Source organism: Streptomyces sp. WG7 (assembly GCF_049975785.1).
Classification (GTDB): Bacteria; Actinomycetota; Actinomycetes; order Streptomycetales; family Streptomycetaceae; genus Streptomyces.
The window spans coordinates 1-56,668 of record NZ_JBNGGE010000007.1; the positions used below are offsets into that span (position 1 = coordinate 1).

Annotated in this window: 49 protein-coding genes (1 of these 49 cut by a window edge); 20 read left to right on the plus strand and 29 right to left on the minus strand. The window is 71.0% G+C overall.

Annotated elements, in window-relative coordinates; all coding sequences use genetic code 11:
• Positions 1-105: 105 nt before the first annotated feature.
• Positions 106-1,074: a heme o synthase gene (locus ACP4J0_RS09880; RefSeq protein WP_426598249.1), complete on the minus strand. Its 969-nt coding sequence runs from the start codon at positions 1,072-1,074 to the stop codon at positions 106-108.
• 360 nt (positions 1,075-1,434) lie between these two features.
• Between ACP4J0_RS09880 and tkt the strand changes: the two genes are divergently transcribed.
• Genes tkt through pgl form a run of 5 tightly spaced genes read left to right on the plus strand, consistent with a single transcriptional unit; the run spans position 1,435 to position 8,039 of the window.
• Complete coding sequence (gene tkt / locus ACP4J0_RS09885; RefSeq protein ID WP_426598250.1) at positions 1,435-3,522, plus strand: transketolase; 2,088 nt, start codon at positions 1,435-1,437, stop codon at positions 3,520-3,522.
• Positions 3,523-3,556: 34 nt separating this feature from the next.
• On the plus strand, positions 3,557-4,675 hold the full coding sequence (tal, locus tag ACP4J0_RS09890; RefSeq protein ID WP_426598251.1) for a transaldolase: 1,119 nt from the start codon (positions 3,557-3,559) through the stop codon (positions 4,673-4,675).
• Between the two features lie 3 nt (positions 4,676-4,678).
• Positions 4,679-6,202, plus strand: a complete 1,524-nt coding sequence (gene zwf, locus ACP4J0_RS09895) for a glucose-6-phosphate dehydrogenase (protein WP_426598252.1) — start codon at positions 4,679-4,681, stop codon at positions 6,200-6,202.
• Positions 6,199-7,260: a glucose-6-phosphate dehydrogenase assembly protein OpcA gene (opcA, locus tag ACP4J0_RS09900; RefSeq protein ID WP_426598253.1), complete on the plus strand. Its 1,062-nt coding sequence runs from the start codon at positions 6,199-6,201 to the stop codon at positions 7,258-7,260. Before zwf ends, opcA begins: the two co-directional genes overlap by 4 nt.
• Positions 7,257-8,039 (plus strand): 6-phosphogluconolactonase, encoded by a 783-nt coding sequence (gene pgl / locus ACP4J0_RS09905; protein ID WP_426598254.1) that lies wholly within the window; start codon positions 7,257-7,259, stop codon positions 8,037-8,039. The genes opcA and pgl overlap by 4 nt, the downstream gene beginning before the upstream one ends.
• A 102-nt stretch (positions 8,040-8,141) precedes the next feature.
• On the opposite strand, the gene pgi is transcribed toward pgl, so the two are convergent.
• From pgi to uvrC, 11 genes are all read right to left on the minus strand, one after another.
• Positions 8,142-9,809: a glucose-6-phosphate isomerase gene (gene pgi, locus ACP4J0_RS09910; RefSeq protein ID WP_426598255.1), complete on the minus strand. Its 1,668-nt coding sequence runs from the start codon at positions 9,807-9,809 to the stop codon at positions 8,142-8,144.
• 139 nt (positions 9,810-9,948) lie between these two features.
• The gene (locus tag ACP4J0_RS09915; protein ID WP_003976875.1) at positions 9,949-10,284 is read right to left on the minus strand and encodes an RNA polymerase-binding protein RbpA; all 336 of its coding nucleotides are present in this window, start codon (positions 10,282-10,284) and stop codon (positions 9,949-9,951) included.
• A 238-nt stretch (positions 10,285-10,522) separates the two neighbouring features.
• Positions 10,523-10,759 carry a preprotein translocase subunit SecG gene (gene secG, locus ACP4J0_RS09920; protein ID WP_079160504.1) on the minus strand — a complete coding sequence of 79 codons (237 nt, stop codon included), beginning with the start codon at positions 10,757-10,759 and terminating at the stop codon, positions 10,523-10,525.
• Between the two features lie 144 nt (positions 10,760-10,903).
• A complete protein-coding gene (gene tpiA, locus ACP4J0_RS09925) occupies positions 10,904-11,680 on the minus strand; it encodes a triose-phosphate isomerase (protein ID WP_426598256.1) in 777 nt (258 codons plus the stop codon).
• 5 nt (positions 11,681-11,685) lie between these two features.
• On the minus strand, positions 11,686-12,897 hold the full coding sequence (locus ACP4J0_RS09930; RefSeq protein WP_426598257.1) for a phosphoglycerate kinase: 1,212 nt from the start codon (positions 12,895-12,897) through the stop codon (positions 11,686-11,688).
• A 142-nt stretch (positions 12,898-13,039) separates the two neighbouring features.
• Positions 13,040-14,047: a type I glyceraldehyde-3-phosphate dehydrogenase gene (gene gap, locus ACP4J0_RS09935; RefSeq protein WP_055416357.1), complete on the minus strand. Its 1,008-nt coding sequence runs from the start codon at positions 14,045-14,047 to the stop codon at positions 13,040-13,042.
• Positions 14,048-14,274: 227 nt separating this feature from the next.
• Positions 14,275-17,229 (minus strand): M14 family zinc carboxypeptidase, encoded by a 2,955-nt coding sequence (locus ACP4J0_RS09940; RefSeq protein WP_426598258.1) that lies wholly within the window; start codon positions 17,227-17,229, stop codon positions 14,275-14,277.
• A 211-nt stretch (positions 17,230-17,440) separates the two neighbouring features.
• Complete coding sequence (whiA, locus tag ACP4J0_RS09945; RefSeq protein WP_426598259.1) at positions 17,441-18,430, minus strand: DNA-binding protein WhiA; 990 nt, start codon at positions 18,428-18,430, stop codon at positions 17,441-17,443.
• Entirely contained in the window at positions 18,421-19,512 is a 1,092-nt protein-coding gene (locus ACP4J0_RS09950; protein ID WP_426598260.1) for a gluconeogenesis factor YvcK family protein, read from the minus strand. Before ACP4J0_RS09950 ends, whiA begins: the two co-directional genes overlap by 10 nt.
• Complete coding sequence (gene rapZ / locus ACP4J0_RS09955) at positions 19,509-20,525, minus strand: RNase adapter RapZ (RefSeq protein ID WP_426598261.1); 1,017 nt, start codon at positions 20,523-20,525, stop codon at positions 19,509-19,511. The genes ACP4J0_RS09950 and rapZ overlap by 4 nt, the downstream gene beginning before the upstream one ends.
• On the minus strand, positions 20,522-22,867 hold the full coding sequence (gene uvrC, locus ACP4J0_RS09960; protein ID WP_426598262.1) for an excinuclease ABC subunit UvrC: 2,346 nt from the start codon (positions 22,865-22,867) through the stop codon (positions 20,522-20,524). The genes rapZ and uvrC overlap by 4 nt, the downstream gene beginning before the upstream one ends.
• Positions 22,868-23,335: 468 nt before the next feature.
• Between uvrC and ACP4J0_RS09965 the strand changes: the two genes are divergently transcribed.
• Complete coding sequence (locus tag ACP4J0_RS09965) at positions 23,336-24,289, plus strand: hypothetical protein (protein ID WP_426598263.1); 954 nt, start codon at positions 23,336-23,338, stop codon at positions 24,287-24,289.
• 284 nt (positions 24,290-24,573) lie between these two features.
• On the opposite strand, the gene ACP4J0_RS09970 is transcribed toward ACP4J0_RS09965, so the two are convergent.
• Positions 24,574-24,999 carry a Rieske (2Fe-2S) protein gene (locus ACP4J0_RS09970; protein ID WP_426598264.1) on the minus strand — a complete coding sequence of 142 codons (426 nt, stop codon included), beginning with the start codon at positions 24,997-24,999 and terminating at the stop codon, positions 24,574-24,576.
• 215 nt (positions 25,000-25,214) lie between these two features.
• Here ACP4J0_RS09970 and ACP4J0_RS09975 point away from each other — a divergent pair, with 215 nt between their 5' ends.
• Both ACP4J0_RS09975 and ACP4J0_RS09980 read left to right on the plus strand, forming a co-directional pair.
• Complete coding sequence (locus ACP4J0_RS09975; RefSeq protein ID WP_426598265.1) at positions 25,215-26,279, plus strand: LacI family DNA-binding transcriptional regulator; 1,065 nt, start codon at positions 25,215-25,217, stop codon at positions 26,277-26,279.
• Entirely contained in the window at positions 26,276-27,184 is a 909-nt protein-coding gene (locus tag ACP4J0_RS09980) for a carbohydrate kinase family protein (protein WP_426598266.1), read from the plus strand. The genes ACP4J0_RS09975 and ACP4J0_RS09980 overlap by 4 nt, the downstream gene beginning before the upstream one ends.
• A 134-nt stretch (positions 27,185-27,318) precedes the next feature.
• Here the strand turns inward: ACP4J0_RS09980 and uvrA are convergent, their stop codons facing one another.
• The gene (gene uvrA, locus ACP4J0_RS09985) at positions 27,319-30,348 is read right to left on the minus strand and encodes an excinuclease ABC subunit UvrA (protein ID WP_426598267.1); all 3,030 of its coding nucleotides are present in this window, start codon (positions 30,346-30,348) and stop codon (positions 27,319-27,321) included.
• A gap of 223 nt (positions 30,349-30,571) precedes the next feature.
• On the opposite strand from uvrA, the gene ACP4J0_RS09990 reads away from it, so the two are divergent.
• Both ACP4J0_RS09990 and ACP4J0_RS09995 read left to right on the plus strand, forming a co-directional pair.
• Entirely contained in the window at positions 30,572-31,258 is a 687-nt protein-coding gene (locus ACP4J0_RS09990; protein ID WP_426598268.1) for a maleylpyruvate isomerase family mycothiol-dependent enzyme, read from the plus strand.
• Between the two features lie 69 nt (positions 31,259-31,327).
• The gene (locus tag ACP4J0_RS09995) at positions 31,328-31,984 is read left to right on the plus strand and encodes an MBL fold metallo-hydrolase (RefSeq protein ID WP_426598269.1); all 657 of its coding nucleotides are present in this window, start codon (positions 31,328-31,330) and stop codon (positions 31,982-31,984) included.
• Positions 31,985-32,091: 107 nt separating this feature from the next.
• On the opposite strand, the gene aroQ is transcribed toward ACP4J0_RS09995, so the two are convergent.
• Positions 32,092-32,565, minus strand: coding sequence for a type II 3-dehydroquinate dehydratase (aroQ, locus tag ACP4J0_RS10000; protein WP_426598270.1), 474 nt, complete (start codon positions 32,563-32,565; stop codon positions 32,092-32,094).
• 104 nt (positions 32,566-32,669) lie between these two features.
• Between aroQ and ACP4J0_RS10005 the strand changes: the two genes are divergently transcribed.
• Positions 32,670-33,716: a S66 family peptidase gene (locus ACP4J0_RS10005; protein ID WP_426598271.1), complete on the plus strand. Its 1,047-nt coding sequence runs from the start codon at positions 32,670-32,672 to the stop codon at positions 33,714-33,716.
• A gap of 14 nt (positions 33,717-33,730) precedes the next feature.
• Here the strand turns inward: ACP4J0_RS10005 and ACP4J0_RS10010 are convergent, their stop codons facing one another.
• The 6 genes from ACP4J0_RS10010 to ACP4J0_RS10035 form a co-directional block, all read right to left on the minus strand.
• Positions 33,731-34,831 (minus strand): calcium:proton antiporter, encoded by a 1,101-nt coding sequence (locus ACP4J0_RS10010; protein WP_426598272.1) that lies wholly within the window; start codon positions 34,829-34,831, stop codon positions 33,731-33,733.
• 197 nt (positions 34,832-35,028) lie between these two features.
• Positions 35,029-36,030, minus strand: a complete 1,002-nt coding sequence (locus tag ACP4J0_RS10015; RefSeq protein WP_426598273.1) for a TerC family protein — start codon at positions 36,028-36,030, stop codon at positions 35,029-35,031.
• Between the two features lie 253 nt (positions 36,031-36,283).
• A complete protein-coding gene (locus tag ACP4J0_RS10020; RefSeq protein ID WP_426598274.1) occupies positions 36,284-38,365 on the minus strand; it encodes a TerD family protein in 2,082 nt (693 codons plus the stop codon).
• A 93-nt stretch (positions 38,366-38,458) separates the two neighbouring features.
• The gene (locus ACP4J0_RS10025) at positions 38,459-39,037 is read right to left on the minus strand and encodes a TerD family protein (RefSeq protein ID WP_426598275.1); all 579 of its coding nucleotides are present in this window, start codon (positions 39,035-39,037) and stop codon (positions 38,459-38,461) included.
• 141 nt (positions 39,038-39,178) lie between these two features.
• Positions 39,179-41,329: an excinuclease ABC subunit UvrB gene (uvrB, locus tag ACP4J0_RS10030; RefSeq protein ID WP_426598276.1), complete on the minus strand. Its 2,151-nt coding sequence runs from the start codon at positions 41,327-41,329 to the stop codon at positions 39,179-39,181.
• Positions 41,330-41,369: 40 nt separating this feature from the next.
• On the minus strand, positions 41,370-42,248 hold the full coding sequence (locus ACP4J0_RS10035; protein ID WP_426598452.1) for an MHYT domain-containing protein: 879 nt from the start codon (positions 42,246-42,248) through the stop codon (positions 41,370-41,372).
• A gap of 290 nt (positions 42,249-42,538) precedes the next feature.
• Between ACP4J0_RS10035 and ACP4J0_RS10040 the strand changes: the two genes are divergently transcribed.
• Positions 42,539-43,423 carry a glycerophosphodiester phosphodiesterase gene (locus ACP4J0_RS10040; RefSeq protein WP_426598277.1) on the plus strand — a complete coding sequence of 295 codons (885 nt, stop codon included), beginning with the start codon at positions 42,539-42,541 and terminating at the stop codon, positions 43,421-43,423.
• Positions 43,424-43,511: 88 nt separating this feature from the next.
• The gene (locus ACP4J0_RS10045; RefSeq protein ID WP_426598278.1) at positions 43,512-44,066 is read left to right on the plus strand and encodes a methylated-DNA--[protein]-cysteine S-methyltransferase; all 555 of its coding nucleotides are present in this window, start codon (positions 43,512-43,514) and stop codon (positions 44,064-44,066) included.
• Between the two features lie 57 nt (positions 44,067-44,123).
• Here ACP4J0_RS10045 and ACP4J0_RS10050 read toward each other — a convergent pair whose 3' ends face one another.
• The gene (locus ACP4J0_RS10050) at positions 44,124-44,552 is read right to left on the minus strand and encodes a VOC family protein (RefSeq protein ID WP_426598279.1); all 429 of its coding nucleotides are present in this window, start codon (positions 44,550-44,552) and stop codon (positions 44,124-44,126) included.
• A 121-nt stretch (positions 44,553-44,673) separates the two neighbouring features.
• On the opposite strand from ACP4J0_RS10050, the gene ACP4J0_RS10055 reads away from it, so the two are divergent.
• Positions 44,674-45,582 carry a pseudouridine-5'-phosphate glycosidase gene (locus ACP4J0_RS10055; protein ID WP_426598280.1) on the plus strand — a complete coding sequence of 303 codons (909 nt, stop codon included), beginning with the start codon at positions 44,674-44,676 and terminating at the stop codon, positions 45,580-45,582.
• Positions 45,567-46,496 (plus strand): carbohydrate kinase family protein, encoded by a 930-nt coding sequence (locus tag ACP4J0_RS10060; protein ID WP_426598281.1) that lies wholly within the window; start codon positions 45,567-45,569, stop codon positions 46,494-46,496. Before ACP4J0_RS10055 ends, ACP4J0_RS10060 begins: the two co-directional genes overlap by 16 nt.
• A 192-nt stretch (positions 46,497-46,688) precedes the next feature.
• Here the strand turns inward: ACP4J0_RS10060 and ACP4J0_RS10065 are convergent, their stop codons facing one another.
• On the minus strand, positions 46,689-47,483 hold the full coding sequence (locus tag ACP4J0_RS10065) for a methyltransferase domain-containing protein (protein WP_426598282.1): 795 nt from the start codon (positions 47,481-47,483) through the stop codon (positions 46,689-46,691).
• A gap of 345 nt (positions 47,484-47,828) precedes the next feature.
• Between ACP4J0_RS10065 and ACP4J0_RS10070 the strand changes: the two genes are divergently transcribed.
• Positions 47,829-48,956: a magnesium and cobalt transport protein CorA gene (locus ACP4J0_RS10070; protein ID WP_426598283.1), complete on the plus strand. Its 1,128-nt coding sequence runs from the start codon at positions 47,829-47,831 to the stop codon at positions 48,954-48,956.
• A 278-nt stretch (positions 48,957-49,234) separates the two neighbouring features.
• On the opposite strand, the gene ACP4J0_RS10075 is transcribed toward ACP4J0_RS10070, so the two are convergent.
• A complete protein-coding gene (locus tag ACP4J0_RS10075) occupies positions 49,235-49,867 on the minus strand; it encodes a uridine kinase (protein WP_426598284.1) in 633 nt (210 codons plus the stop codon).
• 163 nt (positions 49,868-50,030) lie between these two features.
• Between ACP4J0_RS10075 and ACP4J0_RS10080 the strand changes: the two genes are divergently transcribed.
• Positions 50,031-50,510, plus strand: coding sequence for a DUF1772 domain-containing protein (locus tag ACP4J0_RS10080; RefSeq protein ID WP_426598285.1), 480 nt, complete (start codon positions 50,031-50,033; stop codon positions 50,508-50,510).
• Between the two features lie 215 nt (positions 50,511-50,725).
• Positions 50,726-52,216 carry a glutamate synthase subunit beta gene (locus tag ACP4J0_RS10085; protein ID WP_426598286.1) on the plus strand — a complete coding sequence of 497 codons (1,491 nt, stop codon included), beginning with the start codon at positions 50,726-50,728 and terminating at the stop codon, positions 52,214-52,216.
• A gap of 227 nt (positions 52,217-52,443) precedes the next feature.
• On the opposite strand, the gene ACP4J0_RS10090 is transcribed toward ACP4J0_RS10085, so the two are convergent.
• The 3 genes from ACP4J0_RS10090 to ACP4J0_RS10100 form a co-directional block, all read right to left on the minus strand.
• Positions 52,444-53,247 carry an SAM-dependent methyltransferase gene (locus tag ACP4J0_RS10090; protein ID WP_426598288.1) on the minus strand — a complete coding sequence of 268 codons (804 nt, stop codon included), beginning with the start codon at positions 53,245-53,247 and terminating at the stop codon, positions 52,444-52,446.
• A gap of 181 nt (positions 53,248-53,428) precedes the next feature.
• Positions 53,429-53,749 carry a DUF397 domain-containing protein gene (locus tag ACP4J0_RS10095; protein ID WP_426598289.1) on the minus strand — a complete coding sequence of 107 codons (321 nt, stop codon included), beginning with the start codon at positions 53,747-53,749 and terminating at the stop codon, positions 53,429-53,431.
• Positions 53,750-54,610 (minus strand): helix-turn-helix domain-containing protein, encoded by an 861-nt coding sequence (locus ACP4J0_RS10100; RefSeq protein WP_426598290.1) that lies wholly within the window; start codon positions 54,608-54,610, stop codon positions 53,750-53,752.
• A gap of 225 nt (positions 54,611-54,835) precedes the next feature.
• On the opposite strand from ACP4J0_RS10100, the gene ACP4J0_RS10105 reads away from it, so the two are divergent.
• Together ACP4J0_RS10105 and ACP4J0_RS10110 are read left to right on the plus strand one after the other, a co-directional pair.
• Positions 54,836-55,477, plus strand: coding sequence for an ATP-binding protein (locus tag ACP4J0_RS10105; RefSeq protein WP_426598291.1), 642 nt, complete (start codon positions 54,836-54,838; stop codon positions 55,475-55,477).
• Positions 55,468-55,920: a hypothetical protein gene (locus ACP4J0_RS10110; protein WP_426598292.1), complete on the plus strand. Its 453-nt coding sequence runs from the start codon at positions 55,468-55,470 to the stop codon at positions 55,918-55,920. Before ACP4J0_RS10105 ends, ACP4J0_RS10110 begins: the two co-directional genes overlap by 10 nt.
• Before the next feature lie 14 nt (positions 55,921-55,934).
• On the opposite strand, the gene ACP4J0_RS10115 is transcribed toward ACP4J0_RS10110, so the two are convergent.
• Positions 55,935-56,117: a hypothetical protein gene (locus ACP4J0_RS10115; RefSeq protein WP_426598453.1), complete on the minus strand. Its 183-nt coding sequence runs from the start codon at positions 56,115-56,117 to the stop codon at positions 55,935-55,937.
• 158 nt (positions 56,118-56,275) lie between these two features.
• Positions 56,276-56,668, minus strand: the 3' portion of a protein-coding gene (locus ACP4J0_RS10120) for a DUF899 domain-containing protein (protein WP_426598293.1). The gene runs 297 nt beyond the window's last position; 393 of the gene's 690 nt are visible here — the last part of the coding sequence; its start codon lies off the right edge, out of view; it ends in the stop codon at positions 56,276-56,278.

Below are 56,668 nucleotides of genomic sequence, written 5' to 3' on the forward strand. Positions count from 1 at the left end.
GGGGGGTGGGGGGTTGCCCCCGGGGGTGGGTTTTTTTTTTGGGGGGGGGGGGGGGGGGGGGGGGGGGGGCGCCCCCCCCCCCCCCCCCGCCCGCCTCACGAGTACTCAGCGCAGGAAGGGGTCCACCGCGATCGCCAGGAACAGCACCGACACATAGGTGATCGACCAGTGGAAGAGCCGCATCTCCTTGAGCTTGCCGCCCGTCACCTCGGCCTTGGCACGGTTCTGCAGCCCGTGCGCCTCCCACAGCCACATGCCGCCGGCCGCCAGGGCGACCGCCGTGTAGAACCAGCCGGTGTAGCCCAGCGGCTGCAGCAGCAGCGACACGGCGACCATCACCCAGCTGTAGATGACGATCTGCCGGGCGACGACCTTGTTGGAGGCGATGACCGGGAGCATCGGCACGCCGACGCGCGCGTAGTCCTCCTTGACCTTCATGGACAGCGGCCAGTAGTGCGGCGGCGTCCAGAAGAACATCACCCCGAACAGGATGATCGGCGCCCAGGACATCGAGTTGGTCACGGCCGACCAGCCGATGAGGACCGGAAGGCAGCCGGCGATGCCGCCCCAGACGATGTTCTGCGAGGTGCGGCGCTTGAGGATCATCGTGTAGACGACGACGTAGAAGAGGAGCGCGCCGAGCGAGAGCCAGGCCGACAGCCAGTTGACGGTGAAGCCGAACAGCAGCGTCGAGACGATGGCCAGGGTGATGCCGAAGACGAGGCATTCGACCGGACTGACCATGCCGGTCACCAGCGGGCGCTGCGAGGTCCGGTCCATCAGCGCGTCGATGTCGCGGTCGATGTACATGTTCAGCGCATTGGCGCCGCCCGCGGACAGATAACCGCCGACGCAGGTCAGCAGCACCAGCTTCAGATCAGGAACACCCTGCTCGGCGAGGAACATCACCGGAACGGTGGTGATCAGCAGAAGCTCGATGATCCGCGGCTTGGTCAGTGCCACGAAAGCCTTGACACGGGCCCCGAACGGCCGGTGACTCGGGCTCTGGTTCGTCCCGATAACCCCCGCAGGACGGGATTCAACGGCCGTCACGCACACCCCTGACAGAGACATCCCAGCAAGCCCCACCGTGTGAAGTGGCGGTAAAGGCTCGCGCGTACCACGCCACTTTAGACGTTGCCCGTACCTCGGCCCTCGCGGGGGTGGGGTCGTGTTGAGAGGCGTGCTCCGACGTGCGTTCGGAGAGTCGATTGAGCGGTCAGATGAGCGGGCCCGTATTCACATGCCGAATGGGGTTTCGCCCAGTCGACAGGCGGATCCCAAGGAGTCCCGGCAGTCTTGTTTCCAGCGGAAAAACGCACGTACTTACGGGGGTAGGCTCGACAACGGCCGGCCGACTCACGGACGCGCCGGCAGCCGGTGGGCGCCCACGTGCACCGGCATCCGACATGTGGAGAGGAGCCCTGACTCAGGGTGAGCACCAAGCCGACCACCACAGACCTCGAGTGGACCGAACTGGACCAGCGGGCCGTGGACACCGCCCGCGTCCTGGCCGCCGATGCCGTACAGAAGGTTGGCAACGGCCATCCGGGTACGGCGATGAGCCTGGCACCCGCCGCCTACACCCTCTTCCAGAAGGTGATGCGGCACGACCCGGCCGACGCGGACTGGGTCGGACGCGACCGTTTCGTCCTGTCCGCCGGCCATTCGTCCCTGACTCTCTACACCCAGCTGTACCTGGCCGGCTTCGGCCTGGAGCTGGCGGACCTCGAGTCCTTCCGGACGTGGGGCTCCAAGACCCCCGGGCACCCGGAGTACGGCCACACCACGGGTGTGGAGACGACGACCGGCCCGCTGGGCCAGGGTGTCGCCAACGCGGTGGGCATGGCGATGGCCGCCCGCTACGAGCGCGGCCTGTTCGACCCGGAGGCCGCCGAGGGCGCCTCCCCGTTCGACCACTTCATCTACTGCATCGCCGGTGACGGCTGCCTCCAGGAGGGCATCTCCGCCGAGGCCTCCTCCCTCGCGGGGCACCAGAAGCTCGGCAACCTGGTCCTGCTGTGGGACGACAACCACATCTCGATCGAGGGCGACACCGAGACCGCCGTCTCCGAGGACACCTGCAAGCGGTACGAGGCGTACGGCTGGCACGTGCAGCGCGTCGCCCCGAAGCCGGACGGCGACCTGGACCCGAACGCGCTCTACGACGCGATCGAGGCGGCGAAGAAGGTCACCGACCGGCCGTCCTTCATCGCCATGCGCTCGATCATCGCCTGGCCCGCCCCGAACGCGCAGAACACCGAGGCCGCGCACGGCTCGGCGCTCGGCGACGACGAGGTCGCGGCGACCAAGCGGGTCCTGGGCTTCGACCCGGAGAAGACCTTCGAGGTCTCCGACGAGGTCATCGGCCACACCCGCAAGGCGCTGGAGAAGGGCCAGGCGGCCCGCGCGGTGTGGGAGAAGTCCTTCCAGCAGTGGCGGGACAACAACCCGGAGCGCGCCGCCGAGTACGACCGCGTCGCCAAGGGCGAGCTCCCCAAGGGCTGGGAGGAGAAGATCCCGGTCTTCGAGACGGGCAAGGGTGTCGCCACCCGCGCCGCGTCCGGCAAGGTGCTCCAGGCGCTCGGCGCGGTCGTCCCCGAGCTGTGGGGCGGCTCGGCCGACCTGGCCGGCTCGAACAACACGACGATCGACAAGACGTCGTCCTTCCTCCCGGCGGGCAACCCGCTGCCGGAGGCGGACCCGTACGGCCGCACCATCCACTTCGGCATCCGCGAGCACGCGATGGCCGCGGAGATGAACGGCATCGCCCTGCACGGCAACACCCGCATCTACGGCGGCACCTTCCTGGTGTTCTCCGACTACATGCGCAACGCGGTGCGGCTGTCGGCGCTGATGCACCTGCCGGTGACGTACGTGTGGACGCACGACTCCATCGGCCTGGGCGAGGACGGCCCGACCCACCAGCCCGTCGAGCACCTCGCCTCGCTGCGCGCCATCCCGGGCCTGAACGTGGTCCGCCCGGCGGACGCCAACGAGACGGCGATCGCCTGGCGCGAGATCCTGCGCCGCTGGACGAAGGAGTTCGGCAAGGGCCAGCCGCACGGTCTGGCGCTGACCCGCCAGGGCGTGCCGACGTACGAGCCGAACGAGGACGCGGCCAAGGGCGGCTACGTCCTGTTCGAGGCCGAGGGCGGCGAGCCCGAGGTCGTCCTCATCGCCACCGGTTCCGAGGTGCACGTCGCCGTCGAGGCCCGTGAGGCGCTCCAGGCCGACGGTGTGCCGACCCGTGTGGTGTCCGTGCCGTGCGTCGAGTGGTTCGAGCAGCAGGACCAGGGGTACCGGGACAGCGTCCTGCCCCCGTCCGTGAAGGCCCGCGTCGCGGTGGAGGCCGGGATCGGCCTGACCTGGCACAAGTACGTGGGGGACGCCGGCCGCATCGTTTCCCTGGAGCACTTCGGTGCTTCGGCGGACGGCAAGGTGCTCTTCCGCGAGTTCGGCTTCACTGCCGAGAACGTCGCATCCGCCGCCCGGGAATCGATCGCCGCAGCCCAGCGCTGACGCTCGTACACGACACGTAGGAGATGCATTTTCCATGACAGACGCACTCAAGCGCCTCTCCGATGAAGGCGTCGCGATCTGGCTGGACGACCTGTCGCGCAAGCGGATCACGTCCGGCAACCTCGCCGAGCTGATCGACCAGCAGCACGTCGTGGGCGTCACCACCAACCCGTCGATCTTCCAGAAGGCGATCTCGCAGGGCGACGGCTACGACCAGCAGCTGTCCGACCTGGCCTTCCGCAAGGTCACGGTCGAAGAGGCCATCCGTATGATCACCACGGCGGACGTCCGCGACGCCGCCGACATCCTGCGCCCCGTCTTCGACGCCACCGGCGGCAAGGACGGCCGGGTCTCGATCGAGGTCGACCCGCGCCTCGCGCACAACACGAAGGCGACGGTCGCCGAGGCCAAGCAGCTCGCCTGGCTGGTGGACCGGCCCAACACGCTGATCAAGATCCCGGCGACCGAGGCCGGTATCCCGGCGATCGCCGAGGTCATCGGCCTGGGCATCAGCGTCAACGTCACGCTGATCTTCTCGCTGGAGCGCTACCGCCTGGTCATGGACGCCTTCCTGACCGGCCTGGAGAAGGCCAAGGAGCGCGGCCTGGACCTCTCCAAGATCCACTCGGTGGCGTCCTTCTTCGTGTCCCGCGTGGACACCGAGATCGACAAGCGGATCGACGCGCTCGGCACCGACGAGGCCAAGGCCCTGCGCGGCAAGGCCGCCGTCGCCAACGCCCGGCTCGCCTACCAGGCGTACGAGGAGATCTTCTCCTCCGACCGCTGGAACGCCCTGGAGAAGGCCGGCGCCAACAAGCAGCGTCCGCTGTGGGCGTCGACCGGCGTGAAGGACAAGGCGTACAGCGACACCATGTACGTCACCGACCTGGTCGCGCCCAACACGGTGAACACCATGCCGGAGGCGACCCTCTTCGCCACCGAGGACCACGGCGAGATCACCGGCAACACGGTCGCCGGCACCTACGAGCAGGCCCGCGCCGACCTCGACGCGGTCGAGAAGCTCGGGATCGGCTACGACGAGGTGGTCCAGCTGCTGGAGAAGGAGGGCGTCGACAAGTTCGAGGACTCCTGGACGGACCTGCTGAAGTCGACCGAGGCGGAGCTGAAGCGCCTCGCCCCCTCGGAGGGCTAGAAATTGTCAAGCAGCAACCCGCTGCGTGACCCCGCAGACCGACGGCTCCCGCGTATCGCGGGGCCGTCGGGTCTGGTCATTTTCGGCGTCACCGGTGACCTCTCCCGCAAGAAGCTCATGCCCGCCGTGTACGACCTCGCCAACCGTGGTCTGCTGCCGCCGGGCTTCTCGCTCGTCGGTTTCGCCCGCCGCGACTGGGAGCACGAGGACTTCGCCCAGGTGGTGCACGACGCCGTCAAGGAACACGCCCGCACCCCGTTCCGCGAGGAGGTCTGGCAGCAGCTCAGCCAGGGCATGCGTTTCGTCCAGGGCACCTTCGACGACGACGAGGCGTTCGAGCGGCTGCGCGGCACCATCGAGGAGCTGGACAAGGCGCAGGGCACGGGCGGCAACTTCGCCTTCTACCTCTCGGTGCCCCCGAAGTCGTTCCCCGTGGTCATCCAGCAGCTGAAGAAGCACCAGCTGGCCGACCAGTCGAGCGGTTCCTGGCGCCGCGCGGTGATCGAGAAGCCGTTCGGCCACGACCTGGAGTCCGCCGAGGAGCTCAACCGGATCGTCCACGAGGTCTTCGCCCCGGACCAGGTCTTCCGCATCGACCACTACCTGGGCAAGGAGACCGTCCAGAACATCCTGGCGCTGCGCTTCGCCAACACGATGTTCGAGCCGATCTGGAACCGGTCCTACGTCGACCACGTCCAGATCACCATGGCCGAGGACATCGGCATCGGCGGCCGGGCCGGCTACTACGACGGCATCGGCGCCGCCCGCGACGTCATCCAGAACCACCTCCTCCAGCTGCTCGCGCTGACCGCGATGGAGGAGCCCGCCTCCTTCGACGCGGACGCGCTGGCCGCGGAGAAGACCAAGGTGCTCGGCGCGGTGCGGCTGCCCAAGGACCTGGGCCGGGACACCGTGCACGCCCAGTACACGGCCGGGTGGCAGGGCGGCGCCAAGGCCGTCGGCTACCTGGAGGAAGAGGGCATCGACCCCAAGTCGAAGACCGACACCTACGCCGCGATCAAGGTCGGTATCGACAACCGGCGCTGGGCGGGCGTCCCCTTCTACCTGCGCACCGGCAAGCGGCTCGGCCGCCGGGTCACCGAGATCGCGGTCGTCTTCCAGCGCGCCCCGCACTCCCCCTTCGACTCCACGGCCACCGAGGAACTCGGCTCGAACGCGATCGTCATCCGCGTCCAGCCCGACGAGGGCGTCACCGTCCGCTTCGGCTCCAAGGTGCCGGGCACGTCGATGGAGATCCGGGACGTGTCCATGGACTTCGCTTACGGCGAGTCCTTCACGGAGTCCAGCCCGGAGGCGTACGAGCGCCTCATCCTGGACGTGCTGCTCGGCGACGCGAACCTCTTCCCGCGGACCGAGGAGGTCGAGCTGTCCTGGAAGATCCTCGACCCGATCGAGGAGTACTGGGACGAGCACTGCACCCCGGCCCGGTACCCGGCCGGCACCTGGGGACCCGTCGAGGCGGACCACATGCTCGAACGAGACGGACGGAGCTGGCGCCGCCCATGAAGACAGACCTCACGGACACCACGGCCAGCAAGATCAACAAGGCGTTGGTGCTGGGCCGCCGGGCGATCGGCACCCCGGCCATCGGCATGGTGCTCACGCTGGTCATCGTCACCGACGAGGAGAACGCCTACGACGCGCTGAAGGCCGCGAGCGACGCCGCGCACGAGCACCCGTCGCGCACGCTCGTCGTCATCAAGCGCGTCTCGCGTTCGCCGCGGGACCGCACGAAGTCCCGGCTGGACGCCGAGGTCCGCCTCGGCGCCGACGCGGGCACCGGCGAGACGATCGTGCTGCGGCTGTACGGCGACGTCGTCGAGCACGCCCAGTCGGTGGTCCTGCCGCTGCTGCTGCCGGACGCGCCGGTCGTGGTGTGGTGGCCGGTGAACGCGCCGCTGGACCCGGCCGGGGACCCGCTGGGCGCGCTGGCCCAGCGCCGGGTCACCGACACCTACGCCTGCGAGGACCCGGTACGGGAGCTGGCCGCCCGCGCCGACGCCTACACGCCGGGCGACACCGACCTGTCCTGGACCCGCATCACGCCGTGGCGCTCGATGCTGGCGGCGGCCCTCGACCAGGTCGACTGCAAGGTGCAGGCGGTCGAGGTGGAGGGCGAGGAGTACAACCCGAGCTGCGAACTGCTGGCCATGTGGCTGGCGGACCGGCTGGACGTGCCGGTGCAGCGCTCGGCGTCGAACGGTCCGGGTCTCACGGCGGTCCGGATGGACACCGACTGCGGTCCTGTCGTCCTGGACCGGGCCGACGGCTCGCTGGCGAACCTGTCCATCCAGGGCCAGCCGGCCCGCGCGGTGGCGCTCAAGCGCCGCGAGACGGCCGAGCTGATCGCGGAGGAACTGCGGCGCCTCGACCCTGACGACACGTACGCCTCGGCGCTGCGGTACGGGGTGGACCGGCTGAACGCGCCGACCGCCTCGGGCACGCCGGCCAAAGGGGACGCCGGGGCCGTCGCGGTCGCCGCTCCCGTGGGGACGGCTGCGAAAGCTCCCGCGAAGGACGCGGCGCAGGAGAAGACACCGGTGAAGAAGGCGGCGGCGAAGTGAGCACTCCCCAGCTGGTCGTGCACCGCGACAAGGAGCTGATGGCCGAGGCCGCGGCGGCCCGGCTGATCACGAAGATCGTGGACGCGCAGGCCTCCCGGGGCAGCGCGTCCGTGGTCCTGACCGGCGGCCGCAACGGCAACGGCCTGCTCGCGGCGCTCGCCGGGTCCCCCGCCCGGGACGCCGTCGACTGGGCCCGCCTGGACCTGTGGTGGGGCGACGAGCGCTTCCTGCCGGAGGGCGACCCGGAGCGCAACGTCACCCAGGCGCGCGAGGCGCTGCTCGACTCGGTGCCGCTGGACCCGAAGCGGGTGCACGCGATGCCGGCGTCGGACGGCCCGCACGGCTCGGACGTGGAGGCCGCCGCCGCCGCGTACGCGCAGGAGCTGGCCACGGCGTCCGTCCCCGAGAACCACGCCGCGGTGCCGTCCTTCGACGTCCTGCTGCTGGGCGTTGGGCCGGACACGCACGTGGCGTCGCTCTTCCCGGAGCACCCGGGAGTACGGGAGACGGACCGTACCGTGGTCGGCGTCCGCGGCGCGCCCAAGCCGCCGCCGACCCGGGTGACGCTCACCCTCCCGGCGATCCGCGCCGCCCGCGAGGTGTGGCTCCTCGCGGCCGGCGAGGACAAGGCGGAGGCGGCGGCCATCGCGTTGTCGGGCGCGGGCGAGATCCAGGCCCCGGCAGCGGGGGCACGCGGCCGTGCCCGGACGCTGTGGCTGCTGGACTCGGCGGCGGCTTCGCAGTTGCCGAGGTCGCTGTACCCGTCGGCATCGGCCTGATCATCCTGTAGGACGGGAGGGGAAGGGGCGGCGGGGGCGACAAGCCCTCACCGCCCCTTCCCCCTCCCGCCGGCTCACTCCCGCCGGCTCACTCCCGCCGGCTCACTCCCGCCCGCGCAGCTCCCGCCCGCGCAGCTCCCGGTAGGCGGCGACCAGCGCCTTGGTGGAGGTGTCCAGGCCGGGGACCTCGGTGCCCTCGGTGAGGGCGGGTTCGACGCGCTTGGCGAGCACCTTGCCGAGTTCGACGCCCCACTGGTCGAAGGAGTCGATGTTCCACACCGCGCCCTGGACGAACACCTTGTGCTCGTAGAGGGCGACGAGCTGGCCGAGCACGGACGGGGTCAGCGCGCGGGCGAGGATCGTCGTCGTCGGGTGGTTGCCGCGGAACGTCTTGTGCGGGACCAGCTCCTCCGGGACGCCCTCGGCCCGCACCTCGTCCGGGGTCTTGCCGAAGGCGAGCGCCTGCGTCTGCGCGAAGAAGTTGGCCATCAGCAGGTCGTGCTGGGCCTTCAGCTCGTCGCTCAGTTCGGCGACCGGCTCGGCGAAGCCGATGAAGTCGGCCGGGACGAGCTTGGTGCCCTGGTGGATCAGCTGGTAGTAGGCGTGCTGCCCGTTGGTGCCGGGCGTGCCCCACACGACCGGGCCGGTCTGCCAGTCGACCTCGCGCCCGTCCCGGCCCACGTACTTGCCGTTGGACTCCATGTCGAGCTGCTGGAGGTACGCGGTGAACTTCGACAGGTAGTGCGAGTACGGCAGCACCGCATGCGACTGGGCGCCCAGGAAGTTGCCGTACCAGATGCCCAGCAGGCCCATGAGCAGGGGGACGTTGGACTCGGCGGGGGCGGTGCGGAAGTGCTCGTCGACGAGGTGGAAGCCGTCGAGCATCTCGCGGAAGCGGTCCGGGCCGATGGCGATCATCAGGGAGAGGCCGATCGCCGAGTCGTACGAGTAGCGGCCGCCGACCCAGTCCCAGAACTCGAACATGTTGGCCGTGTCGATGCCGAAGTCGGCGACCCGCTCCGCGTTCGTCGACAGGGCGACGAAGTGCCTGGCGACGGCGGCCTGGTCACCGAGCGCGTCCAGCAGCCAGGTCCGGGCGGAGGTGGCGTTGGTGACCGTCTCGATGGTGGTGAAGGTCTTGGAGGCGATGACGAACAGCGTCTCGGCCGGGTCGAGGTCGCGGGTGGCCTCGTGGAGGTCGGCGCCGTCGACGTTGGAGACGAAACGGACCGTCAGCTCCCGGTCGGTGAAGGCGCGCAGCGCCTCGTAGGCCATGGCGGGGCCCAGGTCGGAGCCGCCGATGCCGACGTTGACGACGTTTCTGATGCGCTTGCCGGTGTGGCCCGTCCACTCCCCGGAGCGGACCCGGCCGGCGAAGTCGGCCATCTTGTCGAGTACCGCGTGCACCTTGGGCACGACGTTCTCGCCGTCGACCTCGATCACCGCGTCCCGCGGGGCGCGCAGCGCGGTGTGCAGCACCGCCCGGTCCTCGGTGGTGTTGATCTTCTCGCCGCGGAACATGGCGTCGCGCAGCCCGAACACGTCGGTGGCGGCGGCCAGATCGCGCAGCAGCCGCAGGGTCTCGTCGGTGACGAGGTGCTTGGAGCAGTCGACGTACAGGTCTCCCACCCGGAGCGTGCAGCCGGTGCCGCGACCCGGGTCGGCGGCGAACAGCTCACGCAGCCGAACCTCGCCGAGCTCCTCGCGGTGCTTGGCCAGCGCGGCCCATTCGGGCATCTGGTTGAGCCTGGTACGGCCGTCTTCGTTCATGTCGGACTTCAGCCTTCTTCCTTAGGTGTCCCAGCTGTCCCGGCTGTTCCAACCTAATTGATCAGCGCTGAAGAAGACTGGCCGGAGAAGACTGAAGGAGGCTGAACCGGATCTGAACCGGACCTGAACCGGATCCGGGCTAGATCTCGCCCCGCAGTTTGGCGAGCGCCTCGGCGAGGATCGCCTCGCCGTCCGCGTCGCTGCGGCGCTCGCGCACATACGCGAGGTGGGTCTTGTAGGGCTCGGTGCGCGGCGGGTCCGGTGGGTTGTCCCGGTCCTGTCCGGCGGGGAAGCCGCAGCGCGGGCAGTCCCAGGTCTCCGGGACCTGTGCGTCGCTCGCGAAGCTCGGCTGTGTCTCGTGTCCGTTGGAGCACCAGAAGGAGATGCGCAGACGCGGCGCGGACTCGCCACGCTCGGCCTCTCCCATCGGCCCCGCCCCGACCCGGCTTCCCCGGATCGCGTTGCCACTTGCCACGGTCGTAACTCCCTGCGTGATGGTGCCGCGAAGCGAGTCGGCGTTTCGCTCCGCTGCGAGCGCCTCAGTCTACGTAAGGCCCAACGCGCGTCCAGTGATTGGAGTTACAAGCCCAAACGCCAAGACGCAGGCCCCATGATAGGCCGCGCTGTGAAGCGCGTACCGGACATGGGGCCTTACGTGCGAGAGACGTGCGGGAGTGCGTATCGCCCGGACGTCGCTGATCAGTTGTACGCGATCAGTTGTTCGCCTTCATCAGCAGGCCGAGCACCATGATGCACGCGAACCACAGCAGACCGACCACCACGGTGATCCGGTCGAGGTTGCGCTCGGCGACCGAGGAGCCGCCGACGGACGACTGCATGCCGCCACCGAACATGTCGGAGAGGCCGCCGCCCTTCCCCTTGTGCATCAGCACCAGCAGCATCAGCAGCAGGCTGAAGACGATCAGGGCGATCGAGAACCCCAAAACCACGGCTGGACCAACTTCCTCGGATTCGGATGAACGACGGGGGCACGGTGACAGCAGGCCACCATGCCCCCGCAAGGGTACGACGTATCGCCGCTACGGCATACTCACCGGTCGATCTGCCGGCCGACCGGTGATCGCCCGGTCGGCCTACTGGTCGCGGAAGCGCACGATCTTGACGAACTCGTCCGAGTCCAGCGAGGCACCGCCGACCAGGGCGCCGTCGATGTCGGCCTGCGCCATGATCTCGGCGACGTTGCCGGACTTGACCGAGCCGCCGTACTGGATGCGGACCTTGTCGGCCAGCTCCTGCGAGTACAGGTCGGCGAGCTTGCCGCGGATGGCCGCGCAGACCTCCTGGGCGTCCTCGGCGCCGCAGACCTTGCCGGTGCCGATGGCCCACACGGGCTCGTAGGCGATCACGACGCTCTCGGCCTGCTCGGCCGGGAGGTCCTTCAGACCGCCCTCGACCTGGGCGAGGGTGTGGGCGACGTGGTTGCCCGCCTCGCGGACGTCCAGCTCCTCGCCGACGCACAGGATCGGGGTCAGGCCGTGCTTGTAGGCGGCCTTGACCTTGGCGTTGACCAGCTCGTCGGTCTCTGCGTGGTACTGCCGGCGCTCGGAGTGGCCGATCGCGACGTAGGCGCAGCGCAGCTTGGCCAGCATCGGGCCGGAGATCTCACCGGTGTAGGCGCCGCCGTCGTGGGCGGAGATGTCCTGGGCGCCGTACTTGATCCTGAGCTTGTCGTGCTCGACCAGGGTCTGCACCGAGCGCAGGTCGGTGAAGGGGACCAGGACGGCGACCTCGACGGCGTCGTAGTCCTTGTCCGCGAGGGCGAAGGCGAGCTTCTGGACCTGGGCGATGGCCTCGAGGTGGTTGAGGTTCATCTTCCAGTTGCCCGCCATCAGCGGCGTGCGGGTGGTCATTGAGGTCAGTCCTCCAGTGCGGCGAGGCCGGGGAGCGTCTTGCCCTCGAGGTATTCGAGGGAGGCGCCACCGCCGGTCGAGATGTGGCCGAATGCGTTCTCGTCGAAGCCGAGGGTGCGGACGGCCGCGGCGGAGTCGCCGCCGCCGACCACGGTGAAGCCCGGGGCGTCGACGAGGGCCTGGGCGACCGCTTTGGTGCCCTCGGCGTAGTCGGGGTGCTCGAAGACGCCCATGGGGCCGTTCCAGAAGACGGTGGCGGCGTCGGCGAGCTTCGAGGCGTACAGCTTGCGGGTCTCGGGACCGATGTCCAGACCCTCCTGGTCGGCCGGGATGGCGTCCGCGGCGACGGTGGCGGGGTTGGCCGGGGCCTTGGTCTTCAGGTCCGGGAACTCGGAGGAGACCAGGACGTCGACGGGAAGGACCAGCTCGACGCCGTTCTTCTCCGCGCGCTCCATGTACTCCTTGACGACCGGGATCTGGTCCTCCTGGAGGAGGGAGATGCCGACCTCGTGGCCCTGGGCCTTGAGGAAGGTGTACGCCATGCCGCCGCCGATGAGGAGCCGGTCGGCCTTGCCGAGCAGCTGGTCGATGACGGCGAGCTTGTCGGAGACCTTGGCGCCGCCGAGGGCCACGACGTAGGGCCGCTGGACGTCGTCGGTGAGCTTCTTCAGGACACCGACCTCGGTGGCGATGAGGTAGCCGGCGTAGTGCGGCAGCCGCTTCGGGAGGTCGAAGACCGAGGCGTGCTTGCGGTGCACGGCGCCGAAGCCGTCGCCGACGTAGACGTCCGCGAGGCCGGCCAGCTTGTCGGCGAAGGCGGCGCGCTCGGTGTCGTCCTTGCTGGTCTCGCCGGCGTTGAAGCGCAGGTTCTCGATGACGGCCACCCGGCCGTCGGCGAGGCCGGCCACCGTGGACTCGGCGGCGGTGCCGACCGTGTCCTCGGCGAAGGCGACGTCGGCGCCGAGCAGCTCACCGAGGCGGGCGGCGGCCGGGGCCAGGGAGAAGACCGGGTCCGGGGCGCCCTTGGGGCGGCCGAGGTGCGAGGCGACGATCACGCGCGCGCCCGCGTCGGCCAGGGCCTTGACGGTGGGCACCACGGCGCGGATGCGGCCGTCGTCGGTGATGGTGGTGCCGTCCAGCGGCACGTTCAGGTCGGCGCGGACGAAGACGCGCTTGCCCGCGACGCCTTCGGAGAGCAGTTCGTCGATCGTCTTCATGCAGAGGGCTCCTGGGTTCTCGTGATCGCTCGTGATCCTACGAGGGCTGGTCGCTGCGGACGCGACGCAGGGCTCGGGCAGCGCGGCCTTGCGCTGTCCGAGCCCTGCCACCGCATCGCGGTGCCTGCTGAGTCCGAGTCGATCAGAGCTGGTTGCCGACGAAGACCGTGAGGTCGACGAGGCGGTTGGAGTAGCCCCACTCGTTGTCGTACCAGCCGATGACCTTCACGTTCTTGCCGTCCTGGACCATGGTCAGGGACGAGTCGAAGGTGCAGGACGCCGGGGCGTTGACGATGTCGGAGGAGACGATCGCGTCCTCGGTGTACTCGAGGATGCCCTTGAGCTCGCCCTCGGCGGCCTTCTGGAAGGCGGCGTTGACCTCTTCCTTGGTGACCTCGCGGCCGAGCTCCAGGACCAGGTCGGTGACCGAGCCGGTCGGGACCGGGACGCGCATCGCCATGCCGTCCAGCTTGCCCTTGAGCTGCGGGAGGACCAGCGCGGTGGCCTTGGCGGCACCCGTGGTGGTCGGGATGATGTTCTCCGCGGCGGCACGGGCGCGGCGCAGGTCCTTGTGCGGGAAGTCCAGGATGCGCTGGTCGTTCGTGTACGCGTGCACCGTCGTCATCAGGCCCTTGACGATGCCGAAGTTCTCGTCGAGGACCTTCGCCATCGGCGCCACGCAGTTGGTGGTGCAGGAGGCGTTGGAGATGACGTGGTGGTTCGCCGGGTCGTACTTGTCCTGATTGACGCCCATCACGATGGTGACGTCCTCGTCCTTGGCCGGGGCCGAGATGAGGACCTTCTTCGCGCCGCCCGCGATGTGCTTCTCGGCGTCGGCCTTCTTGGTGAAGATGCCGGTCGACTCGATGACGATGTCGACACCCAGCTCGCCCCACGGGATGTCCGCGGGGTTGCGCTCGGCGAGGACCTTGATGGTCTTGTCGCCGACGGTGATGGTGTCCTCGGTGTGCGAGACCTCCTGCTTGAGGCGGCCGAGGATGGTGTCGTACTTGAGCAGGTGGGCGGTGGTCGCGGTGTCACCCAGGTCGTTGACAGCCACGATCTCGATGTCTGCACCCTGCTCCAGCAGCGCGCGGAAGTAGTTACGACCGATGCGGCCAAAGCCGTTGATGCCTACGCGGATCGTCACGAACCGATCTCCTCGTTGGTACGCCGGCCCGATGTGCCGGCGAGCTGTATTTGGGATGTCCCCGACCACCTCCGACCCTACCTCTCCGGGGCCTCGGGGGTGACATCGAGACGCCCCATACCCGGCAGGGCGGTCCGTACCCGCCAGTAGGGGTACGGACCGCCCGGGATCACGGGGACCGATCACCCGATTTCGCTACACCGTGCCAGTCCCCCGCGTCCCGGATTTCACTCGTCCAGGGCACGCAGCGCCTGCCGGACCAGCGCCGTCCGGGCCGCCGGTTCGGTGAGGTGTTCCAGGCCGAAGCCCAGCAGCACGGTGTCGTCCGTGGTGACCGCGCCGTACGTCTGGAACAGGGTCCCGGTGCGGGTCCAGTCCTTCAGCACGGCGGGGCTGCCCGCGGGCGGCCCGGAGACCCGCCAGTCGCCGAGCGCGGTCTCGAAGCCCTCGGTCGCGGTGGCCGTGCCGCCGACGACGAGCGAGGTCTCGTCGGCGAGGACGCCGCGTCCGCCGCTGCCGGGGTCGGTGACGTAGGCGATCGACACCTCGACCGACTTCCCGGCGTAGGCGCTCAGGTCGAACTCGACCTGCCGCCACCCTCCGGAGGAGCCGGTGAGGCTGTTCCACCGCCCGGTCGTGCCGGCCGCGGTGCAGCCGTCGTCGGACAGGGTCAGGTAGCGCTCCAGCCAGGGGTGCTCGCCCACGTAGAACCCGGCCGAGCACTCCGCGGGCACGGCCGTGCCGGTGGCACCGCCCGCCTCGGGGAGCGTCGTCCAGTCGTCGGCGCCGGTGGTGTGCGCCTCGACGAGGGCGTGGTCGTAGCCGCCCTCGGTGTCCCACAGCAGCTGGGTGCGGAGCGTGGGCCGGTCGGCGGCGGTGACACCGGTGAGGTCGACGGTGCGGGTGAGGCGCTTGTAGGCGTCGTCGGTGTGGACGGCGGCGGCCATCCACTCGCCCGCGTAGGGCCCGTAGGGGTTGACCGTCCCGGCGAACTTCCCGGCGCCCGCGCTCGCGAACTGCGGGTAGGTGGCGGCGGGCAGCTGGTCCGAGGTGACGCTGTAGGTCCCGGCGGCGTCCAGCGGATTGCCCGGGGCGTCACCGAGCGGGCCGGCGGCTCCGCCGAGCTTTCCGGAGCCGGTGAATCCGGTGGCTCCGGGGGTCGACGTACGGGTGTAGGCGCCCAGGTAGTACTGGCTGAAGTCGTCCGACATGGTGCCGCCGCCGAGGTCGACGCTGCCGCCGGCCCGTTCCCCCGCCTCGATCAGCCTGCCGCCCTCGTTGAGGTGGGCGCGCAGCTGGAGCTGGGTGGCGTTGCCCGGGTTCGCCGCGCCGGTGTAGTGGACGACGGTGTCGAAGTGGCCGAGGACGCCGAGCGCGTCGGGCGCGCCCTGTGTGGCGACGTCCCAGACGGCCGCCCGCTTCCCGTTGGCCTTGAGGGCGTCCACGTAGGTCTTCGTCTGCGTGGCCTTCGCGCCCTCCTCGGCGACGACGAGGACGTCGGCGCGGGGCCGCTCGGCGATCGTGTACGTGAAGTGCTCGCTCTCGGTCCGCTTGCCCTGCTTCGTCTCGCCGGTGAACCAGACCTCGACCTTGTCGCCGCGGTCGCCGTCCTTGACCTCGGCGCGGTACTCGTCGAAGTAGAGGTTGTCCTCGCCGCCGTACGTCTCGCCGCCCCGCCAGGGCTTCAGGGCCATGTCGTGGACGCGTCCGCCGTTGACGCGGTACTTCAGTTCCTTGTCGCGCACCGACTTGCGCACGACGACGGAGACCTCCTGGTCACCGCCGCGCGCGTAGGAGGTGTCGAACTCGGCCGGGGTGAAGTCGGCGGCCTCCAGGCCGACCGCGGAGGACGGCCGGTCGGGGTGGGCGGCGGTCTCGGCGACGGAGAGCGCGAAGGGGACGTTCTTCGCGAACTCCTGCTGGATCAGTTCCTCGTCGTCGGGGAAGTTGAAGCCCGACTGGCAGTCGCCCGCGTTCCACTCGTCGTCGGGGTCCTGTTCGGAGATGGTCTGGCAGGTCGACATCTCCGGGGTGAACATGGCCATGCCGTTGACGTTGGCCGCGTGGCCGTCCGCCTCGCCGTTGGTGGTGTAGAGCTCGGAGGAGACCTGCGGGTGGTACCCGGGGATCGCGGAGTTCTCCGGCGTGCCGGCGAGCGCCTCGTAGAGGACGTCGTCCGGGGTGTTCGTGGCCACCTGCCAGCCGACGCCGTAGAGGAGGAGCTCGGCGGCGGAGTGGTAGTTGATCCCGTACGTGAAGCCGATCCGCTTCTGGAAGGCGTCCAGAGCCTTGGTCTCGGGCTCGGAGTTCGGGCCGGCGCCCCGGTAGGTCTGGCTGGTGGGGTTGGGGGACGAGCCCTCGTCGTCGTAGCCCCACTTGTAGGCGAAGTTGCGGTTGAGGTCGACGCCGTCGCCGGTGCTGATGGTGCCGTCGCCGTTGACGTCGCGCAGGTTCTTGCGCCACAGGCGGTTGTCGGTGTCCTCGAACGTGTAGTCGTAGCCGTCGGGGTTGGCCGACAGCAGGAACCACAGTTCGGTGGAGTCGACCAGCTTCCTGATCCGCCGGTCCTCGTCGTACTTGTCCAGGTAGTGGTGCATCAGCCGCCGGGTCATCTCGGGGGTGATCCACTCGCGCGCGTGCTGGTTGGACATGTAGAGGACCGCGGGCTTGGAGCCGTCCTTCGTCCTCTTCGCGTTCTTGGTGAGCTTGAGCGCGAGGATGTCCTGGCCGTTCACCGACTTGCCGATGGAGACGACCTTGGTGAGGCGGGGGTTCTCCTGCGCGGTCCGGAGGATCTCCTCCCGCAGGCCGCCTTTGCCGCTGTACGGGCGGAAGACGCCGTCGGCGGCGTCCCTGACGCGTTTCTCGGCCCGGGTGGAGAGGGTGTGCTCGATGAGGTCGAGTCCCTGTTTCTCCAGCTTGTCGGCCTGCTGCTCGGTGAGGTAGACCTCGACGGTGGCCGTGCCCTTGTCGGGGACCTGCTCACCGAGTTCGTGGCCGTCCTGGCCGGCGGCCAGCAGCAGGGGCACCTGCTCCTGGGTGACGTCGGTGCGGAAGACCTTCACCTCGTCGGCCTCCGCGGTGGCGGAGCCCGCGGGTTGTGCCTGGGCGATGGGTGCGAAGCTCGCTCCGCCGATCAGGAGCGCGCCGACGGCGAGGATCGATCTCGCTCTTCGTCTCATGAACCCCCCTAGATGGGGCCTGTCCGACAGGCCTGGGTTCGCCACAGCAGCGAACAGATGCCAGGCTCATGACAGCTCATGATCGAGTCAAGAGCACCGGAAGGACACGCGGAAGCCGGTGCCGGTCACCCGGGTGGGTGCCCGGCACCGGCTTCCTGACGACCCGTGTGCGACGGGGCAAGCCATGTGCGACGGGCCGGAGCGTGTTCGGTCAGCCGACGAGGTTGTCCGTCAGCTCATCGCTGAGATTGGCGTCCGTGCCGGGGATGCCGAGGTCCGAGGCCCGCTTGTCGGCCATGGCCAGCAGGCGGCGGATGCGGCCGGCGACGGCGTCCTTGGTCAGCGGCGGGTCGGCGAGGGCGCCCAGCTCCTCCAGCGAGGCCTGCTTGTGCTCCATGCGGAGCCGGCCCGCGGCGGCCAGGTGCTCGGGAACGTCGTCGGCGAGGATCTCCAGGGCGCGCTGGACCCGGGCACCGGCGGCGACGGCCGCACGGGCCGAACGGCGCAGGTTGGCGTCGTCGAAGTTGGCGAGGCGGTTGGCGGTGGCGCGGACCTCGCGCCGCAACCGCCGCTCCTCCCAGGCCAGCACCGAGTCGTGGGCGCCGAGCCGGGTGAGCAGGGCGCCGATCGCGTCACCGTCGCGGACGACGACCCGGTCCACGCCGCGCACCTCGCGCGCCTTGGCGGGGATGGACAGCCTGCGGGCCGCGCCGACCAGGGCGAGCGCGGCCTCGGGGCCCGGGCAGGTCACCTCCAGGGAGGAGGACCGGCCGGGCTCGGTGAGCGAGCCGTGCGCCAGGAAGGCTCCGCGCCAGGCGGCCTCGGCGTCGCAGGTGGCCCCCGAGACCACCTGCGGCGGCAGACCTCGGATCGGGCGGCCCCGGCCGTCCACCAGGCCGGTCTGACGGGCCAGCTGGTCACCGCCCGCGACCACCCGGACCACGAAACGCGAGCCTCGGCGCAGTCCGCCCGGCGCCATCACGATCAGCTCGGAACTGTGCCCGAAGATCTCCAGGATGTCCTGCTTGAGCCGCCGGGCCGCCCTCGCGGTGTCCAGTTCGGCCTCGATCACGATGCGCCCGCTCACCAGGTGGAGGCCGCCGGCGAACCGCAGAAGGGCGGAGACCTCCGCCTTTCTGCAGCAGGTACGGGTGACGGGGAGCCGGGAAACTTCGTCCTTCACCGCTGCCGTCATCGCCATGGGCCGATCCTTCCATGCATCCGAAAAATACGGTCGTACGCGGCGGCCAACAGCTCCGGGTCGTGCCTCGGGGTCCCGTCGGTCCGGGCGACCGGAGCCAGTTCGACCGCGGCGCCGAACCGTTTCGCGGCGTCGGCGAGCGAGTCACGGTCGGGCACGGCGGCCTCGTCGGCCAGCACCACGTCCAGGGCGAGTTTAGGGGCGTGTCGTCCCAAAACCTCCAAATGACGCTGCGGGGAGAAGCCCTCGGTTTCTCCCGGTTGCGGGGCGAGGTTCAGGGACAGCACCCGGCGGGCCTTCGTCTCGACGAGCGCGTCCAGCAGATCGGGCACGAGCAGGTGCGGGATGACCGAGGAGAACCAGGAGCCGGGGCCGAGCACCACCCAGTCCGCGTCCAGCACGGCCTCGACCGCCTCGGGAACGGCGGGCGGGTCGTTCGGCACCAGGTGCACGGACTGCACCTCGCCTGGCGTGAGCGCCACGGTCGCCTGCCCGCGTACGGTGTCCACCTCGTCGGGGCGGTCCGGGTCGTGGCCCCGGACCAGGGCCTGGAGCTCCAGCGGCACGGCGGACATGGGCAGCACCCGGCCGTGCGCGCCGAGCAGCTTGCCGACCAGGTCCAGCGCCTGGACGTGGTCGCCCAGCTGCTCCCACAGGGCGACGATCAGCAGATTGCCGACCGCGTGTTCGTGCAGGTCGCCCTGGGACTGGAAGCGGTGCTGGATGACGCGGGCCCAGGTCTGGCCCCAGTCGTCGTCGCCGCACAGCGCGGCCAGCGCCTTGCGCAGGTCGCCGGGCGGCAGGACACCCAGCTCGTCGCGCAGGCGCCCGCTGGAGCCGCCGTCGTCGGCCACGGTGACGACGGCGGTGAGGTCGCCGGTGATCCGGCGCAGCGCGGCGAGCGAGGCGGACAGGCCCATGCCGCCGCCGAGGGCGACGACCTTGGGCTGGGCGCCCCGGCGGCGCGGCTTGCCGCCGCGCGCCTGTTCGGGCCGGGCGGCACGGGCTTCGGCGGGTCTGCCGCCGCGCGCTTCGGGCACCACCCGGCGCAGCCTGCTCAGCCGCGGAGTACGTCCTGTCATTCCCGTCCCATGTCCCGGTGGACGACCACCGTCTCCACGCCCTCGGCGACGAGCCGGGCGGCGAGCCTCTCCGACATGGCCACGGACCGGTGCTTGCCACCGGTGCAGCCGACGGCGACGGTCACATAGCGCTTGCCCTCCCGACGGTAGCCCGCGGCGATCATCTGGAGCAGCTCGGTGTAGCGGTCGAGGAACTCCTTGGCCCCGGGCTGGTTGAGCACGTACGCGGATACCTCCTCGTTCAGGCCGGTGAACGGGCGCAGCTCCGGAACCCAGTGCGGGTTGGGCAGGAAGCGCATGTCCACGACCAGGTCGGCGTCGACCGGGAGGCCGTACTTGAAGCCGAAGGACATGACGGTGGCCCGCAGCTCGGGCTCCTCCTCGCCGGCGAACTGGGCGTCCATCTTGGCGCGCAGCTCGTGCACGTTGAGGCTGGAGGTGTCGATCACCAGGTCGGCGTCGCCGCGCAGCTCGCGCAGCAGTTCCCGCTCGGCCGCTATGCCGTCGACGATCCGGCCGTCGCCCTGGAGGGGGTGCGGGCGGCGCACCGACTCGAAGCGGCGCACCAGTGCGTCGTCGGAGGACTCCAGGAAGACGATCCGGCGGGTGACACCGCGGGCGTCGAGGTCTGCCAGGGACTCGCGCAGGTTGTCGAAGAAGCGCCGGCCGCGGACGTCGACGACGACCGCGATCCGCGCCACGTTGCCCTGCGAGCGGGCGCCGAGCTCCACCATGGTGGGGATCAGCGCGGGCGGGAGGTTGTCGACGACGAACCAGCCCAGGTCCTCCAGACACTTGGCGGCCGTCGAACGGCCTGCCCCGGACATGCCGGAGATGATCACCAGCTCGGGGATGGCCGCCTCCTGCGCCCCGGCTGCTTCCTTGCCCGTACTCACCTGTGCTCCGTTGTCCTGGCCCTGCGCGACGCCGGCCGTCCGCGGGTCCGCGTCCGTGCCGGTCGCGCCGTGGGCCTGTTCTCGGCCCGCTGTGGGCCGTGTCTCGTACTCGCTCATCTCTCCTGCCCCCGTTGTTCGTCCGGGGGGCCCGCGGACACGGGCTCCCCCGGGGCATCCGTCGTCGTCTCGGGTGCCCCGTCGTCGTCATCCATGATCTCTCCGGTCGCCGTGTTCACGGCGGGCGCGGCCGGGGTGGCCCGGGCGAGGGCCACGGCGACGGTCTCGGCCGTCTTGCGGCCTATGCCCGGCACCTCGCAGATCTGGTCGATCGTCGCCGACCGCAGCTTCCTCACCGAACCGAAGTGCTTGATCAGCGCCTGCTTGCGGGTCTCCCCCAGACCGGGCACCTCGTCCAGCGGACCGGAGCGGAAGCGCTTGGCGCGCTTGGCACGCTGGTAGGTGATCGCGAAGCGGTGCGCCTCGTCGCGGACCCGCTGCAGCAGGTACAGGCCCTCGCTGGTGCGGGGCAGCACGACCGGGTCGTCCTCGCCGGGCAGCCAGACCTCCTCCAGGCGCTTGGCGAGTCCGCATACGGCGATGTCGTCGATGCCCAGCTCGTCCAGGGCCCGCTGGGCCGCCGCGACCTGCGGCTGCCCGCCGTCGACGACGACGAGCTGAGGCGGGTAGGCGAAACGCTTGGGGCGGCCGTCGTCGTCCTTCAGGGGCGGGCCGTCCGTGAGGGCCCGGTCGCCCGCGGAGGCTCGGCCGTCCGAGGTGGCCGGCTCGTCCGAGGGGGTCCAGTCGCCCGAGGCAGTCTGGCCGGTCGTCGCGGTCAGGTCCCCCGTCGCGGTCAGGTCGTCCGGGGCGGCTCGGCCGGTCGTCGCGTCTTGGCCGTCCGCCGCGGTTCGGCCATCCGTCGCGGTCAGCCCGTCCGGGGCGGCTCGGCCCCCCGTCGCGGTCAGCCCGTCCGAGGCAGCCTGGCCGGGCGCCGTGGCTCGGCCGGTCGTGGGCTGCTCTCCGGCGTCCAGCTCCTCCCCGTCCGCCCACTCGCCGGTCTTCTCCTTCTCGGCGAGGTAGCGGCGGAAGCGGCGGGTGATGACCTCGTGCATGGAACGGACGTCGTCCTGTCCCCTGAAACCCTTGATCTGGAACCGGCGGTATTCGCTCTTCCGGGCCAGTCCGTCCTCGAAGACGACCATGGAGGCCACTACGTCGTCGCCCTGGAGGTGCGAGATGTCGTAGCACTCGATCCGCAGCGGAGCGCTGTCCAGGCCGAGGGCGTCGGCGATCTCCTCCAGCGCGCGCGAGCGCGTCGTCAGGTCGGAGGCCCGCTTGGTCTTGTGCAGGACGAGCGCCTGCTGGGCGTTGCGCTGGACGGTCTCCATCAGCGCCTTCTTGTCGCCGCGCTGCGGGATGCGCAGCGACACGCCCGACCCGCGGCGCTCCGTCAGCCACTGCTGGACCGGCTCCACCGGCTCGGGCAGGGCGGGGACCAGGACCTCCTTGGGGACGGTGTCCCCGCTCTCCTCGCCGTACAACTGCTGGAGGGCGTGCTCGACGAGGGCGCCGGTGGTGATCTCCTCCACCTTGTCCGTGACCCAGCCCCGCTGGCCGCGCACCCGTCCGCCGCGCACGTGGAAGATCTGGACGGCCGCCTCCAGCTCGTCCTCGGCGACCGCGAACAGGTCGGCGTCGGTCGCGTCGGCGAGAACGACCGCGCTCTTCTCCATGGCCTTCTTCAGGGCGCCGATGTCGTCGCGCAGGCGCGCCGCCCGCTCGTACTCCATCTCCTCGGCCGCCTCTGCCATCCGCGTCTCGAGGCGGCGCAGATAGGTGCCGGTGCGGCCGGCCATGAAGTCGCAGAACTCGTCGGCCAGGTCCCAGTGGTCGTCGGGGGAGATGCGGCCGACGCAGGGCGCCGAGCACTTGCCGATGTAGCCGAGCAGGCAGGGGCGGCCGGTGCGTGCGGCGTTCTTGAAGACGCCGGCGGAGCAGGTGCGCACCGGGAAGACGCGCAGCAGGAGGTCGACCGTGTCGCGGATCGCCCAGGCGTGCCCGTACGGCCCGAAGTAGCGCACGCCCTTCTTCTTCTGCCCGCGCATCACCTGCACGCGCGGGAACTCCTCGTTCATCGTCACCGCGAGGTACGGGTAGCTCTTGTCGTCGCGGTACTTGACGTTGAACCGGGGGTCGTACTCCTTGATCCAGGAGTACTCCAGCTGCAGCGCCTCGACCTCCGTGGACACCACCGTCCACTCCACGGACGCGGCCGTGGTGACCATCGTGCGGGTGCGGGGGTGCAGGTTCGCCAGGTCCTGGAAGTAGTTCGCCAGGCGCTGGCGCAGGCTCTTCGCCTTTCCGACGTAGATCACCCGGCGGTGCTCGTCACGGAACCTGTACACCCCCGGGGAGTCCGGGATCTCTCCCGGCCTGGGGCGGTAGCTGGAGGGGTCGGCCATGTCTCACACCCTACTGGCGGGGACCGACACTGCGGCGGGCTGTGGACGACGGGCCGGTGACCCTGTGGACAACCCCACCGCGGGGTCACGTGGACAACCCACGCGGGGTCACGTGGACGACCCGCCGCGGGGTCACGTGGACGACCCGCCGCGGGGTCACGTGGACGACCCGCCGCGGGGTCGCGTGGCCGATCCGCCGCGGAGGCCCGGGGAAACGGTCCGGGGCAGGACGGCCACACCGGGTGCCCGCGAGACGGCGAGCCGGTGCGTTCTCGGCCAGGAACGCGTCACGGCCGGGCTTCCGGTGTTGTCGGGGCTTGGTCAACACGCTTCAATGCGGGGGGCTCGGGGGCCTTGAAACGCGGCGCACCAATGTGCAGACCTCTGCGCCGCGACCGGGGGCGGCCCCGGGTGATCCGCTTCGAACGGTCTGACCAGCCGTCTTGAACTTCACAGGAAGGCCCCTGCATGCCGCACGCCACCCAACGCCTGGACGCCGCCGCGGAGGAACTCGACTCCGCCCTGCGCGGTGGCCCCTTCCACGTGGCCCTGCGCGCCGCGATCGCCGCTCGCGGACTGCCGCTGCAGCGTGTGCAGCACCATCTGTCGCGGCGCGGGGTGAAGGTGGGCGTCACGAGTCTGAGCTACTGGCAGCAGGGAGCCCGGCGCCCCCAGCGCCCGGAGTCGCTGCGGGCCGTGCGGGCGCTGGAGGAGATACTCCAGCTGCCCGAGGAGTCACTGATACGCCTGCTCGCGGAGGCCGACGAGGACACCACGGACCGTCCCCGGACCGCGTCCCGCTCCTACCGCGCCCACGCGGAGGCCTGCGGTGTCCTGGACCGGCTGCTGGCCGAGCTGGACCATCCGTCGCCGGACGGCGGGGTGCACACCCTCGGGCACCACGAACGGATCCGGATCGGACCACGCCGCGAGGTCGCGGGCCGCGAGTCGCAGCACATCGTCCGCGCCCACCGCGACGGTGTCGACCGCTTCGTCGCCGTCCACCACGGCGACCCGGGATGCGCTCCCGCGCGGATGACCGTCCACGCACTGGAGAACTGCAGCACGGGGCGCGTCCGCGTCCACCACGACACCGGCGTGCTCGTGACCGAGCTGCTCTTCGACACGCGTCTGCGGGCCGGGGACACCCACCTCTTCCGCTACGGCGTCGAGGACGGCACGGCGGGGGTGTCGCGCGAGTACGTCCGCGGGTTCGGCGCGCCGGGCGGGCAGTACGCGCTCCAGGTGCGGTTCGACGCCGCGGCCCTGCCGGTGCGCTGCCACCGGTTCACGCAGCACTCACCGGCGGCACCCCGCGGCGGCCGGCAGGAGCTGCCCCTCAGCGGGCGGCACCACTCGGTGCACCTCGTGGAGCCGCGGGTGCGGTCGGGGGTGCTGGGGATCGAGTGGGACTGGGAGTGAGCGGGTGGGACTGGGAGTGAGCGGGACGCGCCCCTGACGGGCGCCGCAGGCTGATGGCCAGGCGTCGCGGACAGATCGCTCGGGGGGGGGCGCGGACAGATCGCCCGGGGAGCAAGCAGTCGCCGGGGCCGTAGGCGGATCGCCCGGGGAAGCAACAGTCGCCAAGGCCGTAGGTGGACCGCCCGGGGCTGCGGGCGGGTCACCGAGGGGCGGAGAAGGGCCGCCGGTGGTTGCGGACGGGTCCGCCGGTGACTGCGGGGCGGGCTCCCGGCGTCGTGGGCGGGTCAGATGTCGGGGCTCGCGATGATCCTGCCCTGCTTCACCTCGACCGCCAGTTCCATGAGCGGCACGCTCGCCGGGGCGTGCAGCACCTCGCCGGTCCGGGCGTCGAACTCGCTGCCGTGGCAGGGACACACCAGCTTCGCCCCCTCCAGCTTGTTGATGGGGCAGCGCGCGTGTGTGCACACCGTGCTGAACGCCTTCAGGGAGCCGTCCTCGGCCCGGCTGACCACCACGTTCTGGTCCCGGTAGAGCTTGGCCGCGCCCTTGGCGACCTCGCCGTCCGCGCCGAGGTCGACGGGCCCGGTCGGCCTGGCGGGCGCGGCACCGTCGTCGCCCGGTGAGCAGGCGGCCAGACCGAGTCCGACGACGGGCGTGAGTGCCGCCGAGCGCAGGACGGTACGACGGCTCGGGACAGGACGGCCGGGCATGGGGTCTCCACTGGTCAGGGGGTGTGCAGGGCGACGATATCCGGCGGCCGTGGGCGTCCGGCCGAGTGGGTCGGGGGTCGGACAGCCGGGGTTGAGAACGCGAAGGAGGGACGTAAACGCTTGCGCAAACGTTTACGTCCGCTTCCGAATGAGATACGGTCCCGGCCAGTGCGCGCGGAGCGATGCGCGGCAGCATGGGGAAAGGGGGCACGCCGATGGCGACCATGGCCGATGTCGCACGGAGCGCCGGCGTCTCCGTGGCGACCGTCTCGCACGTGCTCAACGACACCCGTCCGGTACTGCCGCGCACCCGCCAGGCGGTACTGGACGCCGTCGAGGAGCTCGGCTACACCCCGAACACCCTCGCCCGCTCCCTGGTGACCTCCCGCACCCGCTCCATCGGGCTCGCGGTGTCGGCGATCAGCAACCCGTACTTCACGGAGATCCTCCAGGGCGTCGAGGCCGCCGCCCTGGAGCACGGTTACGGCCTGCTCATCGCCGACCCGCACGACGATCCCGGACACGAGCGCAAGGTCGTCCAGCTGCTGCACGAGCGGCGCGTGGACGGCATGATCGTCGCGCCCTCGGCCGACCCGCGCGACCTCGTCGCCTATCTGGGACGCCACCGCGTGCCGACCGTCTTCCTCGACCGGGTCGTCGACACGCCGAAGGGCGACGGGAACCCGCGCTTCGACCAGGTGTGCGCCGAGGGCGCCGAGCCGACGACCTGGCTGGTCACCCATCTCGCCGGGCTCGGCCACCGCCGGATCGGTCTGGTCGCGGGCCGGCCGGGGCTCAGCACGACGCGCGAGCGGATCACCGGGTACCGGCACGGCCTCGCCGCCGCCGGGCTGCCCTACGACGAACGGCTCCTGGTCCACGGCGACTCCGAGGCGGGCGGCGGCGAACGGGCCACGGCGGCCCTGCTGTCCCTGGCGGTGCCGCCCACCGCGCTGGTCACCGCCAACAACGCGATGACCATCGGTGCGCTGCGCGCCCTGCGGGACCGGAACCTGTCCGTGCCCGGTGACCTCGCGCTGTGCTGCTTCGACGACTTCGCCTGGGCGGACCTCTTCTCCCCCGGACTCACCGCCGTCGCACAGCCCAGCAGGGAACTCGGTGACCAGGCCGTCCGACTGCTGCTGGAACGCCTCGCCGTCCCGGACCGGCCCGAGCGGACCGTGCGGCTGCCCTGCGCCTTCGTCCACCGCACCTCCTGCGGCTGCCCCGAGCAGCCCCGGCAAGCTTCCGCACAGGCCTTCGAAAGGACCCTCCCGTGATCGTCGTCGCCGGTGAGGCACTGATCGACCTGGTACCGCAGGGCACGGGTGCCCTCGCCGCGCTGCGGCCGGCGCTCGGCGGCGGCCCGTACAACACGGCCGTCGCCCTGGGCCGCCTCGGCTCCCCCGCCGCCTTCTGCTCCCGGGTGTCGTACGACGCGTTCGGCGAGGCGCTGCTCGACCGGCTGCGCGGGACCGGCGTGGACGTCTCCCCGGTGCAGCGCGGGGCCGAGCCGACGACGCTCGCCGTGGCCTCGGTGGACGCGGGCGGCTCGGCCGCGTACTCCTTCTACGTGGACGGGACCGCGGACCGGCTGTTCTCGGTGCCCGCCGCGCTGCCGACCCGCACCCGGGCGGTCTCCTTCGGGACCTGCTCGCTGGTGCTGGAGCCGGGTGCGAGCGCGTACGAGGAGTTGCTGCGCGAGACGGCGGCGCGGGGTGTGTTCACGGCGCTCGACCCCAACATCCGGGCCGGGCTGATCCCGGACCCGGACGCCTACCGGGCCCGGTTCCGGAGCTGGCTGCCGTCGGTGTCGCTGCTGAAGCTGTCGGCCGAGGACGCCGAGTGGCTCGGCGGCACGCCCGGAGAGTGGCTGGCGGCGGGCCCGGCGGCGGTCGTGGTCACCCGGGGCGGTGCGGGGCTGACGGCGTACACCCGTGAGGGGGGCGAGTACGCGGTGCCGGGCGAGGCGGTCGACGTGGTGGACACGATCGGCGCGGGCGACACGGTGAACGCGGCGCTGCTGCACGGCCTCGCGGTGCGGGACGCCCTCGGTGACGAGGCGGTGGCCGGTCTGGGGGCGGAGGGCTGGGCGGAGCTGCTGGGCTTCGCCGCCCGCGCCGCGGCGGTCACCTGCTCACGCGCGGGCGCGGAACCGCCGTACGCCCACGAGGTCACCTTCTGAACACCAACGGCTGAACGCCCGACGGCACCGGCTCCCGGCTGGGTGGTCGGTCTGCCGGCCGTACGGCCCCCAGGCCGCCGGGACGACGTGCCGGGCCCCACGGATGATCCCGTGGGGCCCGGCACGGCTCCGTTTCAGGCCTTGCTCGTCCGCGTCGTCTTCTTCGCGGCGGGCTTGGTGGCCTTCTTGGCCGTCTTGGTGGCCGTCTTCTTCGCGGCCGTGCCGGTGACCGCCTTGGTGGCGGTCTTCTTGGCGGTGGCCTTGGCCGCCACCGCCTTCGCCGCCTTGCGCGGGGTCTTCACCGTGGCCGCGTCGCTGATCCGGTCGGCGCCGAGGATGTCCTGCAGGAACTTGCCGGTGTGGCTGGTGGGAACGGCCGCGACCTGCTCGGGCGTGCCCTCGGCGACCACCAGGCCACCGCCGGCACCGCCCTCGGGGCCCATGTCGACGACCCAGTCGGCGGTCTTGATCACGTCGAGGTTGTGCTCGATGACGATGACCGTGTTGCCCTTGTCGACCAGGCCGGACAGGACCGTCAGCAGCTTGCTGATGTCCTCGAAGTGCAGACCGGTGGTCGGCTCGTCCAGGACGTAGACCGTGCGTCCGGTGGAGCGGCGCTGCAGCTCGCTGGCGAGCTTGACGCGCTGGGCCTCACCGCCGGACAGGGTGGTCGCGGACTGGCCGAGCCGGACGTAGCCGAGGCCGACGTCCTTCAGCGTCTTCATGTGCCGGGAGATGGCGGGGACCGCCTCGAAGAAGTCGGTCGCCTCCTCGATCGGCATGTTCAGGACGTCGGCGATGGACTTGCCCTTGTAGTGGACCTCCAGGGTCTCCCGGTTGTACCGGGCGCCGTGGCAGACCTCGCACGGGACGTAGACGTCCGGGAGGAAGTTCATCTCGATCTTGATCGTGCCGTCGCCCGAGCAGTTCTCGCAGCGGCCGCCCTTGACGTTGAAGGAGAACCGGCCGGGCATGTAGCCGCGGACCTTCGCCTCGGTCGTCTCGGCGAACAGCTTGCGGATGTGGTCGAAGACGCCGGTGTACGTCGCCGGGTTCGACCGCGGGGTGCGGCCGATGGGCGACTGGTCGACGTGGACGACCTTGTCGACGAGGTCGTCGCCGTCCACACGCGTGTGGCGGCCGGGCACGCTCCGTGCGCCGTTCAGCTCGCGCGCCAGGTGCGTGTACAGGATGTCGTTGACCAGGGTCGACTTGCCGGAGCCGGAGACGCCGGTGACGGCCGTGAAGACGCCCAGCGGGAAGGACACGTCGATGTCCTGGAGGTTGTTCTCGCGGGCGCCGTGCACGGTGAGCTGCCGGGAGGGGTCGCGCGGCCGCCGGATGTCGGGCAGCGGGATGGCCTTCTTGCCGGACAGGTACAGACCGGTCTGCGACTCGGCGTTGTCGAGCAGTTCCTTGAAGGAGCCGCTGTGCACCACCTTGCCGCCGTGCTCGCCGGCACCGGGGCCGATGTCCACGATCCAGTCGGCCACCTTGATGGTGTCCTCGTCGTGCTCGACGACGATGAGCGTGTTGCCCATGTCGCGGAGCCGGACGAGGGTCTCGATCAGCCGGTGGTTGTCGCGCTGGTGCAGGCCGATGGAGGGCTCGTCGAGGACGTACAGCACGCCGACGAGTCCGGAGCCGATCTGGGTGGCCAGGCGGATGCGCTGGGCCTCGCCGCCGGAGAGGGTGCCGGCCGCGCGGTTCAGCGAGAGGTAGTCCAGGCCGACGTCGACCAGGAAGCGCAGCCGCTCGTTGACCTCCTTCAGCACGCGCTCGGCGATCTTCTTGTCGCGGGCGTTGAGCTTCAGCTCGCCCAGGAAGTCCGCGCAGTCGCTGATGGACATCGCCGAGACCTCGGCGATCGACTTGCCCATGACCGTGACCGCGAGGACGAGCGGCTTGAGGCGGGTGCCCTCACAGGTGGGGCAGGGCACCTCGCGCATGTAGCCCTCGAAGCGCTCGCGGCTGGCGTCGCTCTCGGCCTCGCTGTGCCGGCGCTTGACGAAGGGGATGGCGCCCTCGAAGGCCGTGGTGTACCGGCGCTCACGCCCGTACCGGTTGCGGTAGCGGACCTCGACCTGGGTCTTGTGGCCGTTCAGCAGGGCCTTGCGGGCGCGCAGCGGCAGGCCTGCGAAGGGGATGTCCGTGCGGAAGCCGAGCGCGTCCGCGAGGGCCCCGATGAGGCGGCCGAAGTAGTCCTTGGTGTGCCCGTGCGACCAGGGGTGGATGGCGCCCTCGTCGAGGGACTTGTCCTCGTCGGGGACGATCAGCTCGGGGTCGACCTCCATGCGCGTGCCGATGCCGGAGCAGTCGGGGCAGGCGCCGAAGGGCGAGTTGAACGAGAAGGAGCGGGGCTCCAGCTCCTCGAAGGACAGGTCGTCGTACGGGCAGTACAGGTGCTCGGAGTACATGCGCTCGCGCTCGGGGTCGTCCTCGGGGAGGTCGACGAAGTCGAGCACGACCATGCCGCCGGAGAGGCCGAGGGCGGTCTCCACGGAGTCGGTGAGACGGCGCTTGGCGGTGTCCTTGACCGTGAGGCGGTCGACGACCACCTCGATGGTGTGCTTCTCCTGCTTCTTCAGCGTGGGCGGGTTGGAGAGCTGGATGGTCTCGCCGTCGACCCGCGCGCGGGAGTAGCCCTTGGTCTGGAGGTCGGCGAAGAGGTCGACGAACTCGCCCTTGCGCTCGCGCACCAGCGGCGACAGCACCTGGAAGCGGCTGCCCTCCGGCAGCTCCAGGACCTTGTCGACGATGGCCTGCGGCGACTGGCGCGAGATCGGCCGGGAGCACTCCGGGCAGTGCGGCTTGCCGATCCGGGCGAAGAGCAGGCGCAGGTAGTCGTAGACCTCGGTGATGGTGCCGACCGTGGAGCGCGGGTTGCGGGAGGTCGACTTCTGGTCGATGGAGACCGCCGGGGAGAGGCCCTCGATGAAGTCGACGTCCGGCTTGTCCATCTGGCCGAGGAACTGCCGGGCGTAGGAGGAGAGCGACTCCACGTAGCGCCGCTGGCCCTCGGCGAAGATGGTGTCGAAGGCCAGGGAGGACTTGCCCGACCCGGACAGGCCCGTGAAGACGATGAGCGAGTCACGAGGCAGGTCGAGCGAGACGTTCTTCAGGTTGTGCTCGCGCGCGCCACGGACGATGAGACGGTCGGCCACGCCGGTCCGCACCTTTCTTGAGAGAAGTGACAGGGGCGAGGCCCCCGTCTTTCTCAGACTAGGGGGAGCCACTGACAACGCCGGTCGGATTCACCGGTTGTCAACAAACCCCGACTCCCCAGCATGCCCGACGCCGCGTCCGACCATATAGCACGTGCATTCGATTTGCGGGCGTCGTCCGCCACCTTCACCCGAAGGTGTGACGCGGTCTAGGGTCAGCACCATGATTGATCACGCGCATGACCTGGCGTCTGTACGTGACGCTACCGAGCGGCTGCTCACCGCGGTCGGGAAACTGGACAACACGTCCGTGACGGAGTCGTCACGGCTGCCGGGCTGGACCCGCGGCCACGTCCTCGCCCACCTCGCCCGCAACGCGGACGCCCTCGTGAACGTCCTCGAAGGACGCCCCATGTACGTCTCCGGCGAGGCCCGGGACGCCGACATCGAGCGGGACGCCCCGCGCCCCCTCGACGCCCAGCTCGCCGACGTGCGCGAGAGCGCGGCCCGGTTCCAGGACGCCTCGGCCGCGCCCGCGGACTGGTCGCGCACCGTGGAGCTGCGGGGCGGGGTCACCGACTCGGCCTCCCGGCTGCCGTTCCGGCGGTGGGTCGAGGTGGAGCTGCACCACGTGGACCTGGGCATCGGATACGAGCTGGAGGACCTTCCGGCGGAATTCACCGAGCGCGAGACCGACTTCCTCGCCGCCCGCTTCGCCGGGCACCCGGACGTGCCGCCCACCCGGCTCACGGACGGCACGCGCGCGTGGAGCACGGGCCGGGAGGCGGACGCCCCCGAGGTGACCGTCACCGGTCCCCCGGCCGACCTGCTCGGCTGGCTCGCCGGGCGCCGCGAGGGGTCCGCGCTGACGGTGGAGGGCGGCCCGCTGCCGTCGCTGCCCCCGCTGTAGCCGTGGACGGCGGTCCGCTGCAGCCGGGAGGCGGTCCGCGGGCCGCCTCCCGGCGCTAGGCTGGCGGTCATGACGTACAGCGGAGAGGTGCGGGTCGGCGGCCCCGCCGACGTGCACGAGCTCAAGGACCTGATGATCACCAAGGTCGCGGTCGGCCCGATGGACAACAACGCCTATCTGCTGCGCTGCCGGGCCACCGACGAGCAGCTGCTGATCGACGCCGCGAACGAGGCGCACTCGCTGCTCGGCACGATCGGTGACGGCGGCATCGCGTCCGTCGTCACCACCCACCGGCACGGCGACCACTGGCAGGCGCTCGCCGACGTCGTCGCGGCCACCGGCGCCCGCACCTACGCGGGCCGGCACGACGCGGAGGGCATCCCCGTGCCGACCGACGTCCTCGTCGACGACGGCGACACGATCCGGGTGGGGCAGGTGGAGCTCACCGCACGCCACCTGGTCGGGCACACACCGGGCTCCATCGTCCTGGTGTACGACGACCCGCACGGGCATCCCCATGTGTTCACCGGGGACTGTCTCTTCCCAGGCGGTGTGGGCAACACCCATGACGATCCGAAGGCGTTCGCGAGCCTGATGCACGACGTGGAGACCAAGGTCTTCGACGTACTCCCGGACGAGACGTGGGTCTACCCGGGGCACGGCAAGGACACCACACTCGGGGCGGAACGGCCGCACCTGCCGGAGTGGCGCGAACGCGGCTGGTGAACGCCGGGCGCGTGCCGCCCGTCGTTCTCCGCGCGCCCGCGCGAGGCGTTCCCACCCACCGGTGCGCAGTGCGCGCTCCCGGCCCGCGGTCCCGGAACCTGTGCCTCTCAGGCCTGGGCCCGCCCCACCCCGGCCAGCGCCGCGATCCGCTCCACACCGAACACGTACCCCTGCACACCGCACCCGGCGATGACCCCGTCGGCGCGCTGCGACACGTAGGAGTGGTGCCGGAACGGCTCGCGCTGGTGGATGTTGGAGATGTGGACCTCCACCACCGGCAGCCCGTCGCAGGTGTTGAGCGCGTCCAGGACGGCGACGGACGTGTGCGAGTAGGCGGCGGGGTTGATCACGATTCCGCAGTGCTTCAGCCGGGCTTCGTGGATCCAGTCGACCAGTTCGCCCTCGTGGTTGGACTGCCGGAAGTCGACCGTGCCGCCGTGCGCCGCCGCCGCCTTCACGCAGAGGGCCTCGACGTCGGCCAGCGTGTCGGAGCCGTAGATCTCCGGCTGGCGCTGACCCAGCAGGTTCAGGTTGGGGCCGTTGAGGATCATGATCGGGGCGTTGGCCAGGGTGCGGGGCACGGTTCCTCCGGTCCGTTCGGGGTGCGGCGGCCCTTGCGTGACCGCCGCTCGGACCCCGGTTTATCACGGTGCGCCGACAACCCGGCCGGCCGTACCCTCCGCCCATGACGACGATCGTGTACCCGCCCAAGCCCTCGCCGGGCGACCGTGTCGCAGTGATCTCCCCCGCCTCGGGGCTGCCGGGACTCTTCCCGCTCCCCTACGAGTTGGGGCTGGAACGGCTGCGCAAGGAGTACGGCCTGGAGCCGGTCGAGTATCCCGCCACCCGGAAGATGGGCTCCACGCCCGACGAGCGGGCCGCCGACATCCACGCGGCCTTCGCCGACCCCGGGATCAAGGCCGTGATCGCGTCGATCGGCGGAGACGACCAGATCACCGTGCTGCCGCTGCTGGACCGGGAGCTGATCCGGGCCAGCCCGAAGCCGTTCTTCGGCATGAGCGACAACACGAATCTCCTCGCCTACCTGCGCAATACCGGAATCGTCGGCTACCACGGCACGAGCGTCATGGTCGAGCTGGGGCGTCCCGGTGCCATGCACCCGCAGACCGCCGACTCCCTGCGTGCGGCGCTGTTCACCTCGGGCCCGTACGAGCTGCGGCCGGCCGAGCGCTGGAACGACGTCGACCGCGACTGGGCCGACCCGGCGACCTTCGACGAGGAGCCGGGGTCCCGGCCCGGGTCGGGCTGGTCCTGGGTGAACGCCGACCGGGTGACCGAGGGGCGCACGTGGGGCGGCTGCCTGGAGATCCTCGGCGGGCTGCTGATGGCCGACCGCGAGATCGCGCGGGACCCGGCGGAGTACGACGGCGGCGTGCTGATCCTGGAGACCTCCGAGGAGATGCCGAGCGCCACGGAGGTCTTCCGCACCCTGCGCAACATGGGCGAGCGCGGCCTGCTCCGGCACTTCTCCGCGCTGCTGATGGCCCGCCCGAAGACCTGGACCTTCGAGCGCCCCAACAGCCCCGAGGAGGGCGCCCGGTACGCGGCGGAGCAGCGTGAGGCGGTACTGCGGGTGATGCGGAGCTACGCCCCCGACGCCACGGTCGTCTTCGACGTGGACTTCGGCCACACCGATCCGCAGGTCGTCATCCCGTACGGGGGCACCGTACGGGTCGACGGGCCGGCCCGGCGCATCACCGTCATGTACTGACGCTCCGCCGTCGTCTACGGGTTGACGGCGAGTTCCAGATACGCCGCGAACAGCACCAGGTGGACGCCTCCCTGTAGAGGTGTGGCACGGCCGGGCACGACCGTCAGCGAGGCCACCACCACGGTCAGGGTGAGCAGCACCATGTGGGTGGAGCCGAGGCCGAGGACCAGCGGTCCGGAGAGCCATACGGAGGCCAGGGCGACCGCCGGGATGGTCAGGCCGATACTGGCCATCGCCGAGCCGAGCGCGAGGTTCAGGCTGGTCTGCACGCGGTCGCGGCGCGCGGTGCGCAGGGCGGCGATGGTCTCGGGGAGCAGTACCAGCAGGGCGATGATGACGCCGACGACGGCGTGGGGCAGTCCGGCCCCCGCCACTCCGTCCTCGATGGTGGGCGACACCCCCTTCGCCAGGCCGACCACGCCGATCAGGGCCAGGGCCAGCAGCCCCAGGCTGGTCAGGGCGGTGCGGGTGGACGGCGCGTCCGCGTGGTCCTCCACGGTGATCACGTCGCCCTGGCGGGTGATCGGGAGGAAGTAGTCGCGGTGCCGCACCGTGAGGGTCGCGATGAACAGGCCGTAGAGGACCAGCGAGGAGAGTGCGGCGAAGGTCAGCTGGACGGTGGAGAACTCGGGGCCGGGCGCGCTGGTGGTGAACGTCGGCAGTACCAGACTGAGCGTGGCCAGGGTCGCTACCGTCGCGAGGGCGGCGCCGGTGCCCTCCGGGTTGAACACCGCGGTGCCGTGCCGCAGGGAGGCGACCAGGAGGCTGAGGCCGACCACCCCGTTGCAGGTGATCATCACGGCCGCGAAGACCGTGTCCCTGGCCAGCGTCGCGCTCTTGTCGCCGCCGTCCGCCATGAGGGTCACGATGAGCGCGACCTCGATGACCGTGACGGCGACGGCGAGGACCAGGGAACCGAAGGGTTCCCCGACCCGGTGGGCGACCACCTCGGCGTGGTGCACGGCGGCCAGTACGGCCGACGCGAGGACGATCGTCAGCAGCGCGACGACCGCACCGGGCAGATCGCGCCCCCAGGTGAGGGCCAGCAGCACGACCGCGACCACGGGCATGACGGTCGTCCACTGCGTGATGAGCGCCCGGGGACCAGTGACCATGCGGTGATCGTCGCAGGGGGCGACGGGCGCCGCATTCTCTGTCACGCGGACCGGCGAACCCCTTCGACCGGCCACCGCGTATTCGGGGCAGGCTCAGGGCCCTTCCCCACGGCGTACGCCGGGAGCGGCGGGCGGCTCTTCGCCGCCTCGCCGCTCCCGGTGGTGGTCTCCCACGTCCGACTTGGGGTCGTACGTGCTCAGGCCTCGACGCTGTCCTTCGGAGCGTCGTCGCCCTCGGTGGCCGCCGCTTCCGCCTCGGCCTGCTTCTTGGAGGCGCGGAGGCTGGTGATCGTGGTGACGACCAGGACGGTACAGATCACACCGAGCGAGACCGGGATGCTGATCTCGGGGACGTGGACACCGGACTCGTGCAGGGCGTGGAGCACCAGCTTGACGCCGATGAAGCCCAGGATGACCGACAGGCCGTAGGAGAGGTGCACCAGCTTCCTCAGCAGTCCGCCGAGGAGGAAGTACAGCTGTCGCAGACCCATCAGGGCGAACGCGTTGGCCGTGAACACGATGTACGGGTCCTGGGTCAGGCCGAAGATCGCCGGGATGGAGTCGAGGGCGAAGAGCACGTCGGTGGTGCCGATCGCGAGCATCACGACCAGCATCGGGGTCATGATGCGCTTGCCGTTCTCCTCGATCCACAGCTTGGTGCCGTGGTATCGGTCGGCGACACCGAAGCGGCGCTCGGCCGCCTTGAGCAGCTTGTTCTCTTCGAACTCCTCGTCGTCCTCGTCGGCGCGGGCCTCCTGGATGAGCTTCCAGGCGGTGTAGATGAGGAAGGCGCCGAAGATGTAGAAGACCCAGGAGAAGTTGGCGATGATCGCGGCACCCGCCGCGATGAAGATGGTCCTGAGGACCAGGGCGACGAGGACACCTATGAGGAGCACTCGCTGCTGGTACTGCGAGGGCACCGCGAACTTCGCCATGATCAGGATGAAGACGAAGAGATTGTCCACGCTCAGGGACTTCTCGGTGATGTAGCCCGCGAAGAACTCGCCGGCGGGCTGCCCGCCACCGAAGATGAACAGGCCGATTCCGAAGAGGGCCGCCAGGGCGATCCAGACGGCCGTCCAGATCCCCGCTTCCTTGATCGATACGTCGTGCGGCTTGCGGCCGATGAAGAAATCGGCGCCGATCAGGGCAGCGAGGCCCACGACGGTCAGGACCCACAGGGCCACAGAAACTTCCACTACTACGCCTCCGGCAGTACGTCACACGGCAAATGTCAGCGTCGTCGCTGCCGGAGGTCTCTTCCACCCCGGGTTCGGAACGCGTGACGCGCTCGAACCCACGGGCCGACGCCCCGGGATCTGGCCTGATCCGTATTGACGGGTACGCCGCACAGACAGGGAGTACTCCCCTCCGTACGAACGACAGTAGCCCATTACCAAGGAATGGTAAAGAGATTCGCAAATAAAGCTCAAAAGCCCAGTTCGAAGGCCGTCACCGATCCCACGGACGGCGGGCCGCGGCGACCTGGGTGAGCACCTGCTGGAGCACCTGGCTGCCGGGCGGCACGAGCGAGGGCTCGTACGTCCAGGCATGCCCGACCCACGGGTCGGCGAGATGGTCGTCGGCCACCGGCGTCAGCCGGAGCAACGAGCGCCACAGGGGGTCGAGCAGCGGCCCGTACCCGGCGGAGTCCTCACGGTCGGCGACCATCATCAGGTGAACGCCCACGGCCGGTCCCTCGTCGGCGAGATAGCGCAGCTGGTTCACCGCCCGGTCGTCGAAGCCGTGCGGGAAGTCGTTGACGATCAGGAGCTGCTGGGAGGTGTCGAGACCGGGCGGAAGCGCGTCGGGGGCTCCTCCGCGCAACGCCATCTGCACCAGGTCGACGCGCTGGGTGAGGCGGGCGAGCACGTCCGCCGTCCCGGCGGCCCCCGCGGCGGGCGGGGCCGCGAGCACTCCGGTCCGCACCAGCGGGGCCAGCGCCTGCGTCCCTGATCCGGCCGGATCGATGACGTGCACGGTGAACTCGCCCGCCGGATGGACGGCGAGCAGCCTGGCCGCGTGCGCGACAGCTGTCTCCAGGCCCAGGCGCCGTATCTCGTGGGCGTCCGCGAACGAACCGTCGAGCGAGGTGGCACGCCCGCTGTCGATCCACAGGCCGCGCTCCAGCGGCAGCCGGACCAGCAGCGGGATGCTGATGCGGGGCGACTCGGGCAGGTGGAGATCGCCCAGCCGCAGGGCCATGGGCATCTCCATGGGCACGCGGTAGGCGTGCCAGACGGGGTTGTCCCATCGTGCGTAGGCCGCCGGCAGGGCGGGCTCGACCACCTCGGCCTCGGCGGCGAGCTGAGCGACGTCCCGGTCCAGGACCTCCTGGGCCTGGGACACCAGCTGGGCGTGCCGGGCGCGCGCCGCCTCCCGGGCGGCGTCGCCCTGACCTCCGATCCGGCCGCGCGGGTCGGACAGGACCCGGTCGAGTTCCTTCTCCATGCGCGAGTCGGCGAAGTCGACGGCGCTTCGGTACGCGGCCGTGGTACGTGCCAGGTCCTCGAACATGCCCCACACCTGGTTGTAGAGCCGCTCCTCCATGGACCAGCCGGTGGCATCGCCCGCGACGGGCCGGGCGGGCTGCCCGGGTGCGGCCGGAGGCACGGCCGGCGGGGGCGGAGGCGGAGCGGCGTTCTGCCGACGCGGGTGGCTGTAGTCGATCGGACCGCCGGCGGGCGCGGCCGACCGGCCGGCGGTGCCGGAGTCCCCGGCGGCCGACCGGCCGGCGGTGCCGGAGTCCCCCGGTCCTCCCGAGTACGGCTGCTGTGTGCCGTGCTGCCCTGGGACACCAGGCGTCTGCGGGTCAGGCACGCCCGGGGGGCCGTACGGGGAGGCCGGGGGCACGGGGCCGGTGACGCCCTGGGGCGCGGCGGCGCCGTGGTCCTCGCCGTGCGCCGGGGCGGCGGTCTGCCGTGAGCGGTTGCCGTCGGCCGTCCTGGCCGGAGGAGCCGGTGGTGCCGGCACCGAGCGGGCCAGGCCACCGGCCACCGCGTCCTGGATGTTCCCGGCGAGCTCGTGGGCCTGGGGCAGGTTCTGGTCGGTGAGGAGCTCGGCGAGGCCTCCCGCGTAGCCCTGGCCGACGGCGCGCACCTTCCAGGCACCCTGGCGCCGGTAGAGCTCCAGAGCCACGACGGCGGACTCGGCCTCCAGACCGGTGATGGTGTAGCCGGCGACCTCGTCGCCGTCGAGGCCCGTGACGGCGACGAAGGGTGCGGCGACGGCCCCGAAACGGGCCGGGCCCGTTCCGCCGGCGGGCAGGGCGAGCAGCACACTGACGCGGTGCACGGCGTCCGGCACCGCTTCCAGGTCCACCGCGAGGCGATGGTCGGCGGCTGCCTGCCGGGAGACCTCCAGACCCGGGAGGGTGGGTCTGCCCGGGTGGGCCACCCATTCGACGCCCTGGACCGTGCCGTTCTCGTCGCCGAGCGTGGCTCCGGCCACGATCGGCGTGCCGGCCGAGACCCGGATCTCGAGACGGGCCCGGGGAAGCGGGAGGTTCTGCCCCCGCGTCAGCTCGGCCGTCATCGCCTTCCCCCTGTGTCACTCGTGCGTCGCTCGTGATGTGCCGTGCGGCGCCCGCCCGTCCCGAACACGGGGCCGGCAGGTCGTGTCGGCCCGCTACAGGACCGGCAGGATCGCCGGCATCAGGTCCTGGAAGGTGCGGCCGTTGGCCGGGGACCCGATGGCGGTCATCGCCCAGCCCTGGCCCGCCCGGTGGACCTTCGCCATGATCTGGGCCGTGTAGGCGCCACCGCCCGCCAGCGTGTAGCGGGCGAGCTCCTGGCCGTTGGTCTCGTCGACCAGGCGGCAGAACGCGTTCTGCACTTCCTGGAAGGTCTGACCCGTGAAGGAGTTCACGGTGAAGACGATCTGGTCGATGTGGACCGGGATGCGCTGCAGGTCGACGAGGATGGCTTCGTCGTCGCCGCCCTGGCCGACACCGCCGACGAGGTTGTCCCCCGTGTGGCGCACCGAGCCGTCGTCGCTCACCAGGTGGCGGAAGAAGACGACGTCGACCGGCTGCTTGTCCGCGAACAGGACGGCGGAGGCGTCCAGGTCGACCTCCCGGGTGCGCGAGCCGAACAGGCCGCGCCGGGGAGCCGCCTGCCAGCCGAGACCCATGCGCACCGACGTCAGGCTGCCGCCGTCGTTCTTCTGCAGACTGATGGCCTGACCCTTGGTCATGTTGACGGTCACGCGCTGATCCCCTCTCGAGCGGTCCCCTGTTGCCGCGGTCCCCGCGGTTGTCCAGAACCCTACGCAGGGGCACTGACGGTGCCCCACCCGAGTCCGCACTTTGTGTCGTTCTTGCAACACAGCGCGTACCCGGGCGGGCCGTCAGGCCAGGCCGGCCTCCTTCATCTGGCGCAGTTCCTTCTTCATCTCGGAGACCTCGTCGCGCAGCCGGGCGGCGATCTCGAACTGGAGGTCCGCGGCTGCCGCCCGCATACGGGTGGTGAGCTCCTCGATCTGTTCGGCGAGTTCCGCCGCCGGGCGGTCGGTCACCGCCGTCTCCTTGGGCCTGCCCTTGGCCGCCTTGGCCGCCTTGGCACCGCCGCCCGTCGCCTGGCCGCCCAGGGAGGGCACGGGGGCCTTGGTGCCCTTGCCCTCCTTCGTCTGGCGGTAGCCCGAGCCGAGCAGCTGCTCGGTGTCGACGTCCTCGCGGGCGATCTGCGCCACGATGTCGTTGATCTTCTTGCGGAGCGGCTGGGGATCGATGCCGTTCGCCTTGTTGAACGCGACCTGCTTCTCGCGGCGGCGATTGGTCTCGTCGATGGCCTTCTCCATCGCCGGCGTGATCTTGTCGGCGTACATGTGGACCTGACCGGAGACATTGCGCGCCGCCCGGCCGATGGTCTGGATCAGGGAGGTGCCGGAGCGCAGGAAGCCCTCCTTGTCGGCGTCGAGGATGGCCACCAGGGACACCTCCGGCAGGTCGAGGCCCTCCCGGAGCAGGTTGATGCCGACCAGGACGTCGTACTCGCCGGCCCGCAGCTCACGGAGCAGTTCGACGCGGCGCAGGGTGTCGACGTCGCTGTGCAGGTAGCGGACCTGGATGCCGAGTTCCAGGAAGTAGTCGGTGAGGTCCTCGGCCATCTTCTTGGTGAGCGTGGTGACCAGGACGCGTTCGTCCTTCTCGGTCCGCTTGCGGATCTCGTGCACCAGGTCGTCGATCTGGCCCTCGGTGGGCTTGACGACGACCTCGGGGTCGACGAGGCCGGTGGGGCGGATGATCTGCTCGACGGCGCCGTCCGAGCGGGAGAGCTCGTAGGTGCCCGGGGTCGCCGACAGGTACACGGTCTGCCCGATGCGTCCCTGGAACTCCTCCCACTTCAGCGGGCGGTTGTCGAGCGCGGAGGGCAGCCGGAAGCCGTGGTCGACCAGGGTCCGCTTGCGGGAGGCGTCGCCCTCGTACATGGCGCCGATCTGCGGCACGGTGACGTGCGACTCGTCGATGACCAGCAGGAAGTCGTCCGGGAAGTAGTCCAGCAGGGTGTTCGGCGGGGAACCGGGCAGGCGGCCGTCGAAGTGCATGGAGTAGTTCTCGACGCCGGAGCAGGAGCCGATCTGGCGGAGCATCTCCAGGTCGTACGTCGTACGCATCCGCAGCCGCTGGGCCTCCAGGAGCTTGCCCTGCTTCTCCAGCTCGGCCAGGCGCTCCGCCAGCTCCTTCTCGATGTCGTTGACCGCCCGCTCCAGGCGCTCGGGGCCCGCGACGTAGTGGGAGGCCGGGAAGACGTACAGCTGCTGGTCGTCGCTGATGATCTCGCCGGTGACCGGGTGGAGGGTGGACAGGGCCTCGATCTCGTCACCGAACATCTCGATGCGGACCGCGAGCTCCTCGTAGACCGGGAAGATCTCGATGGTGTCGCCGCGCACCCGGAAGGTGCCGCGGGCGAAGGCCATGTCGTTGCGCGTGTACTGGATGTCCACGAAGCGGCGCAGCAGCTCGTCCCGGTCGTGTTCTTCGCCGACCCGGAGCGGAACCATGCGGTCCACGTACTCCTGCGGGGTGCCGAGACCGTAGATGCAGGAGACGGAGGCGACCACGACGACGTCACGGCGGGTGAGCAGTGAGTTGGTCGCGGAGTGGCGCAGGCGCTCCACCTCCTCGTTGATCGAGGAGTCCTTCTCGATGTAGGTGTCCGACTGCGGGACGTAGGCCTCGGGCTGGTAGTAGTCGTAGTACGAGACGAAGTACTCGACGGCGTTGTTCGGCAGCAGCTCGCGGAACTCGTTCGCCAGCTGGGCGGCCAGGGTCTTGTTCGGCGCCATCACGAGGGTGGGGCGCTGGAGCTTCTCGATCATCCACGCGGTGGTGGCGGACTTGCCGGTGCCGGTGGCGCCGAGGAGGACGACGTCCTTCTCGCCTGCTTCGACGCGCCGGGCGAGCTCGGCGATGGCCGCCGGCTGGTCGCCGTTCGGCTGGTAGGGGCTGACGACCTCGAAGGGCGCCACCGTGCGTTCGATCTGGGAAACGGGCCGCATGGGTTCCACCGTACGACCCCGCACTGACAACCGGTCCGGATCAGCGGTTCTGCGGGGTCGTAGAGCGCCGGTGGACGAGGGGGCGGCGCCTGTCGTGCGCGAGGTGGCGTGCCGGACCGCGGACCGTGTGCGGGGCCTCGGCGCGGGCGGGGACGCCCGGCTTCCGCTCGACGGGGATTCCGGCGGGCTTCCCCGTGACCATCAGCGGGTCGAACATGACCACCACGCCGGCCAGGAGGAGGAAGGCGAGGGGGCCGATCAGCATGGGGGCGAGCAGTTCGGCGGGCGAGCCTCCGGTGGAGGGGTCGGCCGTGCCGTGGAGATGGACCTCGAGGGCGGCCATGCCCGTGTAGTGCATGCCGGTGACGGCCAGCCCCATGATCAGGCTGGCGCCCACGCTCCACAGGAAACCGCGGACCTGCCCGGCCGCCCACAGGGCCGCGGTGGCGGCGGCCATGGCTATGACGACGGACACGGCCACGGTGAACGTGTTGTACGTCAGCTGCCCGTCCAGACGCATCCCGGCCATGCCCAGGTAGTGCATCGAGGCGATGCCCAGACCGGTGATGGTGCCGCCGGTGAACAGGGCCGCTCCCCGCGCGCCCCGGTAGCCGACGATGAAGATCCCGATGCCCACCATGACGATGGCGACGGCCAGGCTGGCGAAGGTCATCAGCCAGTCGTAGCGGATCGGCGTGTGTTCGATCGTGAACCCCATCATGGCGACGAAGTGCATGGTCCAGATGCCGGAGCCGATCGCCGCCGAGCCCAGGGCGAGCCATCCGGGGCGCCAGGACCGGGTGACCCGCATGGACCTGGTGGTGCAGCGCAGGCCGAGGGCACCGCCGAGACAGGCCATGAGGTAGGCCACCAGCGGTGTGACGAGTCCATAGCTGAATCCCTCGACCGTGCCTTGCATGTGCGGCTGCCCTTCCGCCTTCTCGCGCCCGGTCATGTGCCGGAATTTCCCCTGATGTGCGCCCCTCCCGGGACCGCGTCAACGGTCAGGGTCGAGGCAGAGAGTATGACTCCCACCGGAATGGTCGAACGATTCTCCGGCAAAGAATCACGGGTTTGCCCCACTTGTGCGGCCCCGGTGAGTGGAGTTGAGCAACTCCGTTCAGTCTGCGGCCATTCTGCACCCCTCTTCTATTGACTCTCTGATGCCACAGTGGTGCTGTCCGTGATCGCTCGACGCGAGGAGTACGCATGCACGTGCGCGCAGTTGCCGTCACGACCACCGCGCTTCTGGGAGTCGCCCTGCTCGCTCCGCTCTCACACGCCCGGGGCGCCCAGACCGACGAAGGGCCCTCGGTCGTCGCCCACAGGGGCGCTTCCGGTTATGCGCCGGAGAACACGCTGGCCGCCGTCGACAAGGCCGCAGAGCTGGGCATCCGCTGGGTGGAGAACGACGTCCAGCGCACCAGGGACGGCGAACTCGTCGTCCTCCACGACGACAACCTTCGCCGTACGACGAACGTGGAGGAGGTCTTCCCCGACCGGTCGCCCTGGAAGGTGAAGGACTTCACCGCCGCGGAGATCGCCCGGCTGGACGCGGGGAGCTGGTTCGGGTCCCAGTACGCGGGCGCGCGTGTGCCGACGCTCAAGCAGTACGTGGACCGTGTGGAGCACAATCACCAGAAGCTGCTGCTGGAGCTGAAGAACCCCCAGCTGTATCCGGGCATCGAACAGCAGACCCTCAAGGTCCTCGCCAACGAGGGCTGGCTCGACCGGCGGCATGTGGCCGGCCGCCTGGTCGTGCAGAGTTTCAGCGCGGACAGCGTCCGGACCGTCCACGAACTGAAGCCGGCCGTCAGGACCGGGTTCCTCGGCACACCGTCCGTGGCGGACCTGCCCGCGTACGCCGAGTTCACCGACCAGATCAATCCGTCGCACGGTTCCCTCTCCACCGGCTACGTGGCCTCGGTGCACGCCTTCACGGGAGCGCACGGCAGGCCGCTGGAGGTCTTCACCTGGACGGTCGACGACGCGGACACCGCCCGGCGGGTCGCCGGGTACGACGTCGACGGCATCATCACCAACAAGCCCGACGTGGTGCGGGACGCCGTGGGCGAGGACTCGGCCGAACGGTGATCCCGTCGTGCCGGGAGCACGGGACGGCCGCGTGCACCGCTGTCCCGCTGCCCCCGGCGTTGTCAGTGGCTGCCCGTACCGTGGGCGCATGGAGAGCCATGGGCAGTACGAGCAGCAGGTCGTGTGGACCGTCGTCGGCACCGGCATCGGTCCGCTGCTGCTGGCCGCCACCCGCGACGGCCTGGTCAACGTCGTGTTCCACGCCACCGACGCCGCGCGCGACCGGGCGCTCGAGAGGCTCGCGGCCCGGCTGGGCTCGGAGCCCGTCGAGGCGCCCGGCTCCCCGCTGCTGACCGAGGCGATACGGCAGGTGGAGGCCTACTTCGCGGGCAGGCGGCGTGACTTCGACCTGCCGCTGGACTGGTCGCTGATCTCGGGCTTCAACCGGCAGGTGCTGCGCGAGCTGGCCTCGGGCGTCCCCTTCGGCTCGGTCGTCGGCTACGGCGACCTCGCCGACCGGGTCGGCCAGCCGGGCGCCGCACAGGCGGTGGGCATGGCCATGGGGGCCAACCCGCTGCCGGTCGTCGTGCCGTGCCACCGGGTCGTCGAGAGAGACGGCGGCATCGGCGGGTTCGGGGGCGGCGTGGACACCAAGCGGCAGTTGCTCGCCCTGGAGGGCGTGCTGCCCGAGCCGCTGTTCTGAGGGGTCCGGCCGCCCGGGCGGTGCCGGGCAGGGGTCATGTGGAGTGCGGGGCAGGGGTTATGCGTAGTGCCGCGCTTCGAAGATGTTGCCGTCGGGGTCACCGAAGTAGAAGCTGCGCCGGGCCAGGCCACGGGCACCGTAGGAGTCGTACGACAGCTCCGATACCGGAATGGCCTGCTCTTCCAGGCGACTGCGCAGTGCGTCGAAGTCGTGCGTGGAAAGGGACAGGCAGACGTGGTTGACGGGGTGGCCCGCGCTGCCGTCGGCACCGGGGACCACGCGCATGCGCTCCGCCAGGGAGTGCGGCGCCAGGTCGAAGATGGTCTCCTCATTGAGGCGCACGGAGGGGAAGCTCACGCTCCCCGCGACGTACTCGCTCACTCTCAGGGGCTCCATCCCGAGCGTCTTCTCGTAGAAGTCGGCCGCTGCGACCGGGTCCCGCACCCAGAGGACGACATGGTCGAGACGTGTCGTGTTGTCCGTCATGGCTGTCAGCCTCGCGGTTTCCCCCGAGCACCGCAAGAGCCCGGCAGGGCCTCCGCGAGGGTTTGGCCCGGTGCCCCGCCCGCCAGGGATGAGGGAGGACCGACGGACAGGAGGCAGGCGCGTGATGCTGATGGTGTCGGAAGAGGTACGGGCGGCGGTCGAGGCGCGTCACCCCGTGGTGGCGCTGGAGTCGACGATCATCGCGCACGGGCTGCCGCGCCCGCGCAACCTGCTGGTGGCGCGGGAGCTGGAAGAGGCGGTACGGCGGGAGGGCGCCGTACCGGCGACCATCGCCGTGCTGGACGGACGGCCCCATGTCGGCCTGGACAAGCAACAACTGGAGCGGGTCGCGAACGAGGACGGCATCCGCAAGCTGGGCCACCGCGACCTGCCGCTCGCGGTGGCCGCCGGAGCGAGCGGAGCGACCACCGTGTCGGCGACCGCCCAGCTGGCGGCCCAGGCGGGCGTACGGGTGTTCGCGACCGGCGGGCTCGGCGGCGTGCACCGGGAGTGGACGGTGACGCAGGACGAGTCGGCCGACCTCGGCCTGTTGGCACGCACCCGGATAACGGTCGTCTGCGCGGGCGTGAAATCCATCCTGGACGTGCCGGCGACCCTGCAACGCCTGGAGACACTGGGCGTCGCGGTGGCCGGTTACGGTACGGACCGCTTCCCCGGCTTCTACCTGTCCGACTCCGGGCACGCGGTGGACTGGACGCTGGACACCCCGCAGCAGGTGGCCGCGGTGATGCGGGCACAGGACATGCTCGGCGGGCCGCGGTCCGCGCTCGTCGTCGCCAACCCCGTCCCGGAGGAGGAGCAGCTCGATCCCGCGCTCCACGCGCGGGTGCTCGCCGACGCGCTGCAGGCGTGCGAGGAGGAGGGGGTCACGGGGCAGGCGGTCACACCGTTCCTGCTCGACTACCTGGTACGGCACACCGACGGTGCCTCGCTGAGCGCCAACCTGGCGGCGGTGCGGGGGAACGTGCGGCTGGCGGCACGCGTCGCGGCGGCATGGGCCGGGGCGTGACCGCCGGGCCGGGCGCCGCACTGCTGGTCGTCGGGGACGTCATCACCGACGTCGTCGCCCGGCACCGGGGGCCGCTGGCCGCCGGCACGGACACGGCGGCCTCGATCCGCCGACTGCCCGGTGGGGCTGGTGCCAACGTGGCCTGCTGGGCCGCGTACGCGGGGTGCGGTGACGTGCGGCTGCTGGGGCGGGTCGGTGCCGACGCGGCTGCCTGGCACGAGCGGGAACTCGTGGCCCGTGGAGTGCGCCCTCTCCTCGTCGTCGACCCAGCGGCGCCGACGGGGACGGTGATCTGCCTGGTCGACACGGGCGACTCGGCCGAGCGGACGTTTCTGACGGACAGCGGGGCGTCGCTGCGGACCGGGCCCGGCGACTGGTCGGACGCTCTGCTCGACGGCGTCGCCCGGTTGCACCTGTCGGGCTACCTCCTGTTCTCGGAGCCGAGCCGTGCTCTGGCGCAGGTCGCGCTGGCCGCGGCTCACGCGCGTGGGGTGCCGGTCAGTCTGGACCCGGCGTCGGCGGGGTTCCTCACCGGGCTGGGCGTCGGCCGTTTCCTGGACCTGGTCGCGGGAGTGGACGTCCTGCTGCCCAGCCGTGACGAGGCGTGCCTGCTCACCGGGTTGTCCGACCCCGTGGACGCGGCGGCGAAGCTGAGCCGGCACGTCCCGCTGGTGATCGCCAAGCAGGGCGCGGAGGGGGCCTTGGTGGCCCGGTCCGGTGCCGTGTGCGCGCGTGTGCCCACCGCCCCGGCGTCGCCGCGGGACAGTACGGGCGCCGGTGACGCCTTCACCGGCGCGTTCCTCGCCGCGCTGCTCGCGGGCGCGGGGCCCGAGGCGGCGGCGGCCGCGGGGTGCCGGGCGGGGGCGAGGGCGGTCGAACGGGTGGGTGCGAGACCTCCGACGGCAACCGACTGACCGCCGGTCGGTCAGTGCGGATGGGAGGGTGACGCCGGTGGTGGTGGTTGGCGCCGGTGGTGGTTGGCGGCGGCGGTGGTGGTCGGCGGTGGTGCAGACCCTCAACGACTACTTTCGCGCCCTCCGCACGCCGGTCAAGGGCAGCGGCCCCTGAGCGACGGGAGCACCGGGAGCGCCGAAACCCCAACTCCCCTACGCCTTGCGCCCCCACGCCGAGATCATCGGAGCCGTCACGAGGTCCATGCTGCCGGACGCGACGTTCGCGAGGTGGCGGTCGATGTCCTCGTGCGTGGCCACCCCCGCGCCGACCAGTTGGTCGCGGACCTGACGGACCGTCGCGGACTCCAGGACGGCGCACGCGGGTGAGGTGACCGGGAAGTAGGCGTCGGCCTCCACGCGGCGCAGCCCGGCCTCCCGGAGGAGACGCGGGAGCCGACGGCCGCAGGAGAGGTCGGCACCGCGGTGCGCCAGCAGTTGGCGGTAGCCGTGCCGCACCCGGTTCGCCAGTCGCTGCTCGGGACCGTGCTCGTCGGGGCAGAGCAGGGGCTGCAGCGCGGGATCGGCGTCCTCGACCAGGAGACGGCCCCCTGGACGCAGGGCTTTGACCATCGAACGCAACGCCCGCTCCCGGTCCGGGACATGGACGAGAACCAGCCGTGCGTGCACCAGGTCGAAGCCCTCCCCCGGAGCTTCCTCCGCGCCCACGTCGTGCACGCGGACTTCGACCGGAGGCCGGCCGGCCGGAGCGACCCATGAGGTGTCGATGTCGGTCGCGAGGACCTTGCCGGTCGGACCCACCCTCTTGGCCAGCCAGGACACCACTGAGGTGCCGCCGGCTCCGACCTCCCAGCAGCGCCAGCCGGGTCCGACACCGAGCGTCTGAAGGTACCGGAACGTCGTGGGGTCGAAGAGCGCGGCGAAGGCGTCGAAGCGCTCCGCCACCTCGGCCTGCCGGTTGTCGAGGAGGTGTCCGTCGGTTCGCGTCATGCGGCGATCATCCCAGTTGTCCCGCTTGTCCCAAGCTGACGACGCTCCGGCACGACGCCCCCTCGCAGCGACCGGCCGGGCCGGGGGCGTGACCGGCCCGGCCGGTGTCCACGCCGTGTCCGATCCACGCCATGTCCGGTCCACGCCATGTCCGGTCCATGCCGAACCCGGTCCGCGCCCGAGCCCGCGCCCGGTCCGGGTCCCACCGCAACCGCCCTGTCCACAGCCGGGAACAAAGCGGAACGCCTCATTTCCCCAGGCTGATCCGCCGCTCGAGCAGGCCTGGCAGACTGGCGCGAAGGCGCGGGAAGCACGGCGCGAGGGGACCCACGCGGGGAGACACGGATGACGATGGCAGGGAACCTACGGAGGGTCACGGGCCTGGGAAGGGCCGGCGGCCTCCGCAAGGTGGCAAGGCTGGCCCGACGGCGCCCGCGCGTGGACCTGAGCCACCCCGCCCGCTCCCCACTGGGCTCCTCGGTGGTGAACTGCGTGACCTACCGGGACGGTGTCCGCACTCCGGAGGGCGGCGATCCGGTCGACGTGGTGAAGCGGATGCGGGAGCGGGGAACCGGTTTCGTCTGGCTCGGCCTGCATGAGCCGACGGACCAGGAGTTCGAGGGCGTCGCGGAGCTCTTCGACCTGCACCCGCTGGCGGTCGAGGACGCGATCGAGGCCCATCAGCGCCCGAAGGTGGAGCGGTACGGCGACACGCTCTTCGCCGTGTTCAAGACGGTTTGCTACGTGGAGCACGAGGAACTCACGGCCACGAGCGAGGTGGTGAGCACCGGCGAGATCATGGTGTTCGTCGGCCAGGACTTCGTGATCACCGTGCGCCACGGGCGGCACGGCTCACTGGGACCGCTGCGGGAGGGACTGGAGTCGGACCCCGCCCAGCTCGTCAAGGGGCCGTCGGCCGTGCTGCACGCGATCGCGGACCACGTGGTGGACGACTTCCTGAGCGTCATCGAAGCGGTCCAGGCGGACATCGACCATGTCGAGACGGAGGTGTTCGCGGAGCACGGCGCACGGGTCGATCCAGGGCGGATCTACCAGCTCAAGCGTGAACTCCTCGAACTGAGGCGGGCCGTGGTGCCGCTCGGCCGGCCGCTGGAAGAGCTGGCGACACGGCCGGCCCGGGTGGTCGAGCCGGAGATACAGGCCTACTTCCGCGACGTCGCCGACCATCTGCTGCGTGCCACCGAGCAGCTCGCGGCGTTCGACGAACTGCTCAACTCCATTCTCCAGGCCCACCTCGCCCGCGTGACGGTCGCGCAGAACGAGGACATGCGGAAGATCACCGCCTGGGCCGCGATCGTCGCCGTGCCCACGATGGTCTGCGGGATGTACGGCATGAACTTCGACCACATGCCGGAACTGCGCTGGCGGTACGGCTACGGCCTGGTCATAGGCGTGATAGCCGTGTCCTGCCTGGCTCTGCACCGGGGCTTCCGGCGCAACGGCTGGCTCTGACGCGACGGCCCGAGCCGTTCAGACGGAGATGCCGAGATGCCCACGCCCTGCGCGGCACGACACGAAGGCCGGGCGGGCCTCGCCGCCCGTATCCGCGGACGGGTCGACGCGCCCGGCTCCCGGAGAACCGCCGAAGCAGACCGCGAAGTGCGGGCATCACCGGCGTCACCGGCGTGGGCGGCATGGACCCACCGTCGGAGGAGACCGTCAAGGCGACTGGGAAGTCGTATGCGCACGCGTGTGGAAGGGCCGGGAGAGTCAGCCGCCCGCACGGCCCGTCAGCCGTTCCACGCGGGGTGCCGCGGATCGTCGGCGCGCACCAGGACGTCGGCGGCGCCGGAGGGATCGGTCTCCTCCTCGTAGCGCTCGAAGGCGGGCAGGGTCCAGTGCTCGGCCTCGGGGGTGCGGCGACGCAGTGCGCCGGGGCCGAGGGCGAGGTGGATGCTCAGATCCAGGGGGAACCAGTGGCGCAGCAGGAAGGGGCCGTGCAGCAGCAGCGCACCGCCGGGTGGGAGACGGACGTAGGGGCTGCGGGTGGCCCGGTCGGTGACCGGGTCCCACAAGTCGGGCAGGACCCGCCCGTCGCCGCCGGGCCCGAGGGGGTCGAAGACCTCGCGCCACAGGGTGCCGGTGTCGTGCCAGCCGTTGTAGTAGGACTCGACGTCCTGATGCCCGTACTCGAGGCGGAGGGAGGCGGGACGCAGGAAGCCCTCCGTCCCGACGGTGAGGGAGGGCCTGCCGCGAACGCGCAGCGCCTCGGAGACCCGGTCGGCGAGGTCGCCGGGGCGGGCGGCCGGGGCGCCGTCGAAGGCGACGCGCGGCCAGGCGCTGCCGTCGGCGGGTCGGAGGTCGAGCAGGCGCTCGGCGAGCAGGTCGCCGAGCCTGTCCCAGGTGATCGCTTGCAGTCGCACCCGCCCATGATGCGTCAGCCGCCGGTCCACCCGCCTGGACGCCTGCGTATGCGCTCGCGCCGACCGGCCATGGTCACCGTGCCCGTACGGATGTTGACTTGCGGTGGTCGACGGCCGTCGGTGCCGAGCGGGCATCGACTCGACGGGTGGGAGCTGACAGGACATGATCGACGGACCGTACTTCGTGCTGACGGTGCTGGGTGTGCTCGGGACCGGTCTGACGGCCGGCGCCTTCTGCGCGTTCTCGACGTTCGTCATGCGGGGGCTCGCGGCGCTGCCGCCCGCGCAGGGGGTCGCCGCGATGAACGCGATCAACACGGCCGCGGTGCGGCCCGCCTTCATGCTCGTGTTCCTCGGGACGGCGGCGCTGACCGCGGTGATCGCCGTGGTGACGTTCGTGCTGTGGCCCGACGGGGCCGCGGTGGAGTTGCTGCTGGGCAGTGCGCTGTTCCTCTTCGGATCGTTCGGGGTGACCGCGGCCGCCAACGTGCCGCGCAACTCCGCACTGCTCGAGCTGGAGCCGGGCACCGCGGAGGCGGCCGCCCGGTGGCCTTCGTACGTACGCGAGTGGACGGCGTGGAACCACGTCCGCACGGCTGCCTCGGCCGCGGCGGCGGTGGCCTACGTGCTGGCCCTCGCCTGAGCCGGCGGACGCCACCCCGCTCCGGGGCGCCGCCCCGGGCGAGGCGGCCGGCAGCCACTGGTTCCTGCCCACGCGGGGGCGGCGCCGCAGCCCGGAGCACGGGGGCCAAGGCGCCGTCCGGTGCTCTGCGCTCGGGGCGGGCGGCACGTATCGTGGGCCCGAAGGGCGCCGCCCGCGACGTACGGCCGGCCACCCCGCACGCAAGGAAGACGGCCATGGCCGATCCCAAGGGTTTCCTGACCACGCCCCGCGAGGAGTGGCCCCGCAGGCCGGCGGGGGAGCGCGCCCGGGACTGGGACGAGGTGTACGTCCCTGGGGCGCTGCTGCCGGTCATCGGCGCGCAGGCCGGTCGCTGCATGGACTGCGGCATCCCCTTCTGCCACGACGCCTGTCCGCTCGGCAATCTGATCCCGGAGTGGAATGACCTGGTCACCCGGTCGGACTGGCGGGCGGCGAGCGAGCGGCTGCACGCCACGAACAACTTCCCCGAGTTCACCGGCCGGTTGTGCCCGGCACCGTGCGAGGCGGGCTGTGTGCTCGCCATCAACCAGCCCGCCGTCACCATCAAGAACGTCGAGTGTGCGATCGCCGACAAAGCCTGGGAGGAGGGCTTCGCACCGCCGCGCCCGCCGGACCGGCTGTCCGGGCGGACGGTGGCGGTGATCGGGTCGGGGCCCACCGGGCTCGCGGCGGCGCAGCAGCTGACCCGGGCCGGGCACACGGTCGCCGTCTACGAGCGGGACGACCGGATCGGTGGGCTGCTGCGGTACGGCATCCCCGAGTTCAAGATGGAGAAGCGGCACCTGGATCGGCGCGTCGACCAGATGCGGGCCGAGGGGACGAGGTTCCGTACGTCGACGGCGGTCGGGCGGGACGTCCCCGCCGGCGAACTGCGGGCACGCTACGACGCGGTGGTGATCGCCACCGGGGCGACGACGTGGCGCGAGCTGACCGTGCCCGGTCGGGAGCTGGCCGGTATCCATCAGGCGATGGAGTACCTGCCGCTGGCGAACCGGGTGCGCGAGGGGGATCTGGAGCGCTCCCCGCTGTCCGCCGCCGGGAGGCACGTCGTCATCGTCGGCGGCGGTGACACGGGGGCCGACTGCCTCGGTACCGCGGTCCGGGAGGGGGCCGCGTCCGTGACCCAGCTGGACATCTACGCGCAGCCGGGCTCGGAGCGCGACGAGGCGGCCGAGCCCTGGCCGACGTACCCGCGGCTGTACCGGCTGTCGGCAGCGCACGAGGAGGCACGTGAACTGCGGTCCGCGCCGGCGGCGGACGCGGACGCACGACTGTTCGCGGCGAGCACGCTCCGTTTCACCGGTGACGCGGAGAGGCACGTTCGGTCGCTGCACCTGGTCGGAGTGGACGCCGGGCGCCGTCCGCTGCCCGGCACCGAGCGGTCGCTCCCGGCCGACCTCGTCCTCCTCGCCCTCGGCTTCTCGGGGCCCGACCGTGACGACGGGCTCATCGACCAACTGGGGCTGGCGCTGGAGCCCCGTGGCACGATCGCCCGGGACCCGGGCTTCGCGACCAATGTCCCGGGCTGGTTCGCCGCGGGGGACGCGGCACGCGGGCCGTCGCTCGTCGTGTGGGCGATCGCGGAGGGGCGGGCGGTGGCGGCGGCCGTTGACCGTCACCTGTCCGGCGGCAGCACACGGCTGCCGGCACCGGTCGGCCCGTACGACCGGCCGATGACGGCTTGAGCACGCCGCCGCTCCCGCACGGGCCGATCAAGCACACCCACCGCTCCCCCACGGGCCGATCAAGCACACCCACCGCTCCTCCATGGGCCGGTCAGCGGGGTCACAGCCTGCCCGGTCACCACCTGCCGCTCACAACCTGCGGGGTCCCCCCTGGGTCACAGCCTGCGGGTCGCAGCCTGCGGGTCACCACCTGTGGGTCGCGAAGCCCGCGGATCACAGCCCGCGGATCACGGTTTACGGCCCACTGCCCCGTACCCCGGGATGACCCCGTCCTCCTGCCCGGCAACCGGCTCGCCCAGTTCCGGGTGCCACAGATGGGGCACCGCGACGCCGGGCTCGACCAGGTCGAGGCCGGCGAAGAAGCGGGCGAACTCATCGCGTGAGCGCAGGGCCAGGGTGACACCGGCGGCGCTGAGCTTCTCGGTGGCCGCCCGCGACTCCTCGGGCGTGAAGTCGGCCGTCGCGTGGGTCATCACCAGGTGGCTTCCGGAGGGCAGCGCCGACAGCAGCCGGCCGACCAGGTCGTGCGCGCCGTCCTCGTCGGAGACGAAGTGCAGCAGCGCGACCAGGGACAGCGCGATGGGCCGGTCGAAGTCCAGGATCTTCCTGGCACCGTCCAGGATGGCTTCCGGATCCCGGACATCGGCCTGGAGGTACTCGGTCGCCCCGTCGGGCGTGCCGCGCAGCAGGGCCGCCGCGTGGGCCAGCACGATGGGGTCGTTGTCGCAGTAGACGACGCGGGCGTCGGACGCGGTCTCCTGGGCGACCTGATGGAGGTTGGGTTCGGTGGGGATACCGGTTCCGACGTCGAGGAACTGCCGTATGCCCTGACCGGTGAGCCAGCGGGTGGCCCGGTGCATGAAGGCGCGGTTCACCCTGGCCATCACCGGCACCCTCGGGTCGAGGGTGAGCATCTGCCGGCCCATCGCCTCGTCGACCGGGTAGTTGTCCTTGCCGCCGAGATACCAGTCGTACATCCGTGCGGGGTGCGGCCTACTCGTGTCGATCTCGGCGCGGTGCTGCCCGGTCATGACGAGCTCCAAGGTGTTGGGTTTTCCTGGCGAACGGTGACGAGAACGCTGACGGCGAAGGGTGACGGCGAAGGGCGTCGGCTACGGATGACGGTCGCGGGCGACGGCGGCGGGTGATGACGGTGGGTGATCAACTCAGTGCCAAACAGTTTAGGAAGCAAACATCAACAGAGCGTGCGTTTCAGGCCAGCAGGAAGTCCGCCTCTCCCGCCTTCGCTCCCTCGATGAAGGCCGTCATCTCGGCGGAGGTGTAGATCAGCGCCGGCCCGTCGGGGTCGGTCGACTGCCGTACGGCGATCCGGCCGTCGGCGAGCTTCATCGCCTCCAGGCAGTTGCCCCCGTTTCCGCCGCTCCACGGCTTGTGCCAGCCCTCGCTGCCCAGCTCACGGGCGGGCATGCCGTTGTAGATCCCTTCGCTGTGGGTCCCTTCGCCGAAGATCCCCTCGTGGTGGATCCGCTCGCTGCGGGTCCGCGGCGAGCGCTGGGGTTTGATGCGATTCATTCACAGCTCCTTGCGGAGATCCCGGAGGATCTCCTTCGTGCGATGTGCCGTGGCGGCCTGCGCCGCCATGCGGTCCATGACCTCGAGATGGGTCGCCACCTCGGCGCGCGCGTCGAGGTAGACGGCGCCGGTCAGGTACTCGCTGTAGACCATGTCCGGCAGCTCCGGCATGGCGAATCGGAAGAGCACGAAGGGCCCGTACGTGCCCGGGTGCGGCCCGTTGGAGAACGGGGCGACCTGCAGCGTCACATTGGGCAGCTTCGTGGCCTCCAGCAGTCTGTCGATCTGGGCGCGCATCACCTCGGGGCCCCCGACGGGGCGGCGCAGCGCGGTCTCGTCCATCACGACCCACAGCCTGGGCGCGTCCTCACGGGTGAGCAGTTCCTGGCGCCGCATGCGCAGGTCGACGTGGCGTTCGATGTCGTCGGGCCGGGTCTGCCCGATGGCTCCCGAGCGGAGCACCCCGCGCGCGTAGTCCTCGGTCTGCAGCACTCCGGGGACGAAGTGGGGCTCGTAGGAACGGATGAGGGAGGCCGCGCCCTCCAGGCTGACGTACATGGAGAACCAGCCCGGCAGGATGTCGTGGAAGCGCTGCCACCATCCGGGCTTGTTGGCGTCCTCGGCCAGCTGGACGAAGGCGTCGGCCTCCTCGTCGCCGATGCCGTAGGCCTTCAGCAGGAGTTGGAGGTAGGGGATCTTGAGGGCGACCTCGGCCATCTCCATCCGGCGGACCGTGGCGGGGGCGACGCGCAGGATGCGCGCGGCTTCCTCGCGTTTGAGGCCGGCTCGTTCCCGCAGGTCCAGCAGGCGCCTGCCGAGGACAACCTGACCGACCGTCGGCGCGGACCGCGGCTCGCTCACCGCCCACCTCCTGAAGAGTCCCGAAAGAGTCCCGCGCGTCCATGTGCGGACAGCCCGGCGGCGCCATTCGAAGATCCGTTCGATAGTCCGGTCGGGCTCTCGGTGATCCGAAGTGGCGCCGCTCGACGTGCTGTTGCGAGCAGTGTGCCACGACCGTCCAGACCGTCACACAGCACTCTGCATTTTTCAGAGTGACACTTGCCAAGTGTTCCCGCCGGGGCGATAGTGGCAAGCGTGATTCCGTCCGCGCCCTTAGGAACAGACGCCGCCGCGGGCTCCCTGGGCCTCGGTGCCGCCATGGGAGCCGGCACTTCGGGGGCCGCCGCCGCCGAGCGCCGGTTCCGCTTCGAGCTGGCCGCCCATCCGGGCTCTGCCGCGCAGGCCAGACGCCTGACGCGCGCCCGACTGAACGGCTGGTCGGTGTGTGAGGACACCTGCGACACCGCGGCCCTGGTGGTCTCCGAGCTGGTGACCAACGCGATCGTGCACACCGCGAGCAGACACATAGTGTGCGAGCTGCACGACGGCGCCGAGCTGGTCCGCATAGCCGTACGCGACGAGGGCTGCGCCCCCGGTCAGCCCCACCCGTCGGCCGACCAGCAGCCCGAGGACGAGCACGGCAGGGGGCTGCTTCTCGTCGACGCCCTGTGCGACGCCTGGGGCGCCCAGGAGCACGGCCCCGGACTGCTGGTCTGGGCCGAGCTGCCACGCCGGGCCGACGGGCCGCGCGATCCGTTGGAGCCCCACAACGACCTGGGCTGGGGCGCCCGCCCGAAACCCGGCCCCGCCGGCGGCACGGGTGACGACGGCGAGGCGGAGGGACGCCACCTCCGGCCGCACCGCGGGACGGAGACCGAATGGCTATGAGGGCCGCGTCCGGTGTGCGCCCGCTCGGCCTGGACACCCTGGTCCGCCTCCAGCGCGGGCTGGACGCCCCCGGGGCGCTCTCCGGGACTCCCCGGCGGCTGCCCGTGCCGGACGGCATGACGGCTCCGCTGGGCTGCGACGCCGTGACGGTGCCCGCCCGCTTCGGCCCTCTGGTGCTCCCTCGGCTGCCGCGCGTGGGCTGCGTCTACGCCGACGACGCGCACTGGTGGTGGATCGTCCCGTCCGACTCCGACTACGCGCTGGAGTGGCCCGTTCCCGCGCGGTACGCCACCGGCGCGGTCGTTCCCGACGCACCGGACGTTCCCGGCCTCATCCATCGCCCCGACGGCACGGTCCCCTACACCCCGCCCATACCGCTCTACCTCGCCCTGTGCCGGGTGACGAACACGACGCCCACATGGTCACGGCCGGTGAGCGCGTAGGCGCCGCCGCACGCTCAGACGGGCGAGCCGCCTGCGGCGTCACCGCGGACGATGACCAGGAACATGTCCGTGGCGAGGTCCATGACGACCTCGGCGGGCAGGCCCTCCAGACGTCGCGCGTTCGCGAACTCCTCCGCCGGCCAGGATCCTCGCGGTCCGCCGGCGGGAAAGCGCTCGAGCACCGTTCGCCCGTTCACCACCCCGCACCTCCATGTAGCGCTGTACTCGTAGAGTTAAACGCCAACCATGGAGCGAACGCCTCGCGCGGTGACGGTACTGAGACGTAGTTGACACTCGTTCACCGCAAAGTGTGAGAGGCACCTCAGCCGTTCGGGCCCTTTCGCTACGGTGCGTCTCAGTCCTCGTACTCGTCGTGGTAGCGGACTCTCTCGCTTCCCGCGGGCGCGCCGAGGGCCGAGGCGCGCCCCTCGGGTTTCTCCCACTGCTCCTGCCTGCCGAGCGCGGTCAGGTCGAGCAGGCTGGTGGTCGAGCCGAGGCCGTCGAGGCCGCGCTCGTACGTCGAGTAGGTGTGGAAGACCCGGTCGCGGTCGCGCAGGAAGCAGCTGAGGCCGGGCCGCTCGACGAGCTCGCCCTCGTGTTCGAGGGTCACCTCGAAGTCGGTGTTGAAGTCGCTGACGTAGGACGAGTACCAGGGCAGCGTCCAGCCCATCCGTGCCTTGAACGGCAGGATCCTCGGGTACGGCGCCCGGGAGACGGCCGCGAACGTCGTACCGCGGGCCCTCAGGTG

Excerpts from the sequence above, each read along its gene's own strand:
- ACP4J0_RS09970 (WP_426598264.1), bottom strand. The coding sequence starts at position 24,999 with ATGCCCGGCCGTCCTGTCCCGAGCCGTCGTACCGTCCTGCGCTCGGCG.
- ACP4J0_RS10045 (WP_426598278.1), top strand. The coding sequence starts at position 43,512 with ATGGAGAGCCATGGGCAGTACGAGCAGCAGGTCGTGTGGACCGTCGTC.
- ACP4J0_RS10080 (WP_426598285.1), top strand. The coding sequence starts at position 50,031 with ATGATCGACGGACCGTACTTCGTGCTGACGGTGCTGGGTGTGCTCGGG.
- ACP4J0_RS10070 (WP_426598283.1), top strand. The coding sequence starts at position 47,829 with ATGACGATGGCAGGGAACCTACGGAGGGTCACGGGCCTGGGAAGGGCC.
- ACP4J0_RS10110 (WP_426598292.1), top strand. The coding sequence starts at position 55,468 with ATGGCTATGAGGGCCGCGTCCGGTGTGCGCCCGCTCGGCCTGGACACC.
- opcA (WP_426598253.1), top strand. The coding sequence starts at position 6,199 with ATGAAGACAGACCTCACGGACACCACGGCCAGCAAGATCAACAAGGCG.
- ACP4J0_RS10060 (WP_426598281.1), top strand. The coding sequence starts at position 45,567 with ATGGGCCGGGGCGTGACCGCCGGGCCGGGCGCCGCACTGCTGGTCGTC.
- ACP4J0_RS09995 (WP_426598269.1), top strand. The coding sequence starts at position 31,328 with ATGACGTACAGCGGAGAGGTGCGGGTCGGCGGCCCCGCCGACGTGCAC.
- ACP4J0_RS10090 (WP_426598288.1), bottom strand. The coding sequence starts at position 53,247 with ATGACCGGGCAGCACCGCGCCGAGATCGACACGAGTAGGCCGCACCCC.
- ACP4J0_RS10050 (WP_426598279.1), bottom strand. The coding sequence starts at position 44,552 with ATGACGGACAACACGACACGTCTCGACCATGTCGTCCTCTGGGTGCGG.
- ACP4J0_RS09975 (WP_426598265.1), top strand. The coding sequence starts at position 25,215 with ATGGCGACCATGGCCGATGTCGCACGGAGCGCCGGCGTCTCCGTGGCG.
- rapZ (WP_426598261.1), bottom strand. The coding sequence starts at position 20,525 with ATGAGCGAGTACGAGACACGGCCCACAGCGGGCCGAGAACAGGCCCAC.
- pgi (WP_426598255.1), bottom strand. The coding sequence starts at position 9,809 with ATGAACGAAGACGGCCGTACCAGGCTCAACCAGATGCCCGAATGGGCC.
- ACP4J0_RS09950 (WP_426598260.1), bottom strand. The coding sequence starts at position 19,512 with ATGACAGGACGTACTCCGCGGCTGAGCAGGCTGCGCCGGGTGGTGCCC.
- ACP4J0_RS09990 (WP_426598268.1), top strand. The coding sequence starts at position 30,572 with ATGATTGATCACGCGCATGACCTGGCGTCTGTACGTGACGCTACCGAG.
- tpiA (WP_426598256.1), bottom strand. The coding sequence starts at position 11,680 with ATGACCACCCGCACGCCGCTGATGGCGGGCAACTGGAAGATGAACCTC.
- tal (WP_426598251.1), top strand. The coding sequence starts at position 3,557 with ATGACAGACGCACTCAAGCGCCTCTCCGATGAAGGCGTCGCGATCTGG.
- ACP4J0_RS10010 (WP_426598272.1), bottom strand. The coding sequence starts at position 34,831 with ATGGTCACTGGTCCCCGGGCGCTCATCACGCAGTGGACGACCGTCATG.
- ACP4J0_RS09880 (WP_426598249.1), bottom strand. The coding sequence starts at position 1,074 with ATGTCTCTGTCAGGGGTGTGCGTGACGGCCGTTGAATCCCGTCCTGCG.
- uvrB (WP_426598276.1), bottom strand. The coding sequence starts at position 41,329 with ATGCGGCCCGTTTCCCAGATCGAACGCACGGTGGCGCCCTTCGAGGTC.
- ACP4J0_RS10020 (WP_426598274.1), bottom strand. The coding sequence starts at position 38,365 with ATGACGGCCGAGCTGACGCGGGGGCAGAACCTCCCGCTTCCCCGGGCC.
- ACP4J0_RS10065 (WP_426598282.1), bottom strand. The coding sequence starts at position 47,483 with ATGACGCGAACCGACGGACACCTCCTCGACAACCGGCAGGCCGAGGTG.
- ACP4J0_RS10040 (WP_426598277.1), top strand. The coding sequence starts at position 42,539 with ATGCACGTGCGCGCAGTTGCCGTCACGACCACCGCGCTTCTGGGAGTC.
- ACP4J0_RS10095 (WP_426598289.1), bottom strand. The coding sequence starts at position 53,749 with ATGAATCGCATCAAACCCCAGCGCTCGCCGCGGACCCGCAGCGAGCGG.
- ACP4J0_RS09940 (WP_426598258.1), bottom strand. The coding sequence starts at position 17,229 with ATGAGACGAAGAGCGAGATCGATCCTCGCCGTCGGCGCGCTCCTGATC.
- ACP4J0_RS10005 (WP_426598271.1), top strand. The coding sequence starts at position 32,670 with ATGACGACGATCGTGTACCCGCCCAAGCCCTCGCCGGGCGACCGTGTC.
- uvrC (WP_426598262.1), bottom strand. The coding sequence starts at position 22,867 with ATGGCCGACCCCTCCAGCTACCGCCCCAGGCCGGGAGAGATCCCGGAC.
- whiA (WP_426598259.1), bottom strand. The coding sequence starts at position 18,430 with ATGGCGATGACGGCAGCGGTGAAGGACGAAGTTTCCCGGCTCCCCGTC.
- ACP4J0_RS09965 (WP_426598263.1), top strand. The coding sequence starts at position 23,336 with ATGCCGCACGCCACCCAACGCCTGGACGCCGCCGCGGAGGAACTCGAC.
- ACP4J0_RS10035 (WP_426598452.1), bottom strand. The coding sequence starts at position 42,248 with ATGCAAGGCACGGTCGAGGGATTCAGCTATGGACTCGTCACACCGCTG.
- ACP4J0_RS09930 (WP_426598257.1), bottom strand. The coding sequence starts at position 12,897 with ATGAAGACGATCGACGAACTGCTCTCCGAAGGCGTCGCGGGCAAGCGC.
- ACP4J0_RS10085 (WP_426598286.1), top strand. The coding sequence starts at position 50,726 with ATGGCCGATCCCAAGGGTTTCCTGACCACGCCCCGCGAGGAGTGGCCC.